47 protein-coding genes (1 of these 47 running past the window's edge) are annotated in these 57,671 nt (G+C 60.7%); 15 read left to right on the top strand and 32 right to left on the bottom strand.

Annotated features, from left to right (window positions below):
* The 7 genes from M5B97_RS11730 to rplU all read right to left on the bottom strand — a co-directional run.
* Positions 1–672, bottom strand: the 5' portion of a protein-coding gene (locus M5B97_RS11730; RefSeq protein WP_248731550.1) for an NADH:flavin oxidoreductase. The gene continues 432 nt to the left of window position 1, outside the view; only the first 672 of its 1,104 coding nucleotides appear in the window; the start codon lies at positions 670–672; its stop codon lies beyond the left edge, outside the window.
* Between the two features lie 192 nt (positions 673–864).
* Positions 865–1,347 (bottom strand): glutathione peroxidase, encoded by a 483-nt coding sequence (locus M5B97_RS11725; protein WP_248731549.1) that lies wholly within the window; start codon positions 1,345–1,347, stop codon positions 865–867.
* Positions 1,348–1,448: 101 nt separating this feature from the next.
* The gene (locus tag M5B97_RS11720; protein WP_248731548.1) at positions 1,449–1,913 is read right to left on the bottom strand and encodes a CreA family protein; all 465 of its coding nucleotides are present in this window, start codon (positions 1,911–1,913) and stop codon (positions 1,449–1,451) included.
* Between the two features lie 21 nt (positions 1,914–1,934).
* On the bottom strand, positions 1,935–3,053 hold the full coding sequence (gene proB, locus M5B97_RS11715; RefSeq protein ID WP_134660238.1) for a glutamate 5-kinase: 1,119 nt from the start codon (positions 3,051–3,053) through the stop codon (positions 1,935–1,937).
* Positions 3,054–3,162: 109 nt separating this feature from the next.
* The gene (gene cgtA, locus M5B97_RS11710; RefSeq protein WP_123715930.1) at positions 3,163–4,386 is read right to left on the bottom strand and encodes an Obg family GTPase CgtA; all 1,224 of its coding nucleotides are present in this window, start codon (positions 4,384–4,386) and stop codon (positions 3,163–3,165) included.
* A gap of 192 nt (positions 4,387–4,578) precedes the next feature.
* Complete coding sequence (gene rpmA / locus M5B97_RS11705) at positions 4,579–4,836, bottom strand: 50S ribosomal protein L27 (protein ID WP_003176049.1); 258 nt, start codon at positions 4,834–4,836, stop codon at positions 4,579–4,581.
* Positions 4,837–4,870: 34 nt separating this feature from the next.
* On the bottom strand, positions 4,871–5,185 hold the full coding sequence (gene rplU / locus M5B97_RS11700; RefSeq protein ID WP_007950961.1) for a 50S ribosomal protein L21: 315 nt from the start codon (positions 5,183–5,185) through the stop codon (positions 4,871–4,873).
* 399 nt (positions 5,186–5,584) lie between these two features.
* On the opposite strand from rplU, the gene M5B97_RS11695 reads away from it, so the two are divergent.
* From M5B97_RS11695 to M5B97_RS11685, 3 genes are all read left to right on the top strand, one after another.
* Positions 5,585–6,553 carry a polyprenyl synthetase family protein gene (locus tag M5B97_RS11695; RefSeq protein ID WP_123715929.1) on the top strand — a complete coding sequence of 323 codons (969 nt, stop codon included), beginning with the start codon at positions 5,585–5,587 and terminating at the stop codon, positions 6,551–6,553.
* Positions 6,554–6,748: 195 nt separating this feature from the next.
* Positions 6,749–7,090 carry a zinc ribbon domain-containing protein YjdM gene (locus tag M5B97_RS11690; RefSeq protein ID WP_123715928.1) on the top strand — a complete coding sequence of 114 codons (342 nt, stop codon included), beginning with the start codon at positions 6,749–6,751 and terminating at the stop codon, positions 7,088–7,090.
* 160 nt (positions 7,091–7,250) lie between these two features.
* Positions 7,251–7,508, top strand: coding sequence for a hypothetical protein (locus M5B97_RS11685; RefSeq protein WP_003194088.1), 258 nt, complete (start codon positions 7,251–7,253; stop codon positions 7,506–7,508).
* A gap of 60 nt (positions 7,509–7,568) precedes the next feature.
* Here M5B97_RS11685 and M5B97_RS11680 read toward each other — a convergent pair whose 3' ends face one another.
* Positions 7,569–8,186, bottom strand: coding sequence for an FKBP-type peptidyl-prolyl cis-trans isomerase (locus tag M5B97_RS11680; protein WP_003194089.1), 618 nt, complete (start codon positions 8,184–8,186; stop codon positions 7,569–7,571).
* A 187-nt stretch (positions 8,187–8,373) separates the two neighbouring features.
* On the opposite strand from M5B97_RS11680, the gene M5B97_RS11675 reads away from it, so the two are divergent.
* Positions 8,374–14,073: a membrane-targeted effector domain-containing toxin gene (locus tag M5B97_RS11675; RefSeq protein ID WP_248731547.1), complete on the top strand. Its 5,700-nt coding sequence runs from the start codon at positions 8,374–8,376 to the stop codon at positions 14,071–14,073.
* Between the two features lie 166 nt (positions 14,074–14,239).
* Positions 14,240–16,159, top strand: a complete 1,920-nt coding sequence (locus tag M5B97_RS11670) for a methyl-accepting chemotaxis protein (RefSeq protein ID WP_134660241.1) — start codon at positions 14,240–14,242, stop codon at positions 16,157–16,159.
* A 639-nt stretch (positions 16,160–16,798) separates the two neighbouring features.
* On the opposite strand, the gene M5B97_RS11665 is transcribed toward M5B97_RS11670, so the two are convergent.
* Genes M5B97_RS11665 through M5B97_RS11650 form a run of 4 tightly spaced genes read right to left on the bottom strand, consistent with a single transcriptional unit; the run spans position 16,799 to position 20,898 of the window.
* Positions 16,799–17,167, bottom strand: a complete 369-nt coding sequence (locus M5B97_RS11665; RefSeq protein ID WP_248731546.1) for a glyoxalase superfamily protein — start codon at positions 17,165–17,167, stop codon at positions 16,799–16,801.
* A gap of 29 nt (positions 17,168–17,196) precedes the next feature.
* Positions 17,197–18,660 (bottom strand): D-aminoacylase, encoded by a 1,464-nt coding sequence (locus tag M5B97_RS11660; RefSeq protein ID WP_248731545.1) that lies wholly within the window; start codon positions 18,658–18,660, stop codon positions 17,197–17,199.
* A gap of 1 nt (position 18,661) precedes the next feature.
* Positions 18,662–19,522 (bottom strand): MurR/RpiR family transcriptional regulator, encoded by an 861-nt coding sequence (locus M5B97_RS11655; protein WP_248731544.1) that lies wholly within the window; start codon positions 19,520–19,522, stop codon positions 18,662–18,664.
* A gap of 26 nt (positions 19,523–19,548) precedes the next feature.
* Positions 19,549–20,898: a gluconate:H+ symporter gene (locus M5B97_RS11650; RefSeq protein WP_248731543.1), complete on the bottom strand. Its 1,350-nt coding sequence runs from the start codon at positions 20,896–20,898 to the stop codon at positions 19,549–19,551.
* Positions 20,899–21,145: 247 nt separating this feature from the next.
* Here M5B97_RS11650 and M5B97_RS11645 point away from each other — a divergent pair, with 247 nt between their 5' ends.
* Positions 21,146–21,526, top strand: coding sequence for a lysozyme inhibitor LprI family protein (locus tag M5B97_RS11645; protein ID WP_123715923.1), 381 nt, complete (start codon positions 21,146–21,148; stop codon positions 21,524–21,526).
* A 123-nt stretch (positions 21,527–21,649) separates the two neighbouring features.
* Here M5B97_RS11645 and M5B97_RS11640 read toward each other — a convergent pair whose 3' ends face one another.
* From M5B97_RS11640 to M5B97_RS11625, 4 genes are all read right to left on the bottom strand, one after another.
* Positions 21,650–23,095, bottom strand: a complete 1,446-nt coding sequence (locus M5B97_RS11640; RefSeq protein WP_248731542.1) for a SulP family inorganic anion transporter — start codon at positions 23,093–23,095, stop codon at positions 21,650–21,652.
* A gap of 193 nt (positions 23,096–23,288) precedes the next feature.
* A complete protein-coding gene (locus M5B97_RS11635; RefSeq protein ID WP_248731541.1) occupies positions 23,289–24,182 on the bottom strand; it encodes an NAD-dependent epimerase/dehydratase family protein in 894 nt (297 codons plus the stop codon).
* Positions 24,183–24,286: 104 nt separating this feature from the next.
* On the bottom strand, positions 24,287–25,183 hold the full coding sequence (locus M5B97_RS11630) for a LysR family transcriptional regulator (RefSeq protein ID WP_134660245.1): 897 nt from the start codon (positions 25,181–25,183) through the stop codon (positions 24,287–24,289).
* A gap of 44 nt (positions 25,184–25,227) precedes the next feature.
* The gene (locus M5B97_RS11625; protein ID WP_248731540.1) at positions 25,228–25,992 is read right to left on the bottom strand and encodes a sulfite exporter TauE/SafE family protein; all 765 of its coding nucleotides are present in this window, start codon (positions 25,990–25,992) and stop codon (positions 25,228–25,230) included.
* Positions 25,993–26,074: 82 nt separating this feature from the next.
* On the opposite strand from M5B97_RS11625, the gene M5B97_RS11620 reads away from it, so the two are divergent.
* The gene (locus M5B97_RS11620; RefSeq protein ID WP_248731539.1) at positions 26,075–26,971 is read left to right on the top strand and encodes a LysR substrate-binding domain-containing protein; all 897 of its coding nucleotides are present in this window, start codon (positions 26,075–26,077) and stop codon (positions 26,969–26,971) included.
* Here M5B97_RS11620 and M5B97_RS11615 read toward each other — a convergent pair.
* Entirely contained in the window at positions 26,917–28,323 is a 1,407-nt protein-coding gene (locus M5B97_RS11615) for an amino acid permease (RefSeq protein ID WP_248731538.1), read from the bottom strand. The two genes, M5B97_RS11620 and M5B97_RS11615, sit on opposite strands and share 55 nt — an antisense overlap.
* Before the next feature lie 102 nt (positions 28,324–28,425).
* The gene (kynU, locus tag M5B97_RS11610; protein ID WP_248731537.1) at positions 28,426–29,676 is read right to left on the bottom strand and encodes a kynureninase; all 1,251 of its coding nucleotides are present in this window, start codon (positions 29,674–29,676) and stop codon (positions 28,426–28,428) included.
* A gap of 144 nt (positions 29,677–29,820) precedes the next feature.
* Between kynU and M5B97_RS11605 the strand changes: the two genes are divergently transcribed.
* The gene (locus M5B97_RS11605) at positions 29,821–30,294 is read left to right on the top strand and encodes an Lrp/AsnC family transcriptional regulator (RefSeq protein ID WP_123715915.1); all 474 of its coding nucleotides are present in this window, start codon (positions 29,821–29,823) and stop codon (positions 30,292–30,294) included.
* 61 nt (positions 30,295–30,355) lie between these two features.
* Here M5B97_RS11605 and catA read toward each other — a convergent pair whose 3' ends face one another.
* The 3 genes from catA to M5B97_RS11590 are packed head-to-tail and all read right to left on the bottom strand — an operon-like array spanning position 30,356 to position 32,757.
* Entirely contained in the window at positions 30,356–31,285 is a 930-nt protein-coding gene (gene catA / locus M5B97_RS11600; protein ID WP_123715914.1) for a catechol 1,2-dioxygenase, read from the bottom strand.
* Positions 31,286–31,326: 41 nt separating this feature from the next.
* On the bottom strand, positions 31,327–31,617 hold the full coding sequence (gene catC / locus M5B97_RS11595) for a muconolactone Delta-isomerase (RefSeq protein WP_123715913.1): 291 nt from the start codon (positions 31,615–31,617) through the stop codon (positions 31,327–31,329).
* A 12-nt stretch (positions 31,618–31,629) separates the two neighbouring features.
* The gene (locus M5B97_RS11590; RefSeq protein WP_248731536.1) at positions 31,630–32,757 is read right to left on the bottom strand and encodes a muconate cycloisomerase family protein; all 1,128 of its coding nucleotides are present in this window, start codon (positions 32,755–32,757) and stop codon (positions 31,630–31,632) included.
* A 114-nt stretch (positions 32,758–32,871) separates the two neighbouring features.
* Between M5B97_RS11590 and M5B97_RS11585 the strand changes: the two genes are divergently transcribed.
* Entirely contained in the window at positions 32,872–33,747 is an 876-nt protein-coding gene (locus tag M5B97_RS11585) for a LysR family transcriptional regulator (RefSeq protein WP_248731535.1), read from the top strand.
* 99 nt (positions 33,748–33,846) lie between these two features.
* Here M5B97_RS11585 and M5B97_RS11580 read toward each other — a convergent pair whose 3' ends face one another.
* Positions 33,847–34,830 (bottom strand): helix-turn-helix domain-containing protein, encoded by a 984-nt coding sequence (locus M5B97_RS11580; RefSeq protein ID WP_134660252.1) that lies wholly within the window; start codon positions 34,828–34,830, stop codon positions 33,847–33,849.
* A 505-nt stretch (positions 34,831–35,335) separates the two neighbouring features.
* On the opposite strand from M5B97_RS11580, the gene antA reads away from it, so the two are divergent.
* The 4 genes from antA (at position 35,336) to M5B97_RS11560 (ending at position 39,771) form a co-directional block, all read left to right on the top strand.
* The gene (gene antA / locus M5B97_RS11575) at positions 35,336–36,727 is read left to right on the top strand and encodes an anthranilate 1,2-dioxygenase large subunit (RefSeq protein ID WP_248731534.1); all 1,392 of its coding nucleotides are present in this window, start codon (positions 35,336–35,338) and stop codon (positions 36,725–36,727) included.
* Positions 36,727–37,218 (top strand): anthranilate 1,2-dioxygenase small subunit, encoded by a 492-nt coding sequence (gene antB, locus M5B97_RS11570; RefSeq protein ID WP_134660254.1) that lies wholly within the window; start codon positions 36,727–36,729, stop codon positions 37,216–37,218. The genes antA and antB overlap by 1 nt, the downstream gene beginning before the upstream one ends.
* 77 nt (positions 37,219–37,295) lie before the next feature.
* On the top strand, positions 37,296–38,303 hold the full coding sequence (antC, locus tag M5B97_RS11565) for an anthranilate 1,2-dioxygenase electron transfer component AntC (RefSeq protein ID WP_248731533.1): 1,008 nt from the start codon (positions 37,296–37,298) through the stop codon (positions 38,301–38,303).
* Between the two features lie 70 nt (positions 38,304–38,373).
* The gene (locus tag M5B97_RS11560; protein ID WP_248731532.1) at positions 38,374–39,771 is read left to right on the top strand and encodes an amino acid permease; all 1,398 of its coding nucleotides are present in this window, start codon (positions 38,374–38,376) and stop codon (positions 39,769–39,771) included.
* A 243-nt stretch (positions 39,772–40,014) separates the two neighbouring features.
* On the opposite strand, the gene kynA is transcribed toward M5B97_RS11560, so the two are convergent.
* Positions 40,015–40,872, bottom strand: coding sequence for a tryptophan 2,3-dioxygenase (gene kynA, locus M5B97_RS11555; protein WP_015885870.1), 858 nt, complete (start codon positions 40,870–40,872; stop codon positions 40,015–40,017).
* Positions 40,869–41,519: an arylformamidase gene (kynB, locus tag M5B97_RS11550; RefSeq protein ID WP_248731531.1), complete on the bottom strand. Its 651-nt coding sequence runs from the start codon at positions 41,517–41,519 to the stop codon at positions 40,869–40,871. Before kynB ends, kynA begins: the two co-directional genes overlap by 4 nt.
* 239 nt (positions 41,520–41,758) lie before the next feature.
* On the opposite strand from kynB, the gene M5B97_RS11545 reads away from it, so the two are divergent.
* On the top strand, positions 41,759–42,103 hold the full coding sequence (locus M5B97_RS11545; protein WP_003230905.1) for a cupin domain-containing protein: 345 nt from the start codon (positions 41,759–41,761) through the stop codon (positions 42,101–42,103).
* Positions 42,104–42,211: 108 nt separating this feature from the next.
* Here M5B97_RS11545 and mmsB read toward each other — a convergent pair whose 3' ends face one another.
* Together mmsB and M5B97_RS11535 are read right to left on the bottom strand one after the other, a co-directional pair.
* Positions 42,212–43,099, bottom strand: a complete 888-nt coding sequence (gene mmsB / locus M5B97_RS11540) for a 3-hydroxyisobutyrate dehydrogenase (protein WP_248731530.1) — start codon at positions 43,097–43,099, stop codon at positions 42,212–42,214.
* Between the two features lie 15 nt (positions 43,100–43,114).
* Positions 43,115–44,632 carry a CoA-acylating methylmalonate-semialdehyde dehydrogenase gene (locus M5B97_RS11535; RefSeq protein WP_248731529.1) on the bottom strand — a complete coding sequence of 506 codons (1,518 nt, stop codon included), beginning with the start codon at positions 44,630–44,632 and terminating at the stop codon, positions 43,115–43,117.
* Between the two features lie 129 nt (positions 44,633–44,761).
* Here M5B97_RS11535 and M5B97_RS11530 point away from each other — a divergent pair, with 129 nt between their 5' ends.
* Positions 44,762–45,709, top strand: a complete 948-nt coding sequence (locus tag M5B97_RS11530) for a LysR family transcriptional regulator (RefSeq protein WP_248731528.1) — start codon at positions 44,762–44,764, stop codon at positions 45,707–45,709.
* A gap of 252 nt (positions 45,710–45,961) precedes the next feature.
* Here the strand turns inward: M5B97_RS11530 and M5B97_RS11525 are convergent, their stop codons facing one another.
* From M5B97_RS11525 to recC, 6 genes are all read right to left on the bottom strand, one after another.
* Positions 45,962–46,453: an OmpA family protein gene (locus M5B97_RS11525; protein WP_134660261.1), complete on the bottom strand. Its 492-nt coding sequence runs from the start codon at positions 46,451–46,453 to the stop codon at positions 45,962–45,964.
* A 4-nt stretch (positions 46,454–46,457) separates the two neighbouring features.
* Positions 46,458–47,720 carry a diguanylate cyclase gene (locus tag M5B97_RS11520; RefSeq protein ID WP_248731527.1) on the bottom strand — a complete coding sequence of 421 codons (1,263 nt, stop codon included), beginning with the start codon at positions 47,718–47,720 and terminating at the stop codon, positions 46,458–46,460.
* Positions 47,717–48,283, bottom strand: a complete 567-nt coding sequence (locus tag M5B97_RS11515; protein WP_248731526.1) for a YfiR family protein — start codon at positions 48,281–48,283, stop codon at positions 47,717–47,719. The genes M5B97_RS11520 and M5B97_RS11515 overlap by 4 nt, the downstream gene beginning before the upstream one ends.
* A gap of 150 nt (positions 48,284–48,433) precedes the next feature.
* Positions 48,434–50,494: an exodeoxyribonuclease V subunit alpha gene (gene recD / locus M5B97_RS11510; protein ID WP_248731525.1), complete on the bottom strand. Its 2,061-nt coding sequence runs from the start codon at positions 50,492–50,494 to the stop codon at positions 48,434–48,436.
* A complete protein-coding gene (gene recB, locus M5B97_RS11505) occupies positions 50,491–54,165 on the bottom strand; it encodes an exodeoxyribonuclease V subunit beta (protein ID WP_248731524.1) in 3,675 nt (1,224 codons plus the stop codon). Before recB ends, recD begins: the two co-directional genes overlap by 4 nt.
* A complete protein-coding gene (gene recC / locus M5B97_RS11500; RefSeq protein ID WP_248731523.1) occupies positions 54,162–57,614 on the bottom strand; it encodes an exodeoxyribonuclease V subunit gamma in 3,453 nt (1,150 codons plus the stop codon). Before recC ends, recB begins: the two co-directional genes overlap by 4 nt.
* Positions 57,615–57,671: the final 57 nt, after the last annotated feature.

Genomic DNA, 57,671 nt, shown 5'->3' with positions numbered 1-57,671 from the left:
CGAAAAACGGAAGATGATCGGAAAGTCCGGGCCAACGGCGGCGCGGGTCGCCTGGATCAACTCAATGGCAAAGCGCGAACGGTTGGCCAGACTACCGCCGTATTCATCGGTGCGCTGGTTGCTGCCTTCCCAGAAGAACTGGTCCACCAGGTAGCCGTGGGCGCCGTGGATCTCTACGCCGTCCATGCCAATGGTCTGGGCATCCTTGGCGGCCTGGGCGAAGGCGTTGATCACGTCCTTGATGTCTTGGGTGGTCATGCCGTGGACAACGACGCTGCCATCCTTGAGTTTTTCCATCGGACCATAAGCCGGCACGCTAGCGTCAGGCTCGGTACCGATGCGACGCACACTGCCTACATGCCACAGCTGCGGAACGATCTTGCCACCTTCAGCGTGTACGGCTTCAACCACTTTCTTCCAACCGGCCAGCGCGGCTTCACCGTAGAAATGCGGGACATTCGGGTAACCGTTGGAGGCTTGATGCCCAACCACAGTGCCTTCGGTAATGATCAGCCCCACGCCGGCAGCAGCGCGGCGGCGGTAGTACTCGATGACTTTGGAATTGGGCACGCCACCCGGGGAAAACGAACGGGTCATGGGTGCCATGACCACACGGGTCGACAATTGCAGTGCACCGAGCTGGAACGGTTTGAACAAGGCTTGGACAGGCATGGGAGCACTCCACGGGAGAGGGGTTTATGACGTGGATAATATGAGGGACGCACAGTGCTGGGTAGCACTATTGATCTGGGTGATTAAGGGGTATGGGAGGCAGCTGCAAGCTGCAAGTTTGAAGCTGCAAGGGGAGCGAGGTGCTTGCAGCTTGCAGCTTGAGGCTTGCCAATGAGCAACACCGAGCGGTGTTCAGCTCAGCGCTTTCTCGATGGCTTGGATGACGGTGGGATCGTCCGGCGCGGTGCGTGGAGAGAATCGCGCCAGCACCCGTCCATCCTTGCCCAGCAGGAATTTTTCGAAATTCCAGGTGATGTCCCCGGGAAACTCCGCACCCTCGCCCGCCAGCAAGCGGTAGAGCTGGTGGCGATCATGCCCATTGACCTCAAGCTTGCTGCCCAACGGAAATGTCACGCCGTAGTTGAGGCTGCAGAACTCGCGAATTTCTTCTTCGGTGCCCGGTTCCTGGCCTGCAAACTGGTTGCACGGCAGGCCAAGCACGGTAAATCCCTGGTCCTTGTACTGCTGGTAGAGTTTCTCCAACGCCGCGTATTGCGGGGTCAGGCCACATTTGGAGGCCACGTTGACCACCAGTACCACTTGCCCCTTGAAAGGCGCCAGCGGCAGCTCATGCCCGTCTAAAGCTTTGAGTTTCAGGTCGTGGAAAGCACTCATGACGAACTCCAGATATCCCATGTTCTTCGCATTGCGGCGCTTCGAGATTACAACCCGCAAGCCTGCAATCATAGACGTCGATTGCAAAACTCGCCTGCGAGTTACTGAGCGGTAGGCCAGGGCAAAATCGGAATCGCCGTCACCGCATTCTGCGGGCTGCCTTCGATCAAACGGTCGCTGTAGACCAGGTAAACCAAGGTATTGCGCTTCTTATCCAGGAAGCGCACCACTTGCATGGTCTTGAACACCAGCGAGGTGCGCTCCTTGAACACTTCGTCGCCGTCCTTGAGCTCGCCCTTGAAGCGGATCGGCCCAACCTGGCGGCAGGCTATCGACGCTTCGGCGCGGTCTTCGGCCAGGCCCAGGCCACCTTTTACCCCCCCCGTCTTGGCGCGAGACAGATAGCAGGTCACGCCATCAACCTTGGGGTCATCAAACGCCTCGACGACGATTCGGTCGTTGGGGCCGACGAACTTGAACACCGTCGACACCTGGCCGATTTCTTCGGCCGAAGCCAACGGCGGCAGGGCCAGCAACAGGCCGAGCAATCCCTTCATGACACGCATCGTGTATTCCTTTGGTTAGACTTAGACCAGGATCAGGTTATCGCGGTGAACCAGTTCCGGTTCGGCCATGTAGCCCAATAGTCCGACAATCGCGTCGGACGGCTGCCCGATGATTTTCTGCGCTTCCAGAGCGCTGTAGTTGGCCAGTCCACGGGCGATCTCGCGGCCGTCCGGCGCCACGCACACGACCATCTCGCCACGGCGGAAACTGCCCTGCACCAATTTGACGCCAACCGGCAGCAGGCTCTTGTTGCCTTGGGACAACGCCGACACAGCGCCATCGTCCAGCACCAGGGTGCCACGGGTTTGCAGATGACCGGCCAGCCATTGTTTACGCGCGGCCAGCATGCCGCGCTCCGGCGACAGCAGCGTACCGATACGCTCACCGGCCTTGAGGCGATCCAGCACACGCTCCAGGCGCCCGCCGACGATGATGGTGTGCGCACCGGAACGCGCAGCCAGGCGTGCGGCACGCAGCTTGGTCTGCATGCCACCACGGCCCAGGGCACCACCAACACTGCCGGCCACGGCGTCCAGGGCCGGGTCATCGGCGCGGGCTTCGTAGATCAGTTTGGCATCAGGGTTGTTGCGCGGGTCGGCGTCAAACATGCCGTCGCGGTCGGTGAGGATCACCAGCAGGTCGGCTTCCACCAGGTTGGCCACGAGGGCAGCCAGGGTGTCGTTGTCGCCGAAGCGGATTTCGTCGGTGACCACCGTGTCGTTTTCGTTGATTACCGGGATGACCTTGAGCTCCACCAGCGCGCGCAGGGTGCTGCGGGCGTTGAGGTAGCGCTTGCGGTCGGACAGGTCGTCGTGGGTCAGCAAGATCTGCGCCGTGTGGCGACCGTGCTCGGCAAAGCTGGACTCCCAGGCCTGCACCAGGCCCATCTGGCCGATGGCGGCGGCGGCTTGCAGTTCATGCATCGCGCTGGGTCGCGCGGTCCAGCCGAGGCGGCTCATCCCGGCGGCAACTGCCCCGGACGATACCAGCACCAGCTCCACACCGGCCTCATGCAAGGCCACCATCTGCTCGACCCAGACGCTCATGGCTGCACGATCCAGCCCCTTGCCATCCGCCGTCAGCAGCGCACTTCCGATCTTTACGACCCAGCGCTGCGCACCTGTCACTTTGCTCCGCATCATCTTCAACCTTAGATTGAGGGCTGCGCGACCCAGCGCGGCCCATAACGTTATACCCGGATACCAAAACGCCGCTCCAGGGAGCGGCGTTCAAGTTTATAGCAACAGATCAGTCGCGCACGTAAATGATTTCCGGGCCATCTTCATCATCCACGTCTTCTTCGTCCCAATCATCGTCGCCGATGTCATGGACCGACTTCACGCCGCTACGGCGCAGGGCACGCTGGTCATCCAGGGCCTGCAACTGGGCACGGGCTTCGTCTTCGATACGCTGGTCGAGTTCGGCCAGTTCGGCCTTGAACACCGGATCGGCCGCCAGGCGGTCGGCGCGGTCTTCCAGGTAGCGCATGATGTCGCGGGTCAGACGCTCGGTGCCTTCTTTGGCAATGGCCGAGATCACGTAGACCGGACCTTCCCACTCCAGGCGCTCGACGATCTCCTTGACGCGCTCCTCGTGTTCTTCTTCGAGGATCTGGTCGCACTTGTTCAGCACCAGCCAGCGATCACGCTCAGCCAGGGATGGACTGAACTTGGTCAACTCACTGACGATCACTTCGGCAGCGTCCGCTGCACTGGTGTCATCCAGCGGCGCCATGTCGACGAGATGCAGCAGCAAACGGGTACGTGCCAAGTGCTTGAGGAAGCGGATGCCCAGGCCTGCGCCATCGGAAGCCCCTTCGATCAGGCCGGGAATGTCGGCGATCACGAAGCTTTTCCAGCGATCGACGCTGACCACCCCCAGGTTCGGCACCAAGGTGGTGAACGGGTAGTCGGCGACTTTCGGCTTGGCAGCCGAGACCGAGCGGATGAACGTACTTTTGCCTGCGTTCGGCAAGCCCAGCAGGCCCACGTCGGCGAGTACTTTCATTTCCAGCTTCAGGTCACGTTGCTCACCCGGCTTGCCAGGCGTGGTCTGGCGCGGCGCACGGTTGGTACTGGACTTGAATCGGGTGTTACCCAGACCGTGCCAGCCGCCCTGCACAACCATCAGTTTCTGCCCGGCCTTGGTCAGGTCACCAATCACTTCCTGGGTAGCGGAGTCGATGATCGTGGTGCCGACCGGTACGCGCAGTATCAGGTCTTCGCCTTTTTTACCGGTGCAGTCGGTGCTGCCGCCGTTGGAGCCACGCTCGGCATCGAAGTGCCGGGTGTAACGGTAGTCGACCAGGGTATTGAGGTTTTCGTCGGCCATCATGTAGATGGAACCGCCGTCACCGCCATCACCGCCGTTGGGGCCACCGTTTTCGATGAATTTTTCGCGACGGAAACTCATGCAACCGTTACCGCCATCGCCTGCTTTTACTCGGATGGAAACTTCATCAACGAACTTCATAACAAAACGCCTCTCGTCGCATGGACGAGCTTAAGAAACCAAGACATAAGACTCTTGCAAAAATGAGCGCAGCGACCTCAATAACGACCGCAATTCCAGCGCTTGAGCCCATTACAAACAGCTTTGCAAGAGACTCACTCCACAAACGAAAAAGCCCCGTCGCAAGACAGGGCTTTTCCAGCGATCTCGCAATTAAGCTGCGACAACGCTCACGTAACGGCGGTTGAAAGCGCCTTTTACTTCGAACTTGATCACGCCTTCGATTTTCGCGAAAAGGGTGTGATCTTTACCCATGCCTACACCGTAACCGGCGTGGAATTGGGTGCCGCGCTGACGCACGATGATGTTGCCCGGAATGATTTTCTGGCCGCCATACATCTTCACGCCAAGGCGTTTGGCTTCTGAGTCGCGACCGTTACGGGTACTACCACCAGCTTTTTTGTGTGCCATGAGTCAATTCTCCTAGTGAGGAATTAGGCTGAAATTAAGCCTGAATACCGGTGATTTTGATCTCGGTGTACCACTGGCGGTGGCCCATACGCTTCATGTGGTGCTTACGACGACGGAACTTGATGATGCGGACTTTATCGTGACGACCTTGGGAGATCACTTCAGCCACAACGGTAGCGCCAGCAACAACTGGAGCGCCGATGTTCACGTCATCGCCATTGGCGACCAACAGAACGCGATCAAAAGTCACGGATTCGCCAGTGGCGACTTCCAGTTTTTCGATCTTCAGGTATTCACCTGGGGCGACCTTGTATTGCTTGCCACCAGTAACAATTACTGCGTACGACATGGTATTTCTCCGATAATCCTGCTCACCCAGCGCTTTATAAGAAAAGGTATTGGCTGGCATGGCTGCATGGGATGGACGTCCCGAATGCAATTGCGTAAGGCAGGTGCTGCCCAGGAAGTTCAGGGTGCGCGATTGTACGCAAGGCTTCGATGCCTTGCAAGTGGCCGCCAGTCGCCTTGAAAGCGTAGCGAGCCAAGGAAAGACAAGGGTAAACCAGGCAAGTCAGCGCAGTTTACCGGTTGTAAATGAACATTCCGAGCCGGTTTTTGACCCAGGATTACCCGCGTAGAGCCGAAGGTTCCCAGCCTGCAGCAGCTTTCACGGTGACCGGGCGCGCCTTGACACCCGGGGGCCTGGGTCCTAGCATGCCGCGCAACCCTTCTGGAGCGACTGTCGCTGATGCAACCCCAAGCTTTCTACCGCGCGGTCGCGGACGATTTTAGCGCCGTCGACGGCATCATCAAGCAGCAGCTGACGTCTAAAGTGCCGCTGGTCTCCAAAATTGGCGACTACATTACGTCGGCGGGCGGTAAGCGCCTGCGTCCTTTATTAGTGTTGCTGTGCGGCAAGGCCCTCGGCCGCCAAGGCGATGACCTGCGCCTGCTGGCCGCCACCATCGAATTCCTGCACACCGCCACCCTGCTGCACGACGACGTAGTCGACATGTCCGGCATGCGTCGTGGTCGCGAGACCGCCAATGCAATGTGGGGCAACGCCCCCAGCGTACTGGTAGGCGATTTCCTTTATTCACGTTCGTTCGAAATGATGGTCGAGCTGGGCTCGATGCCGGTGATGAAGATTCTTTCACAGGCCACGCGCATCATCGCCGAAGGCGAAGTGTTGCAACTGTCCAAGGTCCGCGACGCCAGCACCACCGAAGAAACCTATATGGAAGTGATTCGCGGCAAAACCGCGATGCTCTTCGAAGCCTCGACCCATAGCGCAGCCGCCCTGTGTGGCGCGACCGCCGAACAAGCCGAAGCCCTGCGTACCTTCGGCGACCACCTGGGCGTGGCGTTCCAACTGGTGGATGACCTGCTCGACTACCGCGGTGACGCCGAAACCCTGGGCAAGAACGTCGGTGACGACCTGGCCGAAGGTAAACCCACCTTGCCGCTGATCTACACCATGCGTGAAGGTACGCCGGAACAGGCGGCCCTGGTGCGCAAGGCGATCCAGAAAGGTGGGATCGAAGACCTGGAAGCCATCCGTGCAGCAGTTGAAGCCTCCGGTTCCCTGGATTACACCGCGCAACTGGCGCGTGATTTCGTGGCCCGCGCCATCCAGTGCCTGGAAGCGCTGCCAGCCAGCGAATACCGGGATGCCCTGGTCGAACTGAGTGAATTCGCGGTCGCGCGTACGCACTAAGTCATACCTGCAGACACAGACCAATGTGAACGGGGGCTTGCCCCCGATAGCGGAGTATCAGTCACGGAATCTGCTGGCTGGCACACCGTCATCGGGGGCAAGCCCTTCTCACGTCTGGATTTCATACAACCTGCAAGACCCAAAATCCCTATATAATGTGCGACTTTTAGCCATCCTGACTTTCAAGGAGCTTTAGTGAGCACGTTGCCACCCTGCCCAAAATGCAATTCCGAATACACCTATGAAGACGGCGCCCAGCTGATCTGCCCGGAATGCGCCCATGAATGGTCCGCTGATGGCGAGGCCGACGCAGCCAGCGACGAAACCGTGAAAAAGGACTCTGTGGGCAACGTCCTGCAAGACGGCGATACCATCACCGTGATCAAGGACCTCAAGGTCAAAGGCACGTCCCTGGTAGTCAAGGTCGGCACCAAGGTCAAGAACATCCGCCTGTGCGATGGCGACCACGATATCGACTGCAAGATCGACGGCATCGGCCCGATGAAACTCAAGTCCGAGTTCGTCCGCAAGGTCTGAACCTGCTGCCTCCATCCCGCGCCCGCCGCGGGATGGCGTTTCGCCCTCTCCGTTGACTGAACGCAACAGTCACCCATAAAACCCAGAAAACCGCCAATAGGCACTTGCTATTCCACGAATAAGAATTATTCTCATTGAAACCCATCAAGGAGAATGAACCATGACTTATTTGATCGATGCCTGGCTGGACCGCCCACACCCCTACCTGCGGATTCTGCATCGGGAAACCGGTGAGGTTTGCGCGGTACTGGAAGAAGAAGCACTGAATGAACTGCAGGATCAGGGCGACCTGGACGTCAACGGCTTGAGTTCAAGTGAGCCCGGCGTGCTGAAAGAGGTGGTGAGAAACCTGTTTTTGTTCTGCTATGCCCGAGCGTTGCGCCCGGCGACGGAGCTCAATGGCAAGTTCCATCCATGAACAACCCCGCAAAACACTGTGGGAGCGAGCAGGCTCGTTCCCACAGGTAATCGGCAGGTCTTACAGAACGTCGAGCAACTCGACGTCGAACACCAGAACGCTGTGCGGTGGAATGCTGCCAACGCCTTGAGCGCCGTAAGCCAGTTCGCTCGGCACGTACAGGCGCCATTTGCTGCCGGCATTCATCAGTTGCAGAGCCTCGGTCCAGCCGGCGATCACGCCACCCACCGGGAATTCAGCGGGCTGACCGCGCTCGTAGGAACTGTCGAACACAGTGCCGTCGATCAGGGTGCCGTGGTAGTGGGTACGTACTTGATCTTCACGGGTCGGCTTGGCGCCTGTACCGGCGGTCAGTACTTCAAATTGCAGGCCAGAAGCGAGGGTGGTGATGCCATCACGCTTGGCGTTTTCAGCCAGGAACGCCAGGCCGGCACCCGCGGCGGCTTCAGCTTTGGCAGCGGCCTCGGCTTGCATGATCTCGCGGATGACTTTGAAGCTTGCAGCCATTTGCTCTTGGTCAACACGGCTTGGCTTACCCGCGAAGGCGTCGGTCAGGCCGGCCAGGATCGCGTCCAGGCTCACGCCCGGTGGTGGGTTGTCGCGCAGTTGGTCGCCCAACTGACGGCCGATACCGTAGCTGACGCGGGTTTCGTCGGTGGACAGATTAACTTCGGACATGAAGAGGCTCCGCTGTTGGGCCGCACAGGAAAACGCCGTTTTCCGCGCCGCCCAGAACTAAAAGGGCCAGCAGACTAGCACACATGCGCGGTCTGTGATGAGCCCTGCGCACGTACCTATCTACCGCCGGCGCCCCAAGCCGGCGTCCCATGCTGAGGGTCCCTTCCATCGCATTGGAGACGGTGTCATGAGCACACCCTCTGTATCCCACGTCGAGCAACTGCACGCGCAGTTGCTCGAGATTGATCCGAGCCTGCGCAGCCAAGTCAACCAGCCTGCCCCACCGCCACAGGAACTGACGGACCTGGAAAAATTGAATGCCACGCTCAAACAGGCCAACGACACGTTCCTCAGCAAAGCGCGCGCCCTCTACCAGGACCTGGCCCAGGCCGATCTCACCCACATCGAAGGCAAGGCGCTGTTGGCCCGTTTGCGAGCCACACTGAATGGGCAGCTGCAAGACCTCGATGAAACCAGCGCCATCACCGGCCAGGGTCGCCAGACTTTTATGCGCTACGCCGCCGGCAGCACGGCGCTGGAGCGGGAGGCCAGCCTCACTATCAAGGATCATCTGCTGAACCCCGTCGACCAACGCATGCTTGAGGACTGCTCACGCGTGCCGTCGATGCGCCCGGGGATTTATGCATTGACGTTCACCTACCAGGAGCAAAGCGTCGAGTTCGCCGGCGCATTTGTGTTGACGCGCCAACCGAGCCCGCTGGTCGATAGCCTGACCACCGAGGCAGCCGTCGGCCCGGTGCTGCTCTTTACACCGTCGGCGGGTCTCTACGGGTTCGACTCACTGCTCGAACTCGACCAGAGCCTGAAAACGAACATGGCCGAGCGTGGTGAAATCACCCAGCACCTGCCCGTGCGCTATCAACACCTCGACGTCACCGGCATCTGGCCGCTGGAACTGCGGCCGATCGACGACACGCTGGTGTTCGAACACTGCTATCAGGCGCTGCTCGATAAACGTCGCCTGGACGTCGACCTCGCGCTGAGCCTGGCCAACAACCCACAACATAACAGCACACAATTGATCCAGGAGCTGGACGCGGCAGTCCGCGCCGCCCTGCCCGACCTGTCCCCGCGCCTGGCAGTACGACGCCAGCGCCTGCTTGAGCGAGCCCTGCATAAAAGTTTGCCCGACTGGTACCGCAACGCCGGTGACGCGAAGCAAAAACACCTGGCGGACTGCATCGTCCACTACAACCGGGCCCGGCAGACATGCCTGGAGCTGTTCGGCCCTTGGATAACCCCAGGCGCCCTGGCCCATTACCAATTGCTCGAACAATTGGCCGACCAATTGGAGATCCATGACCTCGACCCGCAGCAGTTGCTCGTCACCACCCGCCGCGAAGTGGCGGAGGTGGGCTCCTATCTGCAAGAGCGCAGCCTGGTGGATATCGCCCTCGCAGGTTTGCACAGCGAAGACCGGCTGCCCGGTTCGGCCTTTCTCAAGCACACCACCCTGAGCTACGCCGGCGCGGCGTTGCAAGGCAGCCATGCGCACCTCACACCACACACTCTGCTCGACTTGTTGGAACCGCTGGACCCACGCCTGGACTTTGCCGACCGGCAGAAAAAAGCCATGGCGACGCCCGAAATCCGCCAGGCGACCAAAGCCATGCTTGATCGACGCCTGGCCCTGCTGGCCTACACCGCCAACCTGCAGGGCCACCTGAACACAGCCGACTATCAACTGTTCGAACAATTGCGCGGTACGCCCGGCTCGTCGACGCTGCGCGCGCAGACCGTGCTGCTGCATGGCGCGCAACTCAAGGACCTGTGGCTGCTGCGCGAGAACGACGCCAACGGGCAAATCAAACGCCTGCTGCTGTGCACACCCGACTCGCCAAGGCAGCAGATGTTTATCGGCTTCAACAGCCTGCGCGAATGCCAGACGCACATTCTCGCCTGGACGGCTGACACTGCCCGGCACACGGGAAAAACCATGGCCGAGTACCTGCTGGAGCAAGTGCCGCAGCGCTTTCGCCCGACCATGCGCATCGTGGCCAGTAACCTGGGCTTGCGACCCGATGCCATGGAGCATGAGGAAGTCACCTTCGGGACGCCGAGCACGCACGACGCCTGCCTGGACGCCATGGTCGAGCACCTGATGGCGCAATTGGTCGACGACTACGAATACAGCAGCCCGCTCTGGCTGCGCTCCGCCTCTCAAGCTGAGCGTACCCGCCTGACAAGCCTCGCCGAAGATGCCGAAGGCGCCTTGCGCACCTATAACGCCAGGCCGGATGCGGAGGCCAACTTCCCCAGCTTTGCCGCCTATTCACATGAGCAGGCCAGGCTCAGCCTCAACACACTGCTGGGCCGGACGCACAACAAGGTCGACCCGGACCTGGTTTTCGCCTATCCCCCCAAACCGCTGCTGGGGCATGGGCCCAAACCCGTGTCCTACACCGAGCTGTATCGCGACGGGTATGCGGACAACGTGGGGTTTATCAATGAAGACTTTTCCAGCTCGGCGACATTTCGCGGTCCGTCTGGCATCGACCTGAGCGCGCTGACCCCGCAGAACGTCGCCGCCGCTGTAAGAGGCGTGTGGATCGGCAAGCGTTACACCGACTTGGTGCGCCAGCGATTGCAGGCCGCCGACAGCCCGGGCTATGCCGCCCGACGCAATGCCACACTGAAGATCACCCAGTTACAAATGCAGGGTGCCGCTCTGCAATCGCGTCTCGAGGGGCATATCGCCAGTGTCGATCTGACCTGGTTGACCCAGGCCATCACCAGCCTGGACCAGAGCGCGGTGACCCAGCGCAACACTTACAAAGTCCATCGCCTGTTTATCGACGGCAGTTGGGCAATGGGCGTTTATCTGTTCAGCCACGCGGATAATCCGGTGCTGCTGTATACCCCGAATGCACCGGATGGCATCGGTTTTCGCGAGGCAAAACTGTTCAACTACGTGCTCAAGACCCTCGATGGTGCTGTGGAGTATTTCTGTACTCGCACCGCGCAGCAGTCCCAGGCACGTGTCCGGAGTTTGCTCGAAACTGCCAAGGACGGCCTGCCCGCCGACATCAACCGCACCAGCCCGAGCCGCCCCCATTACGACAGCATCGAGCGCGTCACGCCCTTGACCGACCTGCGGCACGAGTTCTACAACATGGTGCTGCAGCGCCGGATCGACGACGTCCACGCCACCACCGTGAACCGTACGCAGATGATCATGGGCATTGTCTGGACTTGCGTCGAATGGGTCACCGCCATCGCGACCATTCCCTTTCCGGCTCTCAGCCTGACCCTGGGCGGTTTGCTTGCGTTCAAGGACGCGATGCTCGCGCTCAACGCGTGGCACCAGGGTGACCGCGACGGCGCGTTGCAGCATTACATCGGGTACCTGGCCAACCTCGGCGGTGCGCTGCTGTTCGATTTTCGACCCGCTTTAAAAGGCCCGTTCAACACACTGCGTCCGACATTCAAAACCGGCAAACAGGCGGCTGACAGCGCACTGCTCAAACAACTCGAACCGGCCACTGCGCCAGGCATGCAACCCGTGCTGTTCGATGGACAGCCCTTTTGGGTCAAGCCCACCCCGGATGCCCTGGGCCGCCACCTGCTCTATCGCCAGGACCCGGCTTCCGGACAGATGCGCTCGACCGCACGCTTGGTCAATCAGGATAATGAGGGCCGCTGGGTGCGCTCCGGCGTGGCCGGTGGCGGACGCAAGAAGTATGAGCGGCTGCCCGAGGAGGTCGACGACGACGCCTTGGCGAAATACGAGATTTCGCCCGCAGAAGGTAAATATTTCCGGGCCGTGCTCGATGACAGTTTCAAAACCCGGATTACCCAGAACTGGAGCGATGACTTCATCGGCGCCACGCAGCACCACGCCTACAACCAGTTGCTGCCGCTGCGCAATGCCTACGTTGGCCAGATCGAGCAACTGACCCAAGATGCCGAGGCTTTTTTCCTTAACCCCCCCGTACACCCCATCAAGCCACAAGTGCCCCAGTTGGCCGCAGATACTCCGCACGCCGAGCTGTTCAAGCGCCTGTTCTCGCCGGGCAAACAGTTGCTGATCGGAGCCCCTAACGCGTCCATCGCCAGCAAACAATTGCTGATCGAAAACATGCAGTCCCTGGCCGAGCAGGGGCTCAAGCGGCTGTACATCGAGAACCTGCCGGTTGACGTGTTTCGCAGCAAGCTGAAGGTCCTCAACCGCGAAGTCGAAGGCAATGTCGCGGTGGCACTTGAACGCGTCACCGAGCATCTCGCCCGGGTCGATCACTCCCTCGGCTTCGCTGCCGATGCACCTTTCAGCTTCCGCAAATTGGTGCTTGAGGCGCACAAGTACAACGTGCTCATCGACGGGCTGGACGCGTCGAGCTCCTACCACATGGAGCATGTATTGGCCCTTGGCGACGGTGAACGGTTTATCCCCCGCTCAAGCCGGCTGCGCAATTTCTATTCGCACCAGGCGATTGCGCGCAACGTCAGGAAGCACCCCGACGAAGGCTGGATCGCCCTGGCAGAGCAGGATCGCATCGGCAGCCACGCGCTGACGACCGGCCTGGCCGACCTGCAAAACACCTTGGCGCTGCGCATCAAAGACGTCGCACCTGGCGAGCCCACGGGCGTCTGGATCGATACCCTGCCTGCGGCGCAGTCCAGGGGGCATTTCACAGTGTCGCAGTCGACGAACCTTCACCTGCGCAACCAACCGGGCGTCGCGCCGGCCCCTGCTGCTGCGACCGGCACGGTGCACTTCAGCGAGTTCGATATGCCCCCCGCCATGAAGAAACAGGCAGGGCAATTGGCGGCGTCTCATCGCGGCCTGGATACACGGTACGCATTGGCTCAAGGTGATCCCCGCCAGGCCACGTTCGCTGAGTTCATCCGTATCCGCCAACGCTTGACCGAACGCGCCGAAGCCTTTTTTGCCGGTTACACGGCGCCACGACGCGGCGCGCTGGATTACCTTGCCGACCTCACGCACGAAGAGGACCTGATCAAGCGACTCTTTCAACAAAAACTCGGGCTTGTCCTCGGTGAGGCACATGCCGCGCAGTCGAGCAAAGAGTTCCTGATCAAGCACATGAAGCTGTTGAAGAAACAGGGGGTAAAAACGCTCTACGTCGAGCACCTGCTCACCGATCTGCATCAGCATGAACTGGATATCCTGCACGACACACTGAAAATGCCCAGCGGCTTGCAGGCCTACCTGAATGCCCAGGACCAGGGCCATATGCTGATGTACACCGGGCCGAACACTTATACCAACGTAATCAAGGCCGCCAACAAATACGGGGTGCGCGTGCGCGCCCTGGATTGCCTTGCCAGCTACCACACCAAAGGGGCCAGGGGCGCAAGCCCGCGCAACACGCTGTTCAGTTATTTTGCCAACGAGGTGATCAAGGCCGACCAGGCGGCGTTCGGGCCCCATAAGTGGGTGGCGTTCATAGGGAGCGGGCACACCGATATGAACCTCTTGGTACCCGGTATTGCCCAGTTGCAGGATGCCGTGAGCCTGCATGTGCGCGATGCCGCCGCGGGCACTGCACGCACCTTGCGACAGGGCGGCTGGGTCGTGGACGAGTCCAGCTCATTGGCCTTGCGCAGCGACTTCACCCTGGAGGTCGGTATCGCCGGCCGGAAATCCATACGCCCTCCCGCGCCGCCGAGCCGGGAACGGCTGCGCATCAAAGGCCACTTCATCATCGAACGGCCGACAGCCGATGAGACCAACCTGGTGCACCACTCCAACAGTGGCGAAATCGTGGTCACGCCGATTCAGATCGATGACAACGGTCAGTTCTTCATTGACCGATGGGAGCGGATTCGCGACAAACGCTTTGTCTATCAAAGCCAGCTGATCGAAGCGCTCAAATACGAGATCCACCTGATACCGGCGCCTTGATGCCCCCGGGGCCCTGCCCGCCTGACGGTCAGGGCCCGCCTTTTGGATACAGCCGGACAAAAGGCATTTCAGATTCTGGTCCCGCTGCCGATATTGCCCTACATACCTAAGCTGGCTCCAACAACAATACCGCCCAGCACTCAGATCAAACTTTGCGGAGCATTCGATGAACAGCTGGTTCGGTAACATCAGCGTCAACCTCAAACTGGGCCTGGGCTTCGGCCTGGTGCTTGTCCTCACCTCGATTCTGGCATTGACCGGCTGGACCAGCCTGAGCGGGCTGATCGACCGCAGCAACTGGATGAGCGACATTACCCAGCTCAACGCCTCGCTGACCAAACTGCGCATCGCGCGCCTGCAATACATGCTCGCCGCCGGCGACGAAACCGTGGCCCAGAACGTCCAAACCAACCTGGATGGCTTCGCCGCCCAGCAACAGAAACTGCTGGACAGTTTCAAGAGCCCGGAAAACCTCAAGCTGCTCAATGAGCAGAAAGCCGTCATTACCGCCTATCAACAGTCCCTGAACAAGATGCGAGAGGCGTACCGTAACGGTAACGCCTCACGCCAGGTGATGGGCGACAAGGCCGATATCGCCAACGCACAGATCAACGCGCTGGAAGCCAGCGTAAAGCAAATGCCTGACAGCTCGGAGCACCTGGCCCAATTCCAGGCCGTGGCCGACGCGAAGATGCAGTTCCAACTGGCGCGCTTTGAAGTGCGCGGCTACACCGGCGATGTCAACCCGGACACTGAAGCCCGCGCCGCCGCCCAGATTGAAAAAACCATTGCCAGCTTGAAAGACCTCAACACCGTCTTCGGCGCCAGCCAGCAGAGTGCGCTGACCGCACTGGAAACCGCACTCGGTGCTTACCGCAGCGCCCTGCAGAACTACAAGGCGGCTAACGCGAATATCGTCACCGCCCGCGCCGAAATGACCACCCAGGGCACCGACATCGTCACCATCAGTGACAAGCTGTATGACATCCAGCTCAATCGTCGCGATGTCGAAAGTGCTCAGGCCCGCAGCCTGCAACTGATCAGCACGTTGCTGGCGCTGCTGGTTGGCATCATCGCGGCATGGGTCATCACCCGCCAGATCACACGCCCACTGCAAGACACTCTGGAGGTGGTTGAGCGCATCGCTTCCGGCGACCTGAGCCACAACATCCAGGTCACCCGTCGTGATGAACTGGGCGTGCTGCAACAAGGCATCCAGCGCATGGGCACCACCTTGCGTGAACTGATCAGCGGCATCCGTGACGGTGTGACGCAGATCGCCAGCGCCGCTGAAGAATTGTCGGCCGTTACCGAACAGACCAGTGCAGGCGTCAACAGCCAAAAGATCGAGACCGATCAAGTGGCCACCGCCATGCACGAAATGACCGCTACCGTGCAGGAAGTGGCGCGTAACGCCGAGCAAGCCTCCCAGGCGGCCTCCAACGCTGATGGCCAGGCCCGCGAGGGCGACAAGGTAGTGGCTGAAGCCATCGCGCAGATCGAGCGCCTGGCTGAAGAAGTGGCGCGCTCCACCGACGCCATGGCGCACTTGCAACAAGAGAGCAACAAGATCGGCAGCGTGATGGACGTGATCAAGGCCGTAGCCGAGCAGACCAACCTGCTGGCCCTCAACGCCGCCATCGAAGCGGCGCGTGCCGGTGAAGCCGGGCGTGGGTTTGCGGTGGTCGCCGATGAAGTGCGTGGCCTGGCCCAGCGCACGCAGAAATCCACGGAAGAAATCGAAGACCTGGTTGCCGGCTTGCAGAACGGCACTCAGCAAGTGGCCAACGTGATGAACAACAGCCGCAGCCTGACCGACAGCAGTGTCGAGCTGACCCGCAAGGCAGGTGTTTCGCTGGAAAACATCACCCGTACGGTGTCGAACATCCAGTCGATGAACCAGCAGATTGCAGCAGCGGCCGAACAGCAAAGCGCCGTGGCTGAAGAGATCAGCCGCAGCATTGTGAATGTGCGTGATGTGTCGGAGCAGACGGCTACTGCGAGTGAGGAGACGGCCAAGTCGAGCGTTGAACTGGCTCGATTGGGTAGCCAGTTGCAGCAGATGGTCAGTCATTTCCGGGTTTAAAAAACCAAAAAGCCGCCTCGGCCTGAACCGAGGCGGCTCCACTCCTCAGACCTTAGCGGTCATCGAAGCTGTCTCGCAGGAACTTCCAGACGTGATAAGCACGCAGGCAGTTCACTACGAGGTTCCACGTACGTCGTGCAAACTTAGACATACTCGGCCCTCCGTGAGTTGGGCCTTACCTCCAGCACACTTACCGGAACACGTGGGCCTTCGGACGCGGGTCAACGCATCTTTGAGGCGGCCGGGTTAATGGGCTTCTCGCATGAATCCGGCACGGATTACTAGCCCGTGGCGATCAGTCCAAAAAATCGTGCGCGCACCCGGCTCGCTTAAAAGCAACAAACGCAGAACGGGGAGGAGCCTAACCAAAATCCGCGTTGAAGGTGTGACAAAAAGTGGTCATATATCCAGTATTGACTCCTAGATCTATTGCAAACTTTTACAGTGGAAATCGGGGGAGTCAGAAAGATTCAAGCATTGTCTGTGCCGACCATCGCTCAGCCTTGCGCGATAAAATGACCGGCGGTAGTATCCGTCTGCGGGTCAACGCATCTTTGAGATCGCAACCCCAGCCACTAACTGGGACTGCAAAAAAAACCGCCCTACCAAGGCGGTTTTTTATTGCCTGCAATTTGCCCTTCAGCCCTCGCCTTCCTCGACAAACACCACCCGGTTCCCAAACGGATCCTTGATGCTCATCTCCCGCGATCCCCACGGTGTTTCCTCAACCTCGGGCTTGGCATACCGATAATCTTTGCCCACCAACTGCTGCTGATAAGCGTCCACTCCTTGCGCCTGAATTCGCACCGCCGCCCCCGGCGAGGCATCACCATGGTGCTCAGTCAGATGCAACAAACATTCGCCTAACGACACCTGCAAATACACCGGGAAATTCGCCTCGAAACGATGCTGCCAATCCACTTTGAACCCCAGGAAGTCGACGTAGAATTCCAGCGCCTTGAGCTCGTCGAAAATCCGCAGAATGGGGGTGACTTTTCCTAAGTGCATGGTGACCGCTCCGTGTATGAGAGCACCCACTATAGAAACAAAAAACCACGACGCAAATCCCCACTCCGCGCCAGGAAGCGCCCCGGCCGCTGACCATTCGCCTGCCCGTCGCTGTAGCTCAACACCCCGTTGACCCACACCCCATCGATGCCCTCCGCCGCGCGCCGCGGTTCCTTGAAGTCCGCCACATCGCGCACGCGCAACGGATCGAACAACACCAAGTCGGCCCAGTACCCTTCGCGGATTTCACCCCGCTCAGCCAAGCCAAAACGCGCCGCCGACAAGCCGGTCATCTTGTGCACCGCCGTGTGCAACGGGAACAACCCTACATCCCGACTGAAATGCCCCAGCACCCGTGGAAACGCGCCCCACAAACGCGGATGGGGGAACGGGTCTTCAGGCAACCCATCCGAACCTACCATCGACAGCGGATGCGCGAGGATACGTCGTACATCCCCCTCATCCATTCCGTAGTACACCGCCCCCGCCGGTTGCAGACGACGCGCCGCGTCCAGCAGCGAAACATTCCACTCGGCAGCGATATCCTGCAGGTCACGCCCGCCGACTTCCGGGTGTGGCGTTGACCAGGTAATAGTGATGCGAAACGCATCAGTGACTTGCTTCAAATCCAGGGTCGATGAACTGGCCGCATAGGGATAACAATCACAACCCACCGGATGGGTTTTCGCCGCCAGCTCAAGCGATGCCAACAATTGCGGACTACGCCCCCAATTACCCGCACCGGCACATTTGAGGTGAGAAATGATCACCGGCGCCTTGGCATGTCGGCCGATCAGAAACGCCTCATCCATGGCCTCCAGCACCGGTTCGAATTCACTGCGCAAGTGGGTGGTGTACACCGCACCGAAGGCCGTCAGCTCCTCACTGAGTTGCAGCACCTCATCGGTCTCGGCATTGAATGCGCTGGCGTAGGCCAGGCCTGTGGACAAGCCCAGGGCGCCGGCTTCGAGGCTCTCGCGCAACTGCACGCGCATGGCCGCGATTTCATCCGCGGAGGCGGTGCGGTACAGGTCGTCCATATGGTTGCTGCGCAACGCAGTGTGGCCGATCAACGCCGCAACGTTCACCGCCGGATGCGCGCCCTCCACCGCTGAGCGGTAATCGGCAAAACGCGGGTACGTGAAGGCCTCACGGGAGCCCAACAGGTTCATCGGGTCCGGCGGATCATTGCGCAAGCTCACAGGCGATGCACTGATGCCACAGTTGCCGACAATCACCGTGGTCACGCCCTGGCTGAGCTTGGGCAGCATCTGCGGATGGCGGATCACCACCGTGTCGTCGTGGGTATGCACGTCGATGAAACCCGGCGCCAGCACGCGGCCCGCGGCTTCGACTTCATGCTCGGCCACGGCCGCCGACAAATTGCCTATCGTCTCGATACGCCCATCGCGCAGGCCCACATCGGCCACATAGCCTGGCGTGTTGCTGCCGTCCATGATCAGCGCTTGGCGAATCACCGTGTCGTACTTCATATCAATCTCCAAGCGGCAGGCTGTCGGGGCCGCCGCGATAATCGTCCAGGGCCAGCTTGATCCGGCGCAGGCGCTCCTGGTTGTCGTCCGGCTGGACCAACGCCAGCTCGGTGGCGAGTAAGTCGATGGCCAGCAGCATTCCGTAGCGCGCCGCGGTGGGCTTGTAGATAAAACTGGTTTCGGCCGGTTGCAGCGGCAACACGACGTCCGCCAACTGTGCCAACGGCGAGTTGGCCAGGGTGATGGCGATAATCCGCGCGTCGTAGTTGCGCGCCAGTGCGACTACGTCGAGCAGTTCAGGGGGCAGGCCGGTGAGCGAGCAGACGATCAGCGCCTGTTCCGGCCCCAGCGTCGCCGCCGTGACACGCATCATCACCGGGTCATGGCAGGCGGCAATCGGATAGCCCAGGCGTACCAGTCGCACTTGTAACTCGTCACTGCACAGGCTCGACGGGCCGCCCATACCGAATGCGTGAATCATCCGCGCCTTGCCCAGCACGCTGACCGCATCGACAAAACTCGCCTGGTTAAAACCCGACAGATGCTGACGCAGCGTGACTTCGATATCGCCGAGTATCTGGCGATGAAAGGCCGACTGCTCCGGCAGCCCGGACGGGTCCAGAAAGCGGCTGCCCACCCCGCTGGCCTGGGCCAGCTGCAGGCGCAAGTCACGCAGATCACGGCAGCCGACGCTGCGGGCAAAACGCGACAAGGTCGCCGTGCTGACCTCGGCCCGTTGGGACAACTCTTCCAGGCTGGCGGACGCGGCAAAGCCCACGTCGTCCAGCATCAGCCTGGCGATACGCCCTTCGCCGGCGCTGAAGGAGTCCTGGCGGGCGCGGATCTGGTAGAGGATGTCCATGGGGGCTCCGGGTTACAGGATGAGGCTCATAAAACAACAGACAAGCCGTAGGTCAGGCCAAAAGCGACCACGGAGATCAGGGTCTCCAGCACGGTCCAGGTCTTGAAGGTCTGGATCACCGTCATATTGAAGTATTCCTTTATCAGCCAGAAGCCGCCGTCATTAACGTGGGAAAAAATCACCGAGCCGGCACCAGTCGCCAGCACCAGCAATTCCGGGTGTGGATAACCCAGGCCCATCGCGACAGGCGCTACGACACCCGACGCGGTGGTCATTGCGACCGTGGCCGACCCCGTGGCGATCCGCATCAGCGCGGCAAACAACCAGCCCATCACCAGCGGCGACAGATGAAACGCGTGGGCCAGGCCAAGAATTTCGTTAGTAACACCGGCATCCACCAAAATGCGGTTCAAGCCGCCGCCCGCGCCCACCAGCAACGTGATACTGGCGGTCGGCGCCAGGCATTCGTTGGTGAACTTGAGGATCGATTCGCGATTGAAGCCTTGGGCCAGGCCCAAGGTCCAGAAACTCACTAACGTCGCCACCAGCAACGCGATCACCGAGTTGCCGATAAACAACAGGAACTGGTTGAACCCAGTACCCGGCGTGGAAATCACGTTGGCCCAGCCGCCGATCATCATCAACACCACCGGCAACAGGATAGTGCCCATGGTCAGGGCAAAGTTCGGCAAGCGGGTGCGTGGTTCGCGTTCGATGAACTGGCGTTCCAGCGGATTCTCCGCCGGCAGGTGAATACGCGGCACGATGAACTTGGCATAGACCGGGCCCGCAATGATCGCCGTCGGAATACCGATCAAAATCGCATACAGCACGGTCTGCCCCACCGACGCGTTATACGCCAGCACCGCCATCATCGCCGCTGGATGCGGCGGCACCAGCGCATGCACCACCGACAGGCCGGCGACCATCGGCAGGCCGACCATCAGGATCGACACGCCCACTCGCCTTGCCACGGTAAACGCGATGGGCACCAGCAACACAAACCCGACCTCGAAAAACAGCGGCAGCCCCACCAGGAACGCGATGCACACCATCGCCCAATGAGCGTTGCGCTCGCCGAAGCGATTGATCAGCGTACGCGCCACCTGCTCGGCGCCACCGGATTCGGCCATCATCTTGCCGAGCATCGTGCCCAGCGCCACCACCAGTGCGATATGCCCCAGGGTTTTACCGACGCCCGCTTCATACGACCCCATGATCGTGTCCGCCGGCATTCCGGCCATCAGCGCCAGACCGATGGAGACCAAGGTGATGACGATAAATGGATTGAGTCGGTAACGTGCAATCAGCACGATCAACGCAATGATGGCGATGGCAGCGTATGCCAATAGCCCGAAGCCCGGTGATGCGGCCATGCGGTACTCCTTGGAAAGGGTCACGTCGAATAGGTTGTGAAACTCATAAATCATTACCCGGTAGCATTTTCAATTTTTGTGAAAGTAATTTTCGCCCACGGATAAGCGCCGTCGCGTTGGGACATGCCCAACACCCGTGCATGAAAATTCAGGGGGTGTTCTTACATGAAGATCAGAGAACGTCGAAACTCAGGCGCCAGCCTCCAGTCATAGAATGCGCATCCACTCACGCTCAGGAAAACCGACCATGATTCGCCCATCCCTCGCTGCCGGCGCCCTGCTGCTTGCCCTGTGCGGCACCGCTTCGGCCGCCGATAACGCCATGTTGAAAAAGTGCATGGACAACGCCAACACCACCGCCGACATGGTCGGCTGCAATACCCAGGCCGCCAAAGTGCAGGACGAGCGCCTGAACAAAGCCTACAAGACTGCGCTCGCGGCCCAGGACGGCCCGCGCAAACAGCAACTGCAAGACGTGCAGCGCCTGTGGATAAAATACCGCGATGCCAATTGCGCCTTTGCAGGCAGTGCCACCGGCGGCACCATTGATCAGGTCAATGGCTCCGGCTGCGTGGTGGACATGACCCAGACCCGTGCCCAGGAACTGGAAGACCTGGTCGGGCCATAAGGCATGGCAACACCCTCTCCCCGTAGGAGCGAGCTGGCTCGCGAAAAACCTGGGAGCACCGCGTGCATTCAGGATACCCGCGTCATCCTTGACGATTTTCGCGAGCGAGCGCCTACAGGAGATTCAGTCGTGGTGAACTTTGGCGCGCTTGAGCAGCTTCTTGCAGCGCTCCGACAGATGCAGCACCCGCAAGTGCTTGCCGGCCTTGGTGTAGCGCTCACGCAAGGTCATCAGCGCGGCAATCGCTGAGTAATCGACGAAACTCAGGTGACGGCAGTCCAGCGTGACCTGGGCCGGGTCGTTGGCCGGGTCGAACCGGTTCAGGAACGGCGTGGTCGAGGCAAAGAACAACGTGCCATGCAGGCGATAGAGTTTGCTGCCATCGGCCTCCAGATGCTCATCGGCGTACAGTTCACGCGCCTGTTGCCAGGCGAAGTTCAGCGCCGCAATCACAATGCCGCAGAGCACAGCGGTCGCCAGGTCGGTGAACACGGTGATCACGGTCACCGCAAGAATCACCAGCACATCATTGAGCGGCACCTTGTTGATCACCCGCAACGACGCCCAGGCGAAGGTCTGCTGGGACACCACGAACATCACGCCCACCAGGGCCGCCAGCGGAATGCGCTCGATCAACGGTGACAGGAACAGAATGAACAGCAGGATCATCACCCCGGCAAACACCCCGGAAAAGCGCCCACGCCCGCCGGAGCTGAGGTTGATCACGGTTTGCCCGATCATCGCGCAACCGCCCATGCCACCGAACAGCCCCGAGACCATGTTCGCCGCGCCCAGGGCCACGCTTTCGCGATCCGGGTAGCCACGGGTTTCGGTGATTTCATCGGTCAGGTTCAGGGTCAGCAAGGTTTCCAGCAGGCCGACCATCGCCATCAGGAACGCATAGGGCGCAATGATGCCGAGGGTTTCCAGGGACCAGGGGACGTGCGGCAGCGCAAAGGTCGGCAGGCCGCCGGCGATGTGGGCCATGTCGCCCAATGTTCGCGTAGGCAGGCCGAGCAGGTACACCGCCAGGCCCACGCCTAGAATCGCCACCAATGCAGGCGGCACGGCGCGGGTCAGGCGTGGCAGCAGATAGACGATGACCATGGTCAGCAGCACCAGGCCCGTCATCACATACAGCGGCGTGCCGCTGAGCCAGGTGTCACCGCTCTTGAAGTGTTCCAACTGCGCCAGCGCGATGATGATCGCCAGGCCGTTGACGAAGCCGAGCATCACCGGATGCGGCACCATGCGCACCAGCTTGCCCAGGCGCAGCAGGCCAAAGGCAATCATGATCAGCCCACCCAGCAACACCGTCGCCAGCAGGTACTCCACGCCGTGCTGCACCACCAATGCGACGATCACCACTGCCATCGAGCCGGCCGCACCCGAAACCATACCCGGCCGGCCGCCGAACAATGCGGTGAGGGTGCAGATGATAAAGGCGCCGTAGAGCCCCATCAGCGGGTTGAGGTGGGCCACCAGGGCAAAGGCGATGCATTCGGGCAACAGCGCAAAAGACGTGGTGAGGCCGGCCAGGGTATCGGCGCGCAGACGGGTGAGGTTCATGAGGTACCAGGGCATTGCGGGGGATAAGGCGGGGAATGGTACGGAATTGAGTCGGGTGGGGATAGTCTCGAAGGTGGAGTCGCTGCTATCGGGAGCAAGCTCCTTCCACATTTGACCAAGTTCCACCGTTGGAATGCAGGCAAATGTGGGAGGGGCTCGCTCCCGATGAGCGCGGCCCGGTATCAAGCGAACATCAGGCCATCTCGTGACGAATCCACTCGACAACCGACGTACGCTTGGGCACCCAACCCAGCAGTTCACGGGCATGCTTGCCGCGCACACGGCTGTTGGAACCCAGGCCGTAGTTGGCCATTTCATAACCCCACTCGGCTTCAGCCTCGGCCAATGGCCAATCCTGGGGTTGCCCCAGCTTGAGGGCTTCGGCGATGGCGCTGGTCATGTCGACAAACGCCGCTTCGCTGCTTTCCACAAAGTAAAACGTGCCCGGTACATTCTTGGTCAGCGCCAGCAGGTACAGCGCCACCACGTCTTCAATGTGCACGTTGGACCAGATGTTCTGCCCCGGGCCCACATGGCGCACCACCCCGCTCTTGCGTGCCTGCTTGAGCAAGCGCGGCAATTGCACGCTGTCACGCTTCACGCCCAGGCTGTGGCCGTAGATCAGGGTGTTGCAGATCACCGCCGAGTTGACGCCGTCCTGGGCGGCCGCCAGGATCAGATTGTCGATGGCCACGCGCGCGGCCTTGTCGACCGTCGGCTCGGGCAAGTTGTCTTCGAAATAGATCACATCGCTGGCCTTGCCGCCCGACGCATCACCGACAATGCTCGAACCGCTGGTGTGCAGGAAGGGCTTGTTCGAGCCCTTCAAGGCGGCGAGCAACGTTTCTACCGCACCACGATGATCGCTGCTGGCCGCGTTGATCACCGCATCGGCTTGCCGGGCCTGGGCGGTCAGGATAGCGACATCATCAAGGGTACCGATCACTGGGGTGATGCCCAGGGCGGTCATTTCAGCGGCCTGTTCGGCGCTGCGCACCAAACCGGTCACGGCATGGCCGGCCTGGACCAGGCCGGTGGCGATGGAGCCGCCGATAAAACCGGCTGCACCGGTTACGAATACGTTCATGGAGTGTGCTCCTGACGGGGGTAAGTGATGGAGCCAGTATCAGCGGCCCATCCTTGTCGAATAAGTCCCCTTCGCCCAATTCACTCTTGCGCTCAAGTCACGAATCAGCGGGCATACCGCGCCAGCTTGGCCTGGATAAAGTCCAGGAAGCACTGGATGCGCAACGCCAATTGCGAGTTGCGGTAAAACACTGCGTTGATCGGCTGGCGATAACCGCTGTTGAACGCCTCCAGCACCGGCACCAGGCGCCCGGCGTTGATGTCATCGATGGTCATGAAATTGGACAGGCAGCAAATGCCCTGCCCTTCCAGCGCCAAGTGACGCAGGGTTTCACCGCTGGAAGCGGCGATGCCGGGCTGGATCAGCCAGCGGTCGCCTTCCACATGACGCAGCGGCCAGTGGTTGAGGGTTTCGGTCTGGGTGAACCCCAACAACGTGTGATCCGCCAATTCGGCCACCGTGCTCGGCGTACCGTACCGCTTGAGATAGGCGGGGCTGGCCAGGATGTGCAGCGGCGACCAGCCCAGTGAGCGGGCATGCAGGGTCGAGTCGGCCAACGCACCGATACGGATGGCGATGTCGGTGCTCTGCTCCAGCAGATCGATGATCAGGTCATCGCTGTTCAGCTCCAACTGGATCTCGGGATAGAGGCGGCGAAACTCGGCGATGTACGGCACGATCCCATGCAGCATGAACGGTACGGCAGCATTGATGCGCAAACGCCCGGCGGGTTTTTTCTGGCGTGACGACAGGCGCTCCTCCAGCTCATCCATCTGCGCCAGGATCACCTTGGCCTGCTCGAAAAAGTACTTGCCCTCTTCGGTCAGGTCCATGCGCCGCGTGGTGCGGTTGATCAGGGTGATGCCGAGCTTGGCTTCGAGGCGCGACAAGGTGCGGCTGACCGCCGACGGCGTCTGCCCGATCTGCTCCGCCGCGGCAGAAATCGAGCCGCACTCAATCACGCTGACGAAGGTTTGTAGCTCATCGGATCGGGCTTTCACAGGCTGTCCTCTCTATCGGGTCAGCGCAGCTTACACCGAGCGATTCAACCGCCAATCAGCAAATGCCCACCCAGCAGCGCCATGCCGACAAAAAACACGCGTTTGAACAGCCCGGCGCTGATCCGTTGGCGCAACAGCTGGCCGAGCCACATCCCCAACAGCGCGGGCAGCAGCGCCAACAGCGACGCATTGATTTCCCCACCGCCTAACGTGCCACGCCAGGCCATGCCGGCCGCCAATGCCAGCGTGGACACGGTGAACGACAGCCCCAGCGCCTGCACCAGTTGATCGCGGCCCAGGCCCAAGGCCTGCAGATACGGCACCGCAGGAATCACGAAGACGCCGGTGGCCGAGGTTATGACGCCGGTGATCAGCCCACACAGCGGGCCCAGCCAACGTTCGGTCGCAGGCTTCAGCTTGAACGTGGGCAAGAACAATCCGCTCAGCGCATACACCAGCAACGCGCAGCCCAACGCACGCACCGCCCCATGGCCACCGTCCATTCCCAGCCACAGCGTGCCAAGCCCGGTGCCGAGGAAAATCAGCAGCAGCATCGGCCACAAGCGCTTGAGCAAGTCACTCAAGTGGCCGCCGAAGGCCAACTGCCAGAGGTTGGTGACCATCGAAGGAACGATCAGCAACGCCGCAGCCTGCGCCGGCAACATAGCCAGCCCGAGCAGCCCCATGGCTACGGTGGGCAGGCCAAGGCCAATCACACCCTTGACGGTACCGGCCAGTAGAAACGTGCCGACCACCAGTACAGTCAAGGCTGGGCCTGCATTCTGGTAAAACGCGAGGAAAGTAGTCATGGGACGATTGTGGCGCTTTTCGATCAGGCCGAAAATTCGCCATATACTGAGGCAGACTCTTGTTTTGCTTTAGGCACACGCCATGCACTTTGACCTGATCAACCTGCGCCTCTACCTGCATATCCTCGACACCGGCAATATCACCGCAGGCGCGGCGCGCAGCCATTTATCCCTGGCGGCGGCCAGCGCACGTATCCGCGCGATGGAAGCGTCGCTGGGTATCGAGTGCCTGGAGCGCGGCCGTCGCGGTGTCACCCCCACCGCCGCCGGTAAGGCCCTGGCCCGACATGCCCGCCTGCTGCTGCAACAGGCCGAGCACCTGCAACAGGACCTGGCGGAATACGCCAAGGGGATTAAGGGCCAGGTGCGCCTGCTGTGCAACACCACGGCCCGGAGCGAATACCTGCCGGAATTGCTCGCGGACTTTTTGCGCGAACATCCCAACCTCGATATCGACCTGCAGGAACTGCCGAGCCTGCGCATCACCCAGTCGTTGCGCCAAGGCACGGCAGACCTGGGAATCATCTCCGACGCAGTGGATACCCACGGCCTGCAAACCCTGCCGTTTCGCGATGACCCGCTGGTGTTGATCCTGCCCCTTGATCATCCCTTGGCAGCCGGCACCGTGAGTTTTATCGACAGCCTGCAACACGACTTCGTGGGCCTGACCGCCAACAGCGCGCTGGCGGTTTACCTGGAGGAACAGGCACTGCACAGCGGCTTTCGCTTGCAGACGCGCATCCGCGCCGAGGGGTTTGATGGGGTGATGCGCATGGTCGCCCGGGGCGCCGGCCTGGGCATCGTGCCTCAGGCCGCCCTGGATCGCTGGCCATCAGAGCGCCGCTTCAAGGCCCAACCCTTGCGCGAAGAATGGGCCTGTCGACAGCTGTTGTTATGCGCGCGCTCGTTCGACCATCTACCGGGTTACGCCAGGGCCTTGTTCGACGCGCTGGCCCTGCCCTTGCGGAAAAACCCGTAGTACACCGCCGACAGAATCAGCAGGAACGGCACGCCGAACACCAGCGTCATTTTGAACGCCTCGGTGAAGTACGTGGTGATCATTACCGCCCCCATCAGCAGCAGGCCCAGCAGGGTGCTGTAGGGAAACAGCCGCAACTGGAACGACAGCTTCGGCCCGCCATGACGCTGGCGATGGCGACGGAAGAACAGGTGAGTGAGAAAGATCATGAACCAGGTGAAGATCGCACCGAACATCGAGATCGCCATCATCAGGGTGAACGAGCTTTCCGGATACACCACGTTCAACAAGGTCGCCAAGGCGATCCCCGAGCTGGACAACAGCAAGGCATTCAGCGGAATGCCGCTCTTGCTCAACGCCCCCATGGACTTGGGCGCAAACCCTGCGCGCGACAGGCTGAACATCATGCGCGTGGTGATGTAGAGCTGGCTGTTCATCGCTGACAACGCCGCGATCAGGATCACGAAATTCATCACGCCGGTTGCGCCGGGAATGCCGATGGTCTGCATCACCGTGACGAACGGGCTCTGGGTTTGCCCGGCCTGGCTCCATGGCACGATGGCGAGCATCAAGGCCAAGGTCAGCAGGTAGAACACCACCAGGCGCACGATGGTCGCGCGAAAGGCCTTTTTCACCGCCTGCTCGGGATCGGCCGCTTCACCGGCGGCCACGGCGATCATCTCCACGCTCAAATAACTGAAGATCGACACGATCACCGCAATCCACATTCCGCTCAGACCATGGGGGAAAAACCCGTGGTGAGACGTGTAGTTGTGCACGCCGTATTCCGGGTTGCCGGAGCCGAACACCACGTACACCGCAAGGATGATGAAGCCGACAATGGCGCTGATCTTGATCGTCGAGAACCAGTATTCGAAGTTACCGAAGGTCTTCACGCTGATCGCATTGAGCAGGATCAGCACACTGGAAAACGACACGATCCACACCCACTCCGGCACATTGGCGAACCAGTACTTCATGTACATCGCCACCGCCGTGACCTCGGCGCCCACCGCCAGCACAATTGCCGCCCAATAGGCATAGCGCACCAGAAACCCGGCCAGCGGGCTGATATAAAACTCGGCGTAGGCGCCGAAGGAACCCGAGGTGGAGTGGGCCACCGTCATCTCCGCCAGGCAGCCCATCAACAGCAAGGTGATCAATGCACCGATGGCGTAGCTCACCAGCACGCTGGGCCCGGCATAGCCGATGGCATAGGCGCTGCCCATGAACAGCCCGGTGCCGATGGCGCCACCGATGGCGATCATGCTCATCTGGCCGGAGGTGAGCTGGCGCCTCAGGCCCAGTTCGCGGTGGGTGATCTCTGCAAAGCCGTGGTCTGGCGTAGTCACGTGGCGTGCCCCTTTATTATTGTGATTGCACTGTTTTTTGGTTAACACACTGTCCCTGCGGGCGCGAGCAAGCCCGCTCCCACATTTTTACTCTGCGTTTACTCAGGTAACGCTGTTGCGGACTTTGAATTGCGGCTGGTCCCAAGTGCCGTTATCGAGGATTTCGCCAAGGATCTGCACGGCGTCAAAGACCTCGGTGAAGCGGGTGTAAAGCGGCGTAAAACCAAAGCGCATGATGCGCGGTTCGCGGTAATCGCCGATCACACCACGGGCGATCAGCGCTTGGATCACCGCGTAGCCTTCAGGGTGTTCGAAACTTACATGGCTGCCACGCCGGGCATGCTCACGCGGCGTGATCAGCACCAGGCCGTGGGCAGCGCAGCGGGTTTCGACCAGCGCGATAAACAGGTCGGTCAACGCCAGGGATTTTTTACGCAGGCTGGCCATATCGGTCTGGGCAAAAATCTCCAGGCCGCACTCCACCATGGCCAGCGAGGTGATCGGCTGGGTGCCGCACAGATAACGCGCGATGCCGACGCTGGGTGTGTAGCTCGACTCCATGGCGAACTGTCGGGTATGCCCGAACCAACCCGACAACGGCTGGCGCACCACATCCACCAAGGCCGGGTTGACCCAGACAAACGCCTGGGAGCCCGGCCCGCCGTTGAGGTACTTGTAGGTGCAGCCGATCGCGTAATCGGCGCCGGCCTGGTGCAGGTCGACAGGCACCGCGCCCGCCGAATGCGCCAGGTCCCAGATGCTCAGCGCGCCGCATTCATGGCTCAAGGCAGTGAGTGCCTGCATGTCATACATGTAGCCGGTCTTATAGTTGACGTGGGTGAGCATCACGACCGCCACATCCTGGTCGATGGCCTGGGGCAACTCTTCCGGGCTGTTCACCAGACGCAGGGAATAGCCTTGCTGCAGCAACTCGGCCAGGCCCTCAGCGATATACAAATCCGTGGGGAAGTTGCTCGCCTCACTGACGATCACCTTGCGCTCAGGCTGGCGTTGGCGCTGCACGCTCAACGCGGCGCTGAGCACCTTGAACAGGTTGATGGAGGTGGTATCGGTGATCGCCACTTCGCCGTGTTTTGCGCCGATCAACGGTGCCAGGCGATCGCCCAGGCGCAGTGACAGTTGCGCCCAACCGGCGCTGTTCCAACTGCTGATCAAACCATCGCCCCATTCCTCGGCAATCACCTGTTGCGCACGCTCAAGGGCCGCCACCGGGCGGGCGCCCAAAGAGTTGCCGTCGAGGTAGATCACCCCCGCAGGCAGGGCGAACCGGCTTCGCAGCGGGGCAAGTGAATCCTCGGCATCGAGGGTTTGGCAGTGGCTTCGAGTGGTCATGGGTTGTCCTGATTTTTATAAGTGACGACTGACCAAATAATGAACGAACTTTTAGAGAATTTTCGTGCAAAGTGGCGTGCAACAGGCTAATTAAGCTGTAGGAAATTCGAATTTAACGCCCAAACACGCGGATTTATTCTAACCATGATTCTCGACGCCACCGACCTGCGCCTCCTGCATTTCCTGCAACTGGATGGCCGTATCAGCAACCAGGAACTGGCGGAAAAAGTCGCCCTGTCACCCTCGGCCTGCCTGCGCCGTCTGCGCCTGCTGGAAAGCGAGGGAATCATCAGCGGCTACCGTGCGGTGTTGAATGCCGAGCAGTTGGGCATTGAACTGGAGGCCATCGTGCACCTGTCGCTGCGCCAGGATGTGGAGGACTGGCATGAGACATTCATCAAGAAGGTGCAGGGCTGGCCGGAAGTGGCCAGTGCGTATGTGATTACCGGGGCGAGCAACTATGTGTTGCGGGTGCAGGCGCGCAACCTCAAACACTTTTCGGACTTCATCGTGAACCACCTGAACCGCACGGCTGGGGTGATGGATATACGTTCGGAGATCGTGCTGCAGAAGATCAAGGATCGGGATGAGGTGCTGGACCTGGTCATCCGCAAATAACGGCGACAATACAGATCAAATGTGGGAGGGGGCTTGTCCCCTCCCACATTTTTGACCGCGTTCAGTCTTCCAGGGCACGCACGCGCTGCATGCGCTTTTGCTCTACCGGCGCAGCCGCAGGCTGCAGCTCGAAGTCAAAATCAATCTGCGCAAACCGCCCTTCCACACCCAACTCCCGCGCCAGTTGCTGGTCGTCACTGAAGCGAATCTCGGCAATCAACTCATCCCGCGTGGCGTAGGCGAAATCATCATGCAGGTACGGGTCATCCGACAGGTTGATCTGCGTGGTCAAATGCCGGTACCCCGGCGCCGAAATGAAGAAATGAATATGCGCCGGCCGCTGTCCATGACGCCCCAGTTGATCGAGCAGTTGCTGAGTCGGCCCCGTCGGTGGGCAGCCGTAGCCGGAGGGCACAATACTGCGAAAACGGTAGTTGCCCTGGGCATCGGTCTCGATGCGCCGGCGCAGGTTGAACTCCGATTGCGCAGGGTCGAACCACGAATAAGTGCCGCCGGTATTGGCCTGCCACACATCCACAATCGCCCCCGCCAGCGGCTTGCCATGGGTGTCGCGTACCTGACCGCGCATAAACAACGGCACCGCGTCGTCCAGGCCATCATCCAGCCGCGCTTCGTACTTGCTCAGCGGCGCTCCGGCCACATACAGCGGGCCTTCGATGGTACGCGGCGTGCCGCCGGACTTGCCCGCCTGCTCATCGGCAGCGTCCATCAGCAGGTCCAGGTAATGTTCAAGGCCAAGGCCGGCCGCGAGCAAACCAGCCTCCTGATTTTTGCCCAACTCATTGAGGTAATTGACCGCCTTCCAGAACTCTTCCGGGGTCACTTCCAGGTCTTCGATGATGTTCACCGTGTCGCGCAGGATGCGGTAAATCAGAGTCTTGGTGCGCGGGTTGCCGCCATCATTGAGGTTACCGCTGGCTTCTTCGAGAAACTGTTGAGCATGGGCAGTCTGGGAAAGTCGGATGGACATGGTGCACTCCTCATCTTGTAGTTATTCGGTATGGAACAGGCTTAACGGTCGTCCTCATGGATCGACGATGGGTGACGACACAGGGCGTTCACTTCGATGGTCATGTAGGGGAAAAGCGGCAATTGCATCAGCAGGTCGTGCAGCGCCTGCACACTGTCGACATCGAACACGCTGTAGTTAGCGTAGTGCCCGGCGATACGCCACAGGTGGCGCCACTTGCCCTCTTGTTGCAGGCGCTGCGCCAGGGCTTTCTCTTCGGCCTTCAGGCCGGCTGCGCGTTCGGGGTTCATGTCCAACGGCAGGTTTACGGTCATTTTTACGTGGAACAACATGGCAGGCACCTCTTAGTGTTTGTCACGACGCAAGAACGCCAGGCGCTCGTCATCGAGGGTCAGGCCCAGGCCCGGTGCGGTGGAGACATGCAGTTGGAAATCGCGATACACCGGTGGCTCGGCAAGGATGTCCTCGGTAAGCAACAGCGGGCCGAACAGCTCGGTGCCCCACGCCAGTTTGTTCAGTGTGAGAAAGGCATGGGCCGAGGCCAGGGTGCCGATCCCCCCTTCAAGCATGGTGCCGCCATACAGGCCGATACCTGCCGCTTCGGCAATCGCAGCGGTGCGCAACACGGCACGGGGGCCGCCGTTCTTGGCAATCTTCAGGGCGAACACTGAAGCCGCACCTTCGCGGGCCAGGTTGAAGGCGTCTTCCACACATTCGATAGACTCGTCGGCCATGATCGGCGCCGGGCTCGACAGGTTGAGCCGCGCCATGCCGCCACGGTTGTTGCGCGAGATGGGTTGTTCGATCAGATCGATACCGTTATCGCCCAGCACCTTGCACGCGCGCAGGGCCACGGCTTCGTCCCAGGCCTGGTTGACGTCGACTCGCACACTCGCGCGATCACCCAGGGCCTTTTTGATCGCGATCACATGGGTCAGGTCGCGGTCCACCTCACCCGCGCCGATCTTCAATTTGAAGAGGCGGTGACGACGCAGGTCGAGCATCTTCTCGGCCTCGGCAATGTCCAGCTCGGTATTGCCGCTGGCCAGGGTCCAGGCCACGGGCAAGGCATCACGCACACGGCCGCCGAGCAGTTCGCTGACCGGCAGGTTGAGACGTTTGCCCAGGGCGTCGAGCAAGGCCGTTTCGATGCCGGATTTGGCGAAGGTGTTGCCGCGAATGCTGCGCTCCAGGCGCAGCATGGCGGCGTTGATATTGCTCGCGTCCTGGCCGATCAGCAGCGGTGCGAAATGCCGGTCGATGTTGACCTTGATGCTGTCGGGGCTTTCGTTGCCATAGCTCAGGCCACCAATCGTGGTGGCTTCGCCGATGCCTTCGATGCCGTCGGTGCAACGCAGGCGGATGACCACCAAGGTCTGGTTTTGCATCGTGTGCATTGCCAGCTTGTGCGGGCGGATGGTCGGGAGATCGACGATGATCGTTTCGATCGACTCGATGGTACAAATCGGCATAACTATACCCACTGGGTTCTTTATTGGTTTGAGCCGATTCTGTCCCGCAATTTTATTGGCTTCCAATATAGAATTAGTCTCAATCAATACCATAAAGGTATGAAAGGAGCCGACATGGAACTGCGTCATCTGCGCTATTTCCAGGTACTGGGTGAAACCCTGAACTTCACCCGCGCCGCCGAACGCCTGCACATTGCCCAACCGCCACTGAGCCGGCAGATCCAGCAATTGGAAGAGGAGCTGGGGGTCATCCTGCTGGAGCGCGGCCGACCGCTGCGGCTGACCGAAGCCGGGCGGTTTTTCTATGAGCACGCCAACGTGCTGCTGGAGCAGTTGAACACGGTCTGCGACAACACGCGGCGCATCGGCCAGGGCGAGAAGACCTGGCTGGGCATCGGCTTTGCGCCATCGACCCTGTATGGGGTGCTGCCGGAGTTGATCCGACGGCTGCGCAATCACGAGACGCTGGAGCTGGAGTTGGGGCTGTCGGAGATGACTACCTTGCAACAGGTCGAAGCCCTCGAGGCCGGGCGCATTGATGTGGGCTTCGGGCGCATTCGCATCGATGACCCGGCTATCGTCCAGCGCGTGCTGGTGGAAGATCGACTGGTGGCCGTGCTGCCTGCCGGCCACCCGTTGCTCGCCGCACCCGCGACCCTCGCTCAATTGGCCGCCGAGCCTGTGGTGCTCTACCCCGGCAACCCGCGCCCCAGCTATGCCGACCATGTGATCGCGTTGTTCGACGCCCATGGTTTGAGCCTCAAGGTCGCACAGTGGACCAACGAATTGCAGACCGCCATCGGCCTGGTTGGCGCCGGCATGGGCGTGACGCTGGTGCCGGCCTCGGTGCAAGTGCTGCACCGCGCCGATATCGGTTACACGCCGATAGTGGAAACCACCGCGACCTCGCCGATCATTCTCAGCCGGCGGGTGAATGACCAGTCGCCGGGGCTCACTCATTGCCTGCAACTGGTGGAAGAGCTGCTGTAGGAGCGAGCTTGCTCGCGAAAAAACCGAGGGCGCCGCATTCATCCAGGGAGCCTGCGTCATCGTTAACGTTTTTCGCGAGCAATCCCGCGCCTACAGGGGTCAGCGGTGGCGACGTGCATCGTTGCGCTGCTGGGTCTGGCTCGGCGATTCGTCAAACAGTTTGCGGTACTCCGCGGAAAACCGCCCCAGGTGGGTAAAGCCCCAGCCCAAGGCGATTTCGGAAATGGTACGGGTAGCGCCGTGTTCCAGGATTTCCTGGCGCACAGCCCCCAGCCGGTGCTTCTTCAGATAGGCCATGGGCGACAGGGCAAAGTACTTGCGGAAGGCATCGAACAGCTTGAACCGAGAGACACCCGCCGCGATTTCCAGGTCTTCCAGGTGCACGGCTTCACGGGCATTGTCGTGGATGTACTGCCGTGCACGGATCAGATAGTGCGGCAGTTTCACGCCGAGCACGTCGCGCAGCTCTTCGGAATAATTATTCGGTTGGGCCAGGATCAACCCTTTGATCAACGAGCTTTCGAGGTCTCGGGTAAACGCCGTCTGGTCATACAATTCGCTGCTGTGTTCCAGCTCCGCAATGAAATAACGCGCCATGCGCCACCAGGACGCCGAGGCGCCTTCCACCGCGTCCATCACCGACTCAAAGCGCAGCGGCGCTTCAATCGGCCGTTGCAGCAAGCCCTCGAGTGACTCACTCATCGCCGCCCGCGTAATCACGACCTGCAACTTGCGGCAGTCACCGGAAATCGCCAGCACCTGATGCTCGTTGGGCGAGATGATCACCCCTTGGTCACGATTGGAACTCAGGCGCTCACCGTTCTTGCTCAACTCTTGCTCGCCCACCAATGGCAGGCTGAGGCTATAGCTGCTGAAGTGCTCGGCATCTTCGATGTCGATGGTCACATCCGTGCCGTACTCGATCACGCCCAGGGTGGTGGCGCGGGACTTGAGCACATTGGCGCTGTGATGGAACCGCAGGCGTTCGGGCGTGGCCGTTACCAGTCGATGCGGCCCGCAAATACCGGACATCCAGCTGCAGGCGCCTTCCAGGTCGAAGCGTTGAATCGTTTGGCTGCTCATCAGGGTGCACCCACGGCGGTTAGGCTGTTGCGCGCTCTGGCGGCGCGTCGTTGTTGTTTGACAGCAAGTAATGCGCCACGCCGGCGCAATTGCCAGCGGGTGGATAACAATGGTCGACTAAGTGGATAAGAAGCCGACTTTTGCGACCATCGCCCCGCAAGACAGTAGCGCATCCCGTCACCGTTATGCACCGGGTTGGGTATTTGCTGCCCAATTATCCGGAGCAGGATCACCCACTAAGCGGATAGCCCACGCCCTGCCCCGCTGCCTCTAATAAACCACCGATTAGCTCTAATGACAGTCAGTTAAGGGTGAACGCTGTATGTGTGGCGAGGGAGCTTGCTCCCGTTGGGCCGCGAAGCGGCCCCGCTCTTTGTTTACAAAGAATGGGACTGCTGCGCAGTCCAGCGGGAGCAAGCTCCCTCGCCACCGGTTACTTTTTAGCCTTTCTCCTTCTTAACTGACTGGCATTAACCGATTAGCCCTGTCAAAAAAGGTGCCTCCCATGAGTGGTGCAAGAAGTGTCGAGCAGTGGAAAACGTTTATTGAAGGCTGCCTGGATTTTCGTCCGGCGGATGAAGTGTTCCGCATCGCCCGCGACATGTTCACCGAGCCGGAACTGTTCGACCTGGAGATGGAACTGATCTTCGAAAAGAACTGGATCTACGCCTGCCACGAAAGCGAGCTGGCCAATAAGCACGATTTCGTAACCCTGCGCGCCGGGCGTCAGCCGATGATCATCACCCGCGATGGCGAAGGCCAGCTCAATGCATTGATCAACGCCTGCCAGCATCGCGGCACCACCCTTACGCGGGTCGGCAAGGGCAACCAATCCACCTTCACCTGCCCTTTTCATGCCTGGTGCTATAAGAGCGACGGCCGGTTGGTCAAGGTCAAGGCGCCGGGGGAATACCCGGAAGGTTTCGATAAGGCCACCCGCGGCCTGAAAAAGGCGCGCATCGAGAGCTACAAGGGCTTTGTGTTTATCAGCCTGGACGTGAACGGCAGCGACAGCCTGGAAGATTTCCTCGGCGACGCCAAAGTGTTCTTCGACATGATGGTCGCCCAGTCCGCCACCGGAGAACTGGAAGTGCTGCCGGGCAAATCTGCGTACACCTACGACGGCAACTGGAAACTGCAGAACGAAAACGGCCTGGACGGTTATCACGTCAGCACCGTGCACTACAACTACGTGGCCACGGTGCAGCATCGCCAGCAGGTGAACACTGAAAACGGCAGCGGCTCTGCCGCCACCCTGGACTACAGCAAGCTCGGCGCCGGCGATGCGAATACCGATGACGGCTGGTTCGCCTTCAACAACGGCCACAGTGTGCTGTTCAGCGATATGCCCAACCCCAGCGTGCGCTCCGGCTACGCCACCATCATGCCGCGCCTGGTGTCCGAACACGGTCAGCAAAAGGCCGAGTGGATGATGCACCGCCTGCGTAACCTGAATATCTACCCGAGCCTGTTCTTCCTCGACCAGATCAGCTCGCAGCTGCGCATCATCCGCCCGGTGGCGTGGAACAAGACCGAGATCATCAGCCAGTGCCTGGGGGTGAAGAACGAATCCGACGCCGACCGTGAAAACCGCATCCGCCAGTTTGAAGACTTCTTCAACGTGTCCGGCATGGGGACGCCGGATGACCTGGTGGAGTTCCGCGAAGCACAGCGCGGTTTCCAGGGCCGCCTGGAGCGCTGGAGCGATATTTCCCGTGGCAGCCATCGCTGGGAAACCGGCCCGACGCCCAACAGCGAAGCCATCGGTATCCAACCGGCCATGACCGGCACCGAGTTCACCCACGAAGGCTTGTATGTGAACCAGCACCGCAACTGGCAGCAGTTCCTGCTCAACGGCCTCGATCAACAAGCGCTGAAGCTGCGGGAGGTGAAGTGATGGATGCCCAATTGCAGTACCGGATCGAGCAATTTTTCTACCGTAAATCCGAGCTGTGCGACGCTCAGGATTGGGACGCCTATGTGCAGTTGTTCGACCTGCAAAGCGAATTCCACCTGCCGCAGTGGGATTCGGAACACGTCTATACCCGCGACCCCAAGCGGGAGATGTCGTTGATCTACTACGCCAACCGTTCGGGCCTGGAAGACCGAGTGTTCCGCTTGCGCACCGGCAAGGCGGCTTCGGCGACACCGATGCCTCGCACCTTGCACCTGATCAATAACGTGCGGATTGCCGAGCAGGCGGATGGGACGCTGGAGGTGCGACTGAACTGGCACACGCTGTTTTATCGCCTGGCCACGTCTGAGCAGTTTTACGGCCACGCCACCTATCGCCTGAAACCCGATGGCGACAGCTGGTTGATCACCCGCAAGCACGCGTTGCTGCTTAACGACACCATCAACTCGGTGCTGGATTTCTATCACCTCTAACGGTGGCGCACTCCCCTGTAGGAGCGAGCTTGCTCGCGCCTACAAGGGGTCACATATAAATCCATGGAGAATGGTGGATGAATCACAAAGTGGCCTTCAGTTTTGCCGATGGCAAGACGCTGTTTTTCCCGGTGGGCACGAATGAAATCCTGCTGGATGCGGCGCTGCGTAACGGTATCAAGATCCCGCTGGATTGCCGCGAAGGCGTGTGCGGCACCTGCCAGGGCCGTTGCGAGTCCGGCGACTACAGCCAGGATTATGTGGATGAGGAAGCCCTCTCCAGCCTCGACCTGCAACAACGCAAGATGCTCAGTTGCCAGACGCGGGTGAAGTCCGATGCGACGTTCTACTTCGACTTTGATTCGAGCCTGTGCAATGCGCCAGGCCCGGTGCAGGTACGTGGCACGGTGAGCGCGGTGCAGCAGGTGTCGACCAGTACGGCGATCCTGCAGGTGCAGTTGGATCAGGCGCTGGATTTTCTGCCAGGCCAGTACGCGCGCCTGTCCGTACCTGGCACAGACAGCTGGCGCTCGTATTCCTTTGCCAACCGTCCGGGTAATCAACTGCAATTCCTGGTGCGCCTGTTGCCCGATGGGGTGATGAGCAACTACCTGCGCGAGCGTTGCCAGGTGGGCGATGAACTGTTGATGGAAGCGCCACTCGGCGCCTTCTACCTGCGCCATGTGACCAAGCCCTTGGTGTTGGTGGCCGGCGGCACCGGGCTGTCGGCCTTGCTGGGCATGCTCGATGAACTGGCGGCCAACGGCTGTGAGCAACCGGTGCACCTGTATTACGGCGTGCGTGGGGCCGAGGATTTGTGCGAAGCGGCGCGTATCCAGGGCTACGCCTCGAAAATCGCTGACTTTCGCTACACCGAGGTATTGAGTGACGCCTCGCCCGAGTGGCCTGGCAAGCGTGGCTACCTCACCGAACATTTCGACCTGGCCGAATTGCGGGACAGATCGGCGGATATGTACCTATGCGGTCCCCCTCCAATGGTCGAATCCGTCCAACAATGGCTGGCGGATCAGGCGCTTAACGACGTTCAGCTGTATTACGAAAAGTTTACGCAGAGTAATATCTGAACCTCAGTACTTCTGAGGGGCAGATGCGGCGTGCACTTACCCTAAGAAAAACAAGTAGAAGGGAATGTTAATGGCGGATGACATGGTTAACCCGGTAGGCCTCAAGCGTGGCCTGAAGAACCGGCACATTCAGTTGATCGCCTTGGGAGGGGCCATCGGTACGGGGTTGTTCCTCGGCTCGGCCGGAGTGCTCAAGTCGGCGGGACCGTCGATGATCCTCGGCTACGCGATTGCCGGTTTTATCGCGTTCCTGATCATGCGCCAGCTCGGCGAGATGATCGTCGAAGAGCCGGTGGCTGGTTCCTTCAGCCACTTCGCCCACAAATACTGGGGCGGTTACGCAGGCTTCCTGGCGGGCTGGAACTACTGGGTGCTCTACGTGCTGGTGGGTATGGCCGAACTGACGGCGGTGGGCAAATACATCCAGTTCTGGTGGCCCGAGATCCCGACCTGGGTCAGTGCACTGGTGTTCTTCGTGGCGGTGAACCTGATCAACACCCTGAACGTGAAGTTCTTCGGTGAAGCCGAGTTCTGGTTCGCGATCATCAAGGTGGTGGCAATTGTCGGCATGATCGTGCTCGGCTGCTACCTGCTGTTCAGTGGCAGCGGCGGCCCGCAGGCGTCCATCAGTAACCTGTGGAGCCACGGTGGTTTCTTCCCGAATGGCGGCATGGGGCTGTTGATGTCCATGGCCTTCATCATGTTCTCGTTCGGTGGCCTGGAGCTGGTGGGCATCACCGCCGCTGAAGCCAGTGAGCCGCGCAAAGTGATTCCGAAAGCCATCAACCAGGTGGTGTACCGGATTCTGATTTTCTACGTCGGCGCCCTGACCGTACTGCTGTCGCTGTACCCATGGGACCAACTGCTGCAAACCCTCGGTGCCTCGGGCGATCCCTACAGCGGCAGCCCGTTTGTGCAGATTTTCTCGCTGATCGGCAACGATACCGCCGCGCACATCCTCAACTTCGTGGTACTGACCGCGGCGCTGTCGGTGTACAACAGTGGCGTTTACTGCAACAGCCGCATGCTGTTCGGCCTGGCCGAGCAAGGCGACGCGCCCAAGGCGCTGATGAAGCTGAACAAGCAAGGCGTACCGATTCGGGCCCTGGCGATTTCGGCGCTGGTGACGATGCTGTGCGTGGTGGTCAACTACGTGGCACCGAAGAGTGCGCTGGAGCTGCTGTTCGCCCTGGTGGTTGCCTCGCTGATGATCAACTGGGCGCTGATCAGCATCACCCACATCAAATTCCGCAAGGCCATGGGCGAACAAGGCCTGACGCCGTCGTTCAAAACCTTCTGGTTCCCGTTCAGCAATTACCTGTGCCTGGCGTTCATGCTTTTGATCATCAGCGTGATGCTGGCGATTCCAGGCATTCGCGAGTCGGTGTATGCGATGCCGGTGTGGGTGGGGATCATCTACGTGGCGTATCGGTTGCGGATGAAAACCGCGAAAACCGTGACCGCATAAATCCCCTGCAAAAGAAGTGTTCCGCCAACAAAAAGCCCCGGTCATCCGGCCAGTCAGTTAAGCGATAGAGCGGACAACGAGTAACCTGTGGCGAGGGAGCTTGCTCCCGTTGGACTGCGTAGCAGGCCCAGTCTTTTCAAAGCTGGGGCCGCTTCGCGACCCAGCGGGAGCAGGCTCCCTCGCCACAGTGACTATGCTCCGCCTTAACCGACTGGCATTACCCGGTCATCCGGGGCTTTTTGTTTAGAGCGTTGAGCGTACTCGCCACAACTCGGGGAACAGCACCGTGTCGAGCATCTTGCGCAAATACCCCACCCCTTCCGTGCCACCGGTGCCCGGCTGAAAACCGATGATCCGCTCCACGGTGGTCACATGACGGAAGCGCCACTGACGGAACGAGTCCTCCAGGTCGATAAACTTCTCGGCCAACTGATACAGGTCCCAATAACGGTTCGGGTCGCGATACACCTCGCGCCACGCCGCTTCCACGGATTCATCATGCACCGTCGCCGCCGTCGGATCGCGCTCGGCGCGTTTCGGATCAATAGCCAGGCCGGCTTTGATCATCAGGTTGATCGCCTCGTCATACAGCGACGGCGTAGCAATCGCCACTTTCAACTCGTTCAACAGCTCCGGCCGATGAGCGTGAGGTCGCAACAACGCGGCGCTTTTATTGCCGAGGATAAATTCGATCTCGCGGTACTGGAACGACTGGAAGCCGGACGACTGGCCAAGGAACGGGCGAATCGCCTTGTACTCCGACGGCGTCATCGTCGCCAGCACCGCCCAGGCGTGCACCAGTTGATCAAAGATCCGCGACACCCGCGCCAGCATCTTGAACGCCGGCGGCAGTTCACCCAGGCGCACGTGTTCGCGGGCGGCCTTGAGTTCGTGGAGCATCAGTTTCATCCATAGCTCGGACGTCTGGTGTTGGATGATGAAGAGCATTTCGTTGTGGTCCGGCGACAGCGGGTGCTGGGCACTGAGGACTTTGCCCAGGTCCAGGTAATCGCCGTAGCTCATGGACTCGGAGAAATTCAGTTCGGCGTTGTGCCATTCTTCAGGCGGCTGATAATCAGCAGAGAACGGGCATTGGCTCATCGCGTGGGCTCCTTGAGCGGGCGCAGGATTGCGCGGACCGGGCTGGCATCGAGGGTGGCAAAACGCAGCGGCAGGGCAATCAACTCGTAGTCGCCCTCCGGTACGTCATCGAGCACGATGCCTTCGAGAATCGCCATGCCATGGCGGGCCACGGCGTTATGGGAATCCATGGTCTTGGACTGTTGCGGGTCCAGGGACGGGGTGTCGATACCGATCAGGCGCACGCCCAGGCTGGCCAGCAACTCGATGGTCTGCGGGGCAATGGCGGTGAAGTCCGCGTCCCATTCGGTCAGGGGCGCTTGTGGATAAGTGCGCAGCAGCACGCGCTCCGGCAAGTTATCCACACGACCTTCCAACTGATGCGGCAGCACCAGCGCGCCGCTGTCCAGGCAATGCAAAACACGGCACGGCCCCATGTACACCTCCAGCGACACCTCGCCAATCGGCGCACCCTCCGCGCTGTAGTGCAGCGGTGCATCCACGTGGGCGCCGGTGTGCGGCGAAAAGGTCACGCGTCCCACATTCACCGGGCACTCCGGGCCGAACTGCCATACGCGCTCTTCCTGGAACGGCGTGTCACCCGGCCAGGTCGGGGTCGCCGTGCTCAAGGGCGGGCTGATATCCCACCACGTTTTTATTGGGTTCATTGCAGGGCTCTCACTCGTTATGGGGTGAATGATACGAGGGCCTGCTGCGAATTTTCTTGCGAATTCTGGCGCAAGGCCGGAAATCTTTCGCACTTACTGCGAGGAAATGGCCGATTGACGCTGGGATATATCAAATAAACACGCCTGCGCTTCTGGGCATCCCGATGTCGAGTTCAGACCACTGGCGCGACGCCCAAGGCCTTAGGGTGGATCTTTCCATTCCTTGCCTCGGAGTCATCATGTCCAAGCCCATCACCGTTCTGCGCGACACCCATCCCTTGCCGGTCCTGGACGCGTGCAAATGGGAAAAACTCGAAGGCGACCCGCACACCGTCAACCTCAACGCCTACACCAGCGAGGACGGCAGCAAGATCATGGGCACCTGGATCTGCACCCCCGGCAAGTGGTACGTGGAGTACGTGAAGTGGGAATACTGCCATTTTCAGGAAGGCTACTGCGTGATCACCCCGGAAGGCATGGAGCCGATTCACCTGCGGGCTGGGGATATCTTCGTGGTAGAGCCGGGGATGAAGGGGACGTGGGAAGTGGTGGAGACAGTGCGTAAGTATTTTGTGTTTGCTTGAGCTTTAACACGGTGTGGCAAGGGAGCTTCCTCCCACTGGAGCGCGAGGCGGTCCCAAAGATGGGACGGCTACGCAGTCCAGCGGGAGCAAGCTCCCTCGCCACAGTGTTTATTCGGGCTTGCGATAGCTGTTGATGATCGCCGAGAAATCCTTGCCACCTTCGCCGCGTTGGCTCATCGATTGATACAACTGCTGGGCCACGGCGCCCAGGATCACAGGTTGCTTCGCCTGGCGCGCGGCTTCGGTGGCCAGGCCCAGATCCTTGAGCATCAGGTCGGCACCAAATCCACCGGTGTAGCCACGGGACGACGGCGCGGTTTCGATCACGCCCGGCCATGGGTTGTAGGTGTCGGAACTCCAGCAGCGTCCGGTGGAGCTATTGATGATTCCCGCCAGCACCTGGGTGTCGATGCCCAACGCATCACCCAGCGCCATGGCTTCGCTGACGCCGACCATGCTGATGCCCAGCAGCAGGTTGTTGCAGATCTTGGCGATCTGGCCGGTGCCGACGTCACCGCAATGCACGATGTTACGACCCATCTGCGCCAGTACCGGTTGCAGGGTGGCGAACAATTGCGGGGTGGCCCCCACCATAAACGTCAGGGTGCCAGCACTGGCGCCACCAGTGCCGCCTGAGACTGGGGCGTCGGCCACGGCTACACCTTGCTTCGACGCCGCAGCCGCTACATCACGGATGGTTTGCGGGTCGATGGTGCTGCAATCCACTGCCGGTACGCCACTGCCGATCCCGGCCAGCACGCCGTCTTCATTCAGCCAAACGCTACGCACATGAGCCGCCGCCGGCAGCATGGTAATAACCAGCTCAGCGCCGTTAGCCGCATCACGCGGTGAATCGCTGATGGTGCCACCCAGTTCGGCCAATTCCTTGAGGACCGTCTGGTTCAGGTCGAACAGGTTCAGCGCGTGGCCGGCCTTGATCAGGTTGCGGGCCATCGGCGCGCCCATGTTGCCCAGGCCGATAAATGCAATCTTCATGGTCGTCTCCCGGAATCAGCGCAGGTTGATGGTGGTGTTGACGCCATCGTTGACCGTGTCATCGTCGAACCAGCGGCTCGTCACGGTTTTGGTCTGGGTGTAGAACTGCACCACTTGCTTGCCGTACGGGCCCAGGTCGCCGAGCTTGGAACCGCGGGAACCGGTGAAGCTGAAGAACGGCACCGGCACCGGGATCGGGATGTTGATACCGACCTGGCCCACGTCGATTTCGCTCTGGAATTTACGCGCGGCCGCACCGCTCTGGGTAAACAGGCCGGTGCCATTGCCGAACGGGTTGGCGTTGACCAGTGCGATCGCTTCATCGAGGGTCGCGACTTCGATCACCACCAGCACCGGGCCGAAAATTTCCTGGGTGTAGATCTGCATATCGGTGGTCACGCCCGAGAACAGGGTCGGGCCAACGAAATTGCCTTGCTCGAAGCCCGGCACTTGGATGTCCCGACCGTCCAGCTCCAGCTTGGCACCTTCTTTCACACCACTTTCGATCAGTTCCAGGATGCGCGCCTTGGCACGCTTGGAAATCACCGGGCCCACATCGGTGCCCGCCTCGCTGCCGGCATTGACCTTGAGCTTTTGCGCCAGCGCCTTGAGATCCGGCAGCCATTGCTTGGACGCCCCTACCAGCACCACCACCGAAGTAGCCATGCAACGCTGGCCCGCCGCACCGAAACCGGCTCCCACCAACGCATTAAGCGTGTGTTCGCGGTTGGCATCCGGCAGCACCACGGCGTGGTTCTTGGCGCCCATCATCGACTGCACGCGCTTGCCGTGTTTGCCCGCCAGGTCGTACACATGAGTGCCCACAGCGGTCGACCCGACGAAGGACACGGCCTTGATGTCTTTATGAGTGCACAGCGCATCCACCACATCTTTACCGCCGTGTACCACGTTGAGCACACCGGCCGGTACACCGGCTTCCAGCGCCAGCTCCACCAGCAGCATGGTCGACAGTGGGTCCTGCTCGGACGGCTTGAGTACGAAAGTGTTACCGCAGGCGATCGCCATCGGGAACATCCACAGTGGGATCATCGCCGGGAAGTTGAAGGGGGTAATCCCCGCACATACGCCGATCGGTTGGCGCAGGGTGTAGGTGTCGACGCCACCGGCGACGTTTTCAGCAAATTCGCCCATCTGCAAAGTGCCGATGGAGCACGCGTGCTCAACCACTTCCAGACCACGGAAAATATCGCCCTCGGCATCGGCAATGGTCTTGCCCTGCTCGGCGCTGAGCACCACGGCGATGCGCTTGGAATGTTCGCGGATCAGTGCTTGCAGCTTGAGCATGATGCGCATGCGTGCGCCGATCGGCGTCAGCTTCCAGGTCTGGAAGGCGCGGTGGGCGGCGTCGATGGCTGCATTGACTTCATCAGCGGTGGCGAACGGGACTTTGGCCAGCACTTGCTGGGTGGCCGGGTTGACGATGTCTTGCCACTGGGTGGTCCTGGACTCGACCCACTCACCATTGATCAGCAATTTGACCTGTTGCACGGAAATATCGGCGGAAGCGTTCATGTGGTCTCCAATCTTGTAGTTATGCAGAGACAAGGCGCGTGAATCGCCTTGGAAATGAGGCGTTCGGACTGTTTTTGGAGTATAGATGTGCAAATCTCTAATAAGAACGCACATAAAAGCCGGACCAACATGCAAAAAAACATCACCTCGCTGGGCTCCCTGAACTGGGATGACCTGAAGTTTTTCCTCGAAGTGGCCCGCACCCGCAAAGCCAGCGTGGCCGCCAAGCGCCTGGCGGTGGACTACACCACGGTGTCGCGGCGCATCAGTTCACTGGAAGTGTCGCTCGGTACCCTGCTGTTCGAAAAATCCCGGACCAACGGTTTCGTGCTCACCACCGAAGGCCAGCGTTTGCTGGGCTACGCGGAGTCCATCGAAAGCACCCTGCACATGGCTTGCGAGCAGGTATCCGGCTCCGGCGTGGCGCTGTCCGGGCATGTACGCATGGGTTGCACCGAAGGTTTCGGCAGCTTCTTCGTCACCCCGCAGTTGAGCCACTTCGTCGATACCTACCCGGCGATCTCGGTGGATATCCTGCCGCTGCCTCACTTCATCAGCCTGTCCAAACGTGAAGCCGATATCGTCATCGCCCTGGAGCGCCCGGAACACGGCCCGTATGTGTGCTGCAAACTGTGCGATTACAAACTGCAGCTGTACGCAACCCAGGAATACCTCGACCAACACCCGCCGATCAGCAAACCCACGGATCTGGCTGAGCATCCGTTTATCAGCTATGTGGATGACCTGGCGTTCAGCTCGGAGCTGTTATACCTGGCCAACGTGGTGCCCGGTGCCAGCGCCAGTTTGCGCAGCACCAGCGTGATTGCGCAGTACGTGGCGGCACAGCAAGGGCGGTCAATGGCGATATTGCCGTGCTTTCTGGCAGCGCAGGACCCGCGATTGCTGCCGGTGTTGGGGGACCAGATTGCGATTACGCGACAGTTCTGGATGTACTGCCGGGAGGATCTGAGGAAGTTGAAACGGATTACCTTGTTGTGGGACTACATCAGGGAGGTGACGGAGCAGAATCAGGGGTTGTTGATGGGGGAGACGCGGGAGATAACGTTCGCGGATTAAAGGGGGCCATTTATCTAAGCTCACCCATTTCAACCAGGCTCAGCGATTGCGAAAAAGCGACGCCTCACGAGCCTGGCCATCACCATTCGACGCCGGGCCGTCAGGCGAACACAGCCTCAAGCATGCTGCGATTCAAATGTGAGAGGGGCTTGCTCCCGATTACGGTGGATCAACTACAAATTGATCCACTGCCATCGAGGCAAGCCCCTTCTCCACATTGTTCGCATGTCAGATTGAAACGGGTGAAGACGCTCAGTCCGCGATCACCACAATCGACACCCGCCGATTCTCGGTACGTCCCGCTACCGTGTCGTTCGGCGCTACCGGCTCGCTGCTGCCCAGGCCGCGCAGCTGGATATTTTCTTCCTTCATACCTACGCCCGTCAGCACTTTGCCCACGCTTTTGGCGCGGCGCAGGGACAGCTGCTGGTTGTAAGGTTCCTTGCCCGAGGCGTCGGTGTGACCGTCCACGCGTACACGGTTGATTCCCGCGCCCACCAGGGCCTTACCGATGCGTTCGACGATGTCGGTACTGGCCTTGTTGAGGCTTTCGACGTCGCTGCCGAACAGCACTTTGCCCGACAGGCCGAACGCCCAGCCTTCGTCCGTCAGCTCAAAACCCTGCTGTTTAAGCACAGCGATTTGTGCCGGGCTCAGGCCTTTGGGTGGCGCCGTCTGGCAGCCGCCGAGGGCTAAAAAGGCCACCAGCAAAGTGATAAACAGAATGCGCGCATTAGAGAACAAGGGATCAACTCCTGTGTTGAACGTTGACGACGGGGCTCTCCGGCTCCGCCGCTTGCTGGCCGCCCGAAGACAAACGTTTGGCCTGGTACATCGCCGCGTCGGCGGCATTGAGCAAGGTGCCCGGAGTGGCCCCATGCTCGGGATAAATGGCAATGCCGATACTGAGGGAAGTCACCACCTGGGTATCGCCCGGCAGCGGGATCGGTACGTCCATGCTGGCGGTGATCTTGTCGGCAATGCGCTGGGCGTCTTCGGCCTTATGCAAGGGTGCCAGCAAGATCGCGAACTCATCGCCGCCCAGGCGCGCCACCAAGTCATCCTCGCGTAATTGCGCGCGCACACGCTCGGCGACGGCCACGAGCACGGCATCGCCGGCGGCATGGCCGAAGTTGTCGTTGATGTCTTTGAAGCGGTCACTGTCGAGAAACAACACCGCTACACGCTCATTGACCTTGGCAGCGCTGCGTAGGGCACGGATAAGGCGGCCTTCGAAGAAAGCGCGGTTGGGCAGGCCGGTCAGGCTGTCATGGCTGGCCTGGTGGGCGAGGGTTTCGTTTTCGCTTTGCAGGTGGTTCTGCCACGCTTCCATCTCGCCGAGCAGGGCGTTGAAGTCGGCGCCCAGGCTGTCCAGCTCGGCGATCTGCGCCGGTGGCACACGGCGGTCGAAATCGCGCTCGCTGCGGGCGGCGTGGGCCACGGCGGCAAGGCTTTGCAGTGGTTGGGTGATGCCCTGCAAGAGGCGTCGCGCCAAGTAGAGCGCCACCCAGGCGCTGAGGGCGGTACAAATCAGAATGCCGGCCAGGCCACTGAGCAAAAAGCGCAGCAGGCTGCCGCCGTGGCCGACCACATGAATGCTGCCGACGGTTCGCCCCTGGTGCAGGACCGGCTGGCTGATAGGTTGTTCGAGCAGGGTGTGCGCCAGTACCAGTTCAATCTGCGACAGCATGCCTGTTTCCGGGCGTACCCATTGCGCCAATAAATTGCCATTGGCATCGAAGACTTCAGCCTGGGCCACCTCTTCGGTGGAAGCGATCAGGCTGAGGGCTTCGGTGGCGGCGGCACTGTCGTTGAACACCACCGCCGCTTCCACGGTGTAGTTGATGGAACGGGCGATCAGGTGCAGGTTGTGCTCGGCGTACACCCGCAGTGCCAGCACCCCGAGCAGGGTCAGGGACACACTGGCCAGGGTCACCGCCACCAACGCCAGGATCAGGTGCCCACGGCCGATGACGGAACGCAGCGTTGGTCGCGCTTTAACAGAGGTCATGACGCAGGTGCTCGGCGCCGGGACAACTGCAACACGCTGGGATGAATGCGCACGCCGCTGCGTGCGACGGAGTCCAGGTTGACCTCGAACGACACCTGCTCATCGCCTACACGCAGACAGAACAGGCTGCCCACGGTGCATTGGTCACCGCCTTCACTGATGCTGAGCACCGGGTGACCAATCAATGAGGTAAACAGCCGAGTGCGCTCATCGACGCTGAGTTTGCCGATGTACACGGCGTCGCATGCGCTGACGATATCGGGATGATCGGCCAGCAGGCGTCGCACCACCACCGGACGACCGGTGGCCTGGGTGGTGCCTTTTATCAGGTCGTCGGTGTACTGGGTGGGGCCGACGATGCATAACCGCAGTTGCGCAGGCTCCGTCGGCCAGCGCGCATAACTGAGGATGCCGAGTACCACTTGGGTGACTGCCTGGGCGCGGTTATCTGCCGGGCTGGGCGGTTGGGCAAATACAGACGGCGCGAGCAGGCACAGCACCGCCACCAGTAACATGCGTCTCCAGCTCGAACTGCGCGCTGTGGACCGTACAGCCACGTTCATGCAGCGATTCTCTCAGGTATTTTCAAGGCGATGCCGCAACGATAGCACAGCGGCGAACATCCCTACGAAGCAAGACCTACGCGGGGTTCGCTATTTTTCCAGAAAAATCCCGCCGTTCAATCGGAAATATTTCATGACTCGATAGTCAGTTTATTCAGCCCCTGCGTCCAACTCCAGCATCAGCCCGCTCAAGCGCTTGACCTTACGTCGCACCGCCTCTTCAAACACACCGCCACGGGGCTCGATCAGGCTGAACCAACGCTTGGCACGGGTGATGCCGGTGTAGATCAATTCCTTGGTCAGCACCGGGTTCAGCGTATCCGGCAGGATCAGCGCGGTGTGAGTGAATTCCGAACCCTGGGATTTATGCACAGTCATGGCGTACACGGTTTCCACATCATTCAGACGGCTGGGCAGTACAAAACGCACACCGCCCTGGCCATCGTTACGTGGGAAGGCCACGCGCAATACCTGTGGGCCGCCGTCGCTTTCAGGCAGTTTGAGGGCGATGCCGATATCGCCGTTCATCAAGCCCAGGCCGTAATCGTTGCGGGTCATCAGCACCGGACGACCTTCGTACCATGGGTCGTCACCTTCGATCAGTCGCACTTTGCGCAACGCGGCGGTGATGCGCAGGTTCAGTCCTTCCACGCCCCATGGGCCTTTGCGCACTGCACAGAGCAGTTGGAAGGCGTCGAAGGCTTGCAGCAGTTGTTGCGCCCAATGGGTCCAGGCGGCGGATTCGCGTGGGGTGTCCAGGGCCGGCCGCGCGCTGCGCAACAGGTTGAGGTAATAGCGATAACCATGGGCCTCATCGCCCTGCCCGTCCAGCACCAGGCGCTCCAAGGCGTGGTCGTGCTCGCCCTTGAGGCTGAGGCAGAACAGGTCATCGTGACTGCGCGCGGCCAACAGTTTGCGCGCTTCTTCGGCATTCTGCTGGTTGACCCAACGCGCCAGTTGGCCGATACCGCTGCCCTCACCAAACCGCCGCGAATAGCGCAGCATGACCACTTGCTGGGCCAACGGATGGCTGCCATCGACGTCTTCCAACAGGCCACTGGCGCCAAGGTCTTCGCCACTGACGGCTTGCAGCCATTGGCGGGTATCGGGGCTGTACCAGCCCGCTTCGGCGTCACGGCACAGATCACCGAGTACAGCGCCTGCCTCCACCGAAGCCAGCTGATCCTTGTCACCCAGCAAGACCAACCGGGCATGAGGCGCCAAGGCGTCCAGCAGGTTGGCCATCATTTCCAGGTCGATCATCGAGGCTTCGTCCACCACCAACACATCCAGCGGCAGCGGGTTGCCAAGGTGATGACGGAAGTGCCGGGTGCCCGGGCGACTGCCCAGCAGGCGGTGAACGGTGGTCACCTGGGTCGGGATTTTTTCCCGCACGCTGCTCGGCACATTCAGCGACAGTACCTGTTGGCTGATGGATTCGGTCAGGCGCGCAGCCGCTTTACCGGTAGGCGCAGCCAGGCGGATGCGCAGCGGGTTGCCGGTCTCGACGGCCGGTGCCTGCAACAGCGCGAGCAGACGCACCACGGTAGTGGTCTTGCCGGTGCCCGGGCCGCCGGTGACGATGCTGAAGGCTCCGCGAGTGGCCAGGGCGCAGGCGAGTTTTTGCCAGTCGATCACGCCGTCCGGTGGGGGTTGGTCAAACAAGCGATCCAGGCGTTGCGGCAAATCGGCGGCGATGCTTTCCTCAGTTGCCAGCCGCAGGCGCAGCGCCGTGTCGATGCGCCGCTCGTAGACCCAGTAGCGCCGCAGGTACAGGCGCGTGCCGGACAGGACCAACGGACGACTATGGGCAGCCTCACTGCCATCAACCGCCAATGCAACCAAATGGCTGGCAGCCAGTGCATGGCACCAGTGAGCGCCGTCAAGGCCGTCCAGCAATTGCGACGGCAGCAGCATGGCGCCGGTTTGCACGTCGCCCTCGGGCGGTAATGACAGGGCAAAGTCGGGCGCCTTGAGGGTTTCGAACAGGTCGAGGCACACGTGACCATGGCCCAGTTGGTGACTCGTCAGCGCCGCCGCCAGCAATACCAGAGGGTCGGCCTGTGGGTCGAGCTCGTGCAGGAAGCCGACAAACGCTTTGTCCAAGGCGCGCAACCAACCGCGCTCCACCCAGCGCTCCAAAAGTTGCACCAGGTCGCTGGCGCGGTTGAGGGGCATCAGTTCCTCAAGCGGTAGCGGTGACAGGCTCATAGCAGAACTCCTTGTTCCCAGGCAGGCTCAACCTTGGGCGGGATGGGCTTGCCCTGGAACAACAGGTCCAGGCCTTCGATCAGTTCCCGTGGCGGCCGGGTGAAATACGCGCCTTTGCTTGCAGACTGAGTGCCGCGCAGGAACACATACAGCGCACCGCCGATGTGACGGTCATAGTCGTAATCCGGTAGCCGGGCCTTCAACTGGCGGTGCAGGGCAAGCAGGTAAAGTACGTATTGCAGGTCGTACCGATGCTCCAGGATCGACTGTTCCATGGCCTCAAAGGTGTAGGACGAGTCGTCGGGGCCAAGCCAATTGGATTTGTAATCCGCCACGTAATAACGGCCGGCGTGCTCAAACGTCAGGTCGATAAACCCTTTGAACATACCATTGAGCAATACCGGTTCGGCGGCCACGCGAGAGGCGCCGTTGTGGGTGAACTGGCACACCAGCTTGTCGAGGGCGAGCACGTCAACCTTGTGGCTGGCGAACCAGAACTCCATTTCGATCTGGTAGTGCTGCAGGCTGCTGAGCGTGACCAGATCGTTATCCACCGCAAGCGGTGTCTGCAGTAGCTGGCCCAGCCAGCCGCTGAGGGTGACTATCCAGCCCTCCCAGTTACGCCGGTTACAGCGCGCGCCCACAGCTTTTTCAATAGCCTCGGGGGTCACATTGAAGCCCTCCTCCCCCGCCCATTCCAACAGGCCGTGGAGGAAAGTCCCAGGGTTCGGGCCGCGTGGAAAACGGTGGATGTCGCCGCCAGACGCCGCGACTTCACGCGGTGCGTCGGGGTCGAGGCGTTCGTCGTCAAACAGTTTCTGGGCTTGTGGGCTTTCCGGTGCTTCAAGGTTGACGGCGCTCATGCTGTCGCCAATTCTTAAAGCGCTGTAGGAAGCGATCCACCAGTTTTCGGCAGCCTTGCGCTTTGGCAGCAACGGCGCGAGCAAGGTGGCTTCGTTGCGTGGCGGGTGGAACATGTTGGCTTGCGCTTCGGGCACGTGGCCGTAGTGGATGGCGGCGCAGCCGGCCTGCACGTCCAGCAGCCAGCGCGCCAGCGCGGTGGATTCGCCCAGGGAAGCCCCTGCGCCGAGCAGATAGCCCAACGCGGCCAGGTGCATCACCGAGCTGCTGTTGTTACCGCGCTTGAGGTCGGCGATACCGAGCCAGCAAGCGTGTTTAGCACGAGTCAGGGCGACGTATAACAAGCGCAGGTCTTCGGCCAGGCGTTCGTCGTCGGCCTGGGCGATCAACTCGGCGGTCGGCCGCAGGCTTACCTGGGCTTTGCCACTTTCATCGTGATAATGCAGCGGCAAACGGCTGCCATCCACCGGTTTGGCCGAACAGATAAAGGGCAGAAATACCAAGTCGTATTCCAGCCCTTTGGACTTGTGGATGGTCACGACCTTGACCAGTTGCTCATCGCTTTCCAGGCGCAGGATCTGCTCTTCGCCAGCCTGGCCGGATAGCGCCAGGTGTTCGGCCAGATGGCGGATCAGCGCCTGTTCACCGTCCAACTCCGACGCAGCCTGTTGCAGCAACTCGCTGAGGTGCAGCAGGTTGGTCAGCACACGCTCACCATCGCTACGAGCGATCAGGGTTTGCGGCAGTTTGAAATCATGGAGCAGGCGTCGCAGCATCGGCAACACGCCTTGGGTACGCCAGATCGCGCGGTAGCCGCGGAATTGCATGACGCGGGTTTCCCACGCCAGTTCGTCCTGGTTCAGACGTTCAAGTTCATGCAGCGACAGGTTCAGGGTGACGCAGGCCAATGCCGCCCGCAGCGGACGCTCGACGTCAGGTTCGGCACATGCCTTGAGCCAGGCCAGCAGGTCGTGGGCCTCCTGGGCGGCGAAGACCGAGTCTTTGTCCGACAGATACACGCTGCGCACGCCACGGGCAGCCAATTCGGCGCGTACGGCTTGGGCTTCCTTGCCGTCGCGTACCAAGATGGCGATGTCTGACGGGAGCACGCCGTTGAAGCTGCCGTCCGGTTGCAGGAAGCCTGCGCTGCCTTGTTGCCCGCCATTGAGCAACGCAACGATATGCGTGGCACAGGCGGCCGCCAGTTGCTGACGATACACCGCGTTGGAAATTGGCTGATCGGTGGGCAGGTGCCAAAGGTTCATCGCCGGCAGTGTCTGCCCATCGATTTGCAATTGCTCCTTGCGGCCTTGTGACAACACCGAGTGGAACGGCACCGGGTTGTCGCCATTCGGCTCGCGGAACAGGAATGCGCCACGGCCGATTTCCGCACGTTGGAACACGTGGTTCACCGCCTCGACCATCGCGTGGCTGGAGCGGAAGTTGGTGCCCAGGGTGTGGTGGCGGCCGGTGGTGGACTGGCGGGCACGCAGATAGGTGTAGATATCGGCGCCGCGGAACGCGTAGATCGCCTGTTTGGGGTCGCCGATCAGGAACAGGCCACTGTCGAGATGGTTTTCTTCGATACGGTAGATGCTGTCGAAGATGCTGTATTGCACCGGGTCGGTGTCCTGGAACTCATCGATCAGAGCCACCGGGAACTGCTCGCGGATCACGCTGGCCAGGCGCTCGCCGCCTTCGGCGTGCAGGGCGGCGTTGAGGCGGATCAACATGTCGTCGAACCCCATTTCGGCACGTCGGCGCTTCTCATCTTCGAAGCGTTTGCCTACCCAGCCGGCCGCGTGTTGCAACACGGCAGCATCAGGGGTTGGCAGCGCGTCGAGGGCGGCCTTGAGACCGGCCATCGCGTCAATGCCTGGGTGGCGCGGTGGCTCGCCCTTCCAGGCTTCGGCCATATTTTCGGGTGTGAGGCGCGTGAAGCCGGTGCCGATGTCGAGTTGTTCGAGGGTTTCGTCCGCGGCCCAGGCACTGATTTTTTCAAACCAGGGCTCGAAGTAGCGGGCTTGCATCTTGCGGCCATCGACGGCTTTGTCAGCCACGGCTTGCAAGCAGATATCGCGAAGCTCGGCAGCCCATTGTTGCCAGGGCGATTTGAGCTGTATCAGCGCTTCGCGGCGTTCTTGCAGGCAGGCGTTGATCAGCTCAGCCGGCTCGCGGGTTTCGTCCGTCGGCCGTTCGCTGCCGAACAGCGCGCGTACCCGTGGCATCAGTGCCGCCGGGCCTCCCCAGTGGTTGCGCACCCAGTTGAGTGCGTCACCGTGCATCGGGTAGCAGAACAACCGCCAGTAATCGCGCAGCACTTCGCCAAGCAGGTCGCTGTGGTCGGTTTCCAGGGTCTGGGTGAACAGGCTGCCGCTGTCGAAGGCGTGCTCGCGCAGCATACGCTGGCACCAACTGTGGATAGTCGAGACGGCAGCTTCGTCCATCCATTGCGCAGCAATATCCAGGCGATTGGCGCAGGCGGGCCACTGCTCGGGCAGATATTGGTCGCGCAGGTCGGCGATCAGCGCATCCGGTTGCTCGATTTCATCGCGAAAGAAGCGCGCAGCTTCGGCCAGGCGAATGCGGATACGTTCGCGCAGCTCTTTGGTCGCGGCGTCGGTGAACGTCACGACGAGGATTTGCGGTGGCAACAGTTCACGGCCGAAGCCGGACTCTTCGTCGCCGTGGCCGAGTACCAGGCGCAGGTACAGGGCGGAAATGGTGAAGGTCTTGCCGGTGCCGGCACTGGCTTCGATCAGTTGGCTACCTTTGAGCGGGAAGGCCAGGGCCAAGGGTTTGCTGCTCATGCGCCGGCCTCCGAACTGGTCAGCGATCGCCATGGGGCGTTGATCAGTGGGCGGTACAGGGTTTCGCACCAACCTTCGAATTCTTCGCTGGCGATAAGCGTTGCGTAATCGGGAAATTGCCGGGTGAGCGCCGGGGTTTCGCGGCGCTCACCGTCGTGGGTCACACCGTCGCCTTCGTAGGCTTTGCTTGCAGCCGCTTGGGCCTTGGCGGGATCGGTCTGGCCGAGCCAGGCGAACGCGGTTTTAACGGCCACCGGGAGCGGTTTTCGCATGCCGGTGTGCCAGGCCAGCAGCAGGTTGCCGAGGATTTCCCGAGCTGCCGATTGATCCAGCGGGGCAAGTAGCAAGGTGTCGTCGCTTGCCACCAGACCTGTACTGAGTGAAAGACCGCAGGCGCAGGCCACCACATGATTGACCCACGGGCGAATCAGGCGATGCCACTTGCGCGTTTTGATCGAACCGATGCTGTTGGGGATCGTGGTGACGCTTAACAGTCCACCATCGCTGCGTCGGTGCAGGCCGCTGATCCAGCCCTCCAATTGAATGCCCTGGTGCTCAAAGCTGACCGGCTCTGCCCCCGTGTGCGGCGTGGGCCAGAGAGCCAGCAGTTGCTGATGGCGTTGCAGCAGGCCGGGTAACGGCTCGATCAATTCGTTACGCAGGCACTCGCCGAAACCGACCATGGGCAGCATGCCACTACCTTGCAAGCGCTGGGCTTGGGCATTGAGGGCTTGGTCCACATGATCGGGTCGAACCAGTGCGGCGTTGAGCAGGCTGTCGCTGAGGTTGTAGCGTTGCAGTGCGTCGAGGACGAAAGGTTCTTCATCGGCCAACGGCACTTCGGCGGCTTCAAAGAACACTTTCAGACGTTGGCTGAAGAAATGTTTGACCGGGTTGCGCAGGAAGTCCTGCAACTGGCCGAGGCTCAGGGGCTCTTCTTGTTGGTGCGCAGCCAGTTCGTATTCTTGTGCCACGGCGTCAGGCGTTTCGTGCAGTAACTGCCATTCGCGGGCATAGCTGAACAGCGCGTCGCCTTCATGAAAGTAGCGGGCGCTGAAGGGTTGGAGCGGGTGCTCCTGGGTCATCGCTTCGATAAGTGGTGTTTGTGGCTGTGCGTTATGCCAACCACTGGCGAGGTGGTCACGCAATTGGCCGATCAGTACCGAGGCCGGGCGGTCGCTGTTGTCACGGATGCTGCGGCCCACCCAACTGATGTAGAGCTGGTCGCGGGCTGACAGCAGCGCTTCGAGCAGCAGGTAACGATCATCTTCACGACGTGAACGGTCACCGGGACGGTAGTCGCTGCCCATCAGGTCGAAGTCCAGCGGCGGTTGGGCGCGTGGGTAATCGCCATCGTTCATGCCGAGCAGGCAGACGAGCTTGAACGGGATCGCACGCATGGGCATCAGCGTGCAGAAATTGACAGCGCCGGCGAGAAAGCGCTGGGACAGACGACCTTGGTCAAGGCCGGCCAACCAGGCTTCACGGACGACGGTGAGGGGCAACTCATCATGTAGACCGACGGACTCGCAGGTCTCCAGCCAGGTCTCCCTGAGTTGCTCAAGTTGGCTCAATAAGTAGTCATCGTGTTCGCTGCTGGCCAGGAAGAAGCGCTGCATCAGGCGTTGCAGGCGTTCGCCCCATTCTTGGGGAGCGGCAGGTTGTGAGAGCGCGTGATGCGCATCACTCAGTGCGTCAAGCAAGGCAACCAGCGGGCCAATCAGGGCGGCGTCCAGGCCTCCGATCTCATCATAGGGCTCGATGCCGTCGCAGGCCGCCCCAGTGCCGACCGCGTACCCCAGCAACATGCGGCGCAGGCCAAATCGCCAACTGTTTTGCTCCAACTCGTTTGGCAGACCGAGGCCGGCACGCTGCTCGGCGTTGAGCCCCCAGCGGACACCGGCGCCTTCGATCCAACGGTGCAGCGTCGGCAGGTCGCGCTCCTTGATCGCGAAACGTTCGCGCAAGGCGGGAACGTCGAGCAAGTCGAGGATTTCGCTGACGGGGAAGCGGCTGTCGGGGAGTTTCAGCAGGTGCTCGACGGCGATCAACAAAGGATCGCGACCCCGTTGGCCCTGGTCGGTGAGTGTGAAGGGGATGAAGCGTGGGTCATTTCGTTCAAGCTGTCCGAATACCGCGCGAATGTGCGGCGCGTAGCTGTCAACGTCGGGGACCATGACGATGATATCGCGGGGGCGCAGCGTGGGGTCGGCACTGAAGCGTTGCAGCAGTTGGTCGTGGAGGATCTCCACTTCGCGCTGGGCGCTGTGGGCGATGTGGAAGCGGATTGACGTATCGTGCTCCAGGTCGACAGCAGGCCACAGCTCGCGTGTTTCATTGAGCGGGCGCAGTTCGAGAATGTCGTCCTGCAGTTGATTAAGCAAGGTGCAGGGTTCACTTTCACTGAACAGGTCGATGCGACCGTCGCGGAATGCCGCGCGGTAGCTGTTGGGGTCGTCGTAGCTGTCCAGCAGGCTGATGTAGTCACGGCCCTGTTTGCCCCAGGCGGCGAGCAGCGGGTGTGCGTGTTGATGCAGGCTTTGCGGATCGATCGTGACCGGCATGCCGGCTTTGCGCGCCTGGCGTTTGTATTCGTTACGCAGCAGGTCTTTGTCAGCGACGATGTCGGACCAATGGTGACGGCACGGGTTGTGAACGCACAGCAACACCTGGCTGAAGCGTGCTAGACCTGCGAGTGCTTCCAGTGCCTGGGCGGGCAGCGATGAAATCCCGAAAACAATCACCCGGGACGGTAGACCTTTAGGAGCCGTCTCCAGCGTATTGATGCGCTCGATGAAACGCTGGTGAACGCCTGCACGGCTTTCGGCCATGCCCTCCTCACCCACATCCAGCAACAACGCACGCCATAATTCGGCTTGCCAGCAATTGGCGGGATTCAGCTGCTTGGATTCGCCTCGTCCGTTGCGCAGTTGATGCCGGCCGGCAGCCCAGTCTTCCAGCCAGTCGGCGCGGTAGACCTGGTATTGGTCGAACAGATCGGCCAGGCGCTCGGCGAGTTGGTAGCGTTTGCGCAAATCCGTGTCGTGGGTAAGGAAGCGCTGTAGCGGCTCGAAATGCGGCTGATCGATGAGTTCTGGTAAGAGCCGCATGAGGCGCCAGGTCAGCGGGGCTTTATCGAGTAGGGACTTAGGCGGGATCTCGTCACGGCCCAGGACCATACGGTAAAGCTGCCACATAAAGCTGCCGGGAAGCTGTACATCGATTGCGGCGGCGATACCGCAGCCGCCCATGTCGTCATCTTCCGGATCTTCAGCCAGGGCCAACTTGAGCCACTGGGCGATGCCGTTGCTTTGTACCAGAGCGATCTCGTTTTCCAGGGGCGCCAGAGGATAGCGGCGCATCCAACTGACCACCAGGCTGCGCAGTTCATCCAGGCGATTGCCGTGAACCACCATGAATCCAGCGCTGAGGGACGTCGCTTGCGGCATAACGGCTTCCTTGGAAAAAGCAAAATCAAGGCGTGGACTTTAGCATTGAAGGTGTCT

This window comes from Pseudomonas sp. MWU13-2517 (genome assembly GCF_023242545.1).
Classification (GTDB): Bacteria; Pseudomonadota; Gammaproteobacteria; order Pseudomonadales; family Pseudomonadaceae; genus Aquipseudomonas.
The sequence above is the reverse complement of the archived record's forward strand: the minus strand, read 5'-3'. Positions and strand labels throughout refer to the sequence as shown.

Bases quoted from the DNA above. Each gene is read 5' to 3' on its own strand.
- antB (WP_134660254.1), top strand. From the start codon at position 36,727: ATGGATGCCCAATTGCAGTACCGGATCGAGCAATTTTTCTACCGTAAA.
- M5B97_RS11580 (WP_134660252.1), bottom strand. From the start codon at position 34,830: ATGAGCAGCCAAACGATTCAACGCTTCGACCTGGAAGGCGCCTGCAGC.
- antA (WP_248731534.1), top strand. From the start codon at position 35,336: ATGAGTGGTGCAAGAAGTGTCGAGCAGTGGAAAACGTTTATTGAAGGC.
- M5B97_RS11680 (WP_003194089.1), bottom strand. From the start codon at position 8,186: ATGTCCGAAGTTAATCTGTCCACCGACGAAACCCGCGTCAGCTACGGT.
- M5B97_RS11605 (WP_123715915.1), top strand. From the start codon at position 29,821: ATGATTCTCGACGCCACCGACCTGCGCCTCCTGCATTTCCTGCAACTG.
- M5B97_RS11560 (WP_248731532.1), top strand. From the start codon at position 38,374: ATGGCGGATGACATGGTTAACCCGGTAGGCCTCAAGCGTGGCCTGAAG.
- M5B97_RS11650 (WP_248731543.1), bottom strand. From the start codon at position 20,898: ATGGCCGCATCACCGGGCTTCGGGCTATTGGCATACGCTGCCATCGCC.
- M5B97_RS11515 (WP_248731526.1), bottom strand. From the start codon at position 48,283: ATGAACGTGGCTGTACGGTCCACAGCGCGCAGTTCGAGCTGGAGACGC.
- M5B97_RS11545 (WP_003230905.1), top strand. From the start codon at position 41,759: ATGTCCAAGCCCATCACCGTTCTGCGCGACACCCATCCCTTGCCGGTC.
- recC (WP_248731523.1), bottom strand. From the start codon at position 57,614: ATGCCGCAAGCGACGTCCCTCAGCGCTGGATTCATGGTGGTTCACGGC.
- M5B97_RS11685 (WP_003194088.1), top strand. From the start codon at position 7,251: ATGACTTATTTGATCGATGCCTGGCTGGACCGCCCACACCCCTACCTG.
- M5B97_RS11520 (WP_248731527.1), bottom strand. From the start codon at position 47,720: ATGACCTCTGTTAAAGCGCGACCAACGCTGCGTTCCGTCATCGGCCGT.
- M5B97_RS11695 (WP_123715929.1), top strand. From the start codon at position 5,585: ATGCAACCCCAAGCTTTCTACCGCGCGGTCGCGGACGATTTTAGCGCC.
- rpmA (WP_003176049.1), bottom strand. From the start codon at position 4,836: ATGGCACACAAAAAAGCTGGTGGTAGTACCCGTAACGGTCGCGACTCA.
- M5B97_RS11535 (WP_248731529.1), bottom strand. From the start codon at position 44,632: ATGAACGCTTCCGCCGATATTTCCGTGCAACAGGTCAAATTGCTGATC.
- catC (WP_123715913.1), bottom strand. From the start codon at position 31,617: ATGTTGTTCCACGTAAAAATGACCGTAAACCTGCCGTTGGACATGAAC.
- M5B97_RS11665 (WP_248731546.1), bottom strand. From the start codon at position 17,167: ATGCACTTAGGAAAAGTCACCCCCATTCTGCGGATTTTCGACGAGCTC.
- kynA (WP_015885870.1), bottom strand. From the start codon at position 40,872: ATGAGCCAATGCCCGTTCTCTGCTGATTATCAGCCGCCTGAAGAATGG.
- M5B97_RS11675 (WP_248731547.1), top strand. From the start codon at position 8,374: ATGAGCACACCCTCTGTATCCCACGTCGAGCAACTGCACGCGCAGTTG.
- recB (WP_248731524.1), bottom strand. From the start codon at position 54,165: ATGAGCAGCAAACCCTTGGCCCTGGCCTTCCCGCTCAAAGGTAGCCAA.
- M5B97_RS11660 (WP_248731545.1), bottom strand. From the start codon at position 18,660: ATGAAGTACGACACGGTGATTCGCCAAGCGCTGATCATGGACGGCAGC.
- M5B97_RS11725 (WP_248731549.1), bottom strand. From the start codon at position 1,347: ATGAGTGCTTTCCACGACCTGAAACTCAAAGCTTTAGACGGGCATGAG.
- M5B97_RS11645 (WP_123715923.1), top strand. From the start codon at position 21,146: ATGATTCGCCCATCCCTCGCTGCCGGCGCCCTGCTGCTTGCCCTGTGC.
- M5B97_RS11530 (WP_248731528.1), top strand. From the start codon at position 44,762: ATGCAAAAAAACATCACCTCGCTGGGCTCCCTGAACTGGGATGACCTG.
- catA (WP_123715914.1), bottom strand. From the start codon at position 31,285: ATGTCCATCCGACTTTCCCAGACTGCCCATGCTCAACAGTTTCTCGAA.
- proB (WP_134660238.1), bottom strand. From the start codon at position 3,053: ATGCGGAGCAAAGTGACAGGTGCGCAGCGCTGGGTCGTAAAGATCGGA.
- M5B97_RS11585 (WP_248731535.1), top strand. From the start codon at position 32,872: ATGGAACTGCGTCATCTGCGCTATTTCCAGGTACTGGGTGAAACCCTG.
- M5B97_RS11720 (WP_248731548.1), bottom strand. From the start codon at position 1,913: ATGCGTGTCATGAAGGGATTGCTCGGCCTGTTGCTGGCCCTGCCGCCG.
- antC (WP_248731533.1), top strand. From the start codon at position 37,296: ATGAATCACAAAGTGGCCTTCAGTTTTGCCGATGGCAAGACGCTGTTT.
- recD (WP_248731525.1), bottom strand. From the start codon at position 50,494: ATGAGCCTGTCACCGCTACCGCTTGAGGAACTGATGCCCCTCAACCGC.
- M5B97_RS11640 (WP_248731542.1), bottom strand. From the start codon at position 23,095: ATGAACCTCACCCGTCTGCGCGCCGATACCCTGGCCGGCCTCACCACG.
- cgtA (WP_123715930.1), bottom strand. From the start codon at position 4,386: ATGAAGTTCGTTGATGAAGTTTCCATCCGAGTAAAAGCAGGCGATGGC.
- M5B97_RS11655 (WP_248731544.1), bottom strand. From the start codon at position 19,522: ATGGACATCCTCTACCAGATCCGCGCCCGCCAGGACTCCTTCAGCGCC.
- M5B97_RS11670 (WP_134660241.1), top strand. From the start codon at position 14,240: ATGAACAGCTGGTTCGGTAACATCAGCGTCAACCTCAAACTGGGCCTG.
- M5B97_RS11590 (WP_248731536.1), bottom strand. From the start codon at position 32,757: ATGCCGATTTGTACCATCGAGTCGATCGAAACGATCATCGTCGATCTC.
- M5B97_RS11620 (WP_248731539.1), top strand. From the start codon at position 26,075: ATGCACTTTGACCTGATCAACCTGCGCCTCTACCTGCATATCCTCGAC.
- M5B97_RS11635 (WP_248731541.1), bottom strand. From the start codon at position 24,182: ATGAACGTATTCGTAACCGGTGCAGCCGGTTTTATCGGCGGCTCCATC.
- mmsB (WP_248731530.1), bottom strand. From the start codon at position 43,099: ATGAAGATTGCATTTATCGGCCTGGGCAACATGGGCGCGCCGATGGCC.
- rplU (WP_007950961.1), bottom strand. From the start codon at position 5,185: ATGTCGTACGCAGTAATTGTTACTGGTGGCAAGCAATACAAGGTCGCC.
- kynB (WP_248731531.1), bottom strand. From the start codon at position 41,519: ATGAACCCAATAAAAACGTGGTGGGATATCAGCCCGCCCTTGAGCACG.
- kynU (WP_248731537.1), bottom strand. From the start codon at position 29,676: ATGACCACTCGAAGCCACTGCCAAACCCTCGATGCCGAGGATTCACTT.
- M5B97_RS11625 (WP_248731540.1), bottom strand. From the start codon at position 25,992: ATGACTACTTTCCTCGCGTTTTACCAGAATGCAGGCCCAGCCTTGACT.